Origin of the sequence: Micromonospora maris AB-18-032, assembly GCF_000204155.1 — a bacterium.
GTDB classification, from domain to species: domain Bacteria; phylum Actinomycetota; class Actinomycetes; order Mycobacteriales; family Micromonosporaceae; genus Micromonospora; species Micromonospora gifhornensis.
The window spans coordinates 5,265,551-5,320,870 of the sequence record NC_015434.1 but is presented as its reverse complement, the minus strand read 5'-3'; the positions used below and the strand labels follow the sequence as shown (position 1 = coordinate 5,320,870).

Here is a 55,320-nt window from a genome sequence, read left to right as displayed (position 1 = left end):
GGGATCATGGGCGGCACGTTCGATCCGATCCATCACGGGCACCTGGTGGCCGCCAGTGAGGTCGCGGACCGGTTCGGGCTGGACGAAGTGATTTTCGTGCCGACCGGCGAACCGTGGCAGAAGGCGGATCTTCCGGTCAGCTCGGCCGAGGACCGTTACCTCATGACCGTGGTCGCCACCGCCTCCAATCCACGCTTTCAGGTCAGTCGGGTGGACATCGACCGTGGCGGCCCGACCTACACCGTCGACACGCTGCGGGACCTGCACGCGATGTACGGCCCCAAGGCGCAGCTGTTCTTCATCACCGGCGCGGACGCGCTGGAACGCATCCTGAGCTGGAAGAACCTTGACGAGATCTTCGAACTCGCCCACTTCATCGGGGTGACCCGACCGGGATTCGCATTGTCCGACGCTCACCTGCCCGCCGACACGGTCAGCCTGGTCCAGGTGCCGGCGATGGCGATATCCTCCACCGATTGTCGGGCGCGGGTCGCCCGCGGTGAGCCGGTCTGGTATCTGGTGCCGGACGGTGTGGTGCAGTACATCGCAAAGCGGCGTCTCTATCAGCAGTGATACGTCCACTTATGCGATAGATAATGCCGATTCCGGGCTGAAGCTGGCGGGTCGCACTCGCGGGCCGTGTGAGAGGCTTGGGTATCGCACGGTTGATCGAAGGAGAACGGTGACAGTTTCCGAGCGCGCTCACGAGCTGGCGATCGCCGCAGCCCAGGCGGCGGCGGACAAGAAGGCTCAGGACATCGTCATCATCGACGTGGGTGACCAGCTCGCCATCACCGACGCGTTCGTGCTCGCCGCGGCGTCGAACGAGCGGCAGGTGCTGGCCATCGTCGACGCCATCGAGGAAGCCCTGCTCAACCTGCCGGAGAAGGCAAAGCCGATTCGGCGCGAGGGCGAGCGCGGCGGGCGCTGGGTGCTGCTCGACTACGTCGACATCGTGGTGCACGTCCAGCACACCGAGGAGCGCGAGTTCTACGCCCTCGATCGGCTCTGGAAGGACTGCCCGACCATCCCGTTCGTCGACCGGGACCTGGCTCGCGTCGAGGCCGCCGCCGGATCGGGCGAGTGACCCGGCTGCTCATCTGGCGGCACGGCAACACCGACTGGAACGCCGCCAGCCGGGTGCAGGGGCAGACCGACATCCCCCTCAACGATCTCGGCCGTGAGCAGGCCCGCGAGGCCGCGCCGTTGCTCGCGGCACTGCGTCCGGACGCGATCGTCGCCAGCGACCTGAGCCGCGCGGCGGACACCGCCGCCGCGCTGGCCGCGCTCACCGGCCTGCCGGTACGCTCCGACGCCCGGCTGCGGGAACGCCACTTCGGCCGCTGGCAGGGGCTGCTGCTCGCCGAGGTCGCCGCACAGTTCCCCGACGAGTATGCCCGTTGGCGAGCCGGTGACCCGGCACCCGGCGCGGACGTCGAACCCCTCGACGAGTTGGGCAAGCGGATGGGCGCTGCCCTGCACGAGATCGCCGACGAGATGGCCGGTGGCACGATCGTCGTCGCGACCCACGGCGGCGCGGCACGGCAGGGCTGCGGGCAACTACTGGGCTGGGATCAGTCCGTGCTGCGTGCCGTCGGCTCCCTACGCAACTGCCACTGGACCGAACTGCACCACCACCCCGAACAGGGCTGGCACCTGCGCGCCCACAACGTAGGCCGCATCACCACACCCCCCACCGAACCCGTCTGAACCACGCCGCCCCCGGCTGGGTAGTTGATCAAGAAGTTTGCGTCGTGGTCGCGTTGTTCGGTGACGCAAACCTCTTGGTCAACCAGATGGTTCGGGGCCCAGGGTGGGTTTGGGGGTTGAACCGGTGGGGGTGGTGGCAGGGGTGATCCGCTACGGTGCCGGCATGCCCGTCGCGGTCGTGACCGACTCCACCACCTATCTGCCACCCGAACTGGTGCTGGCGCACCGACTGACCGTGGTGCCGCTGACCGTGGTGCTCAACGGCGTCGAAGGGCTGGAGGGAGTGCAGGTCTTTCCCGCCGACGCCACCCGGGCCCTGAGCGCGCGACGGATCTCGGTGAGCACCTCCCGCCCGTCACCCGAACAGTTCACCCGCACCTACCGCAGCCTGCTGGAGGCCGGCGCGGAAGGGATCGTCTCGGTGCATCTGTCGGCCGCGCTCTCCGGCACCGTCGAGGCCGCCGAGTTGGCGGCGGCCCAGTTCGGCGGGCAGGTGACGGTGGTGGACAGCCGATCCTGCGGCATGGGCCTCGGCTTTGCGAACCTCGCCGCGGCCCGGGCCGCCGCCCAGGGCGCCGACCTGGCAGGCGTACGCGCCGCGGCCGTCGACGCGGCGGGGCGTACCGCCACCTTCTTCTACGTCGACACGCTGGAGTTGCTGCGCCGAGGCGGCCGGATCAACGCGGCCGAGGCACTGCTCGGCACGGCACTGTCGGTCAAACCGATCCTGCACATGCCCGACGGCGGCATCGTGCTGAAGGACAAGGTGCGTACCGCCAGCCGAGGGGTGGCGCGCCTGGTCGACCTGGCCGTCGAGGCGGCCGGCGACGCACAGGTGGATCTCGCCGTGCACCACCTCGCCGCGCCGCAACGCGCCGAGGATCTGCTCGGTGCGCTGACGGCTCGGCTCGGCGACCGACTGCACGACACGTACGTCACCGAGGCCGGTGCGGCCGTCGCCGCCCACGTCGGCCCCGGGCTGGCCTGCGTGGTGATCCACCGACGACCGTGAAGCGTGAGCGAGGTGGCGGATGTCCTGTGTGGTGACCGGCGGCGGGCGGGGGATCGGGCGGGGGATCGTCGAGCACCTGCTCGCCGGCGGTGAGACCGTGGTGGTGATCGAGCGGGACGCCGACGTGGTGTCCTGGGTTTCCCGACATCCCCACGCGGACCGCCTGACCGCCGTGGTGGGCGACGCCGCCGACGAGGCGGTCACAGGCCGGGCCGCCGACCTGGCGGAACGGCACCAGCCGCTCACCGGGTGGGTGAACAACGCCGCGGTGTTCCGGGACGCCTCCGTACATGACGCCCCGGTGGGCGAGGTGCTCGACCTGATCACGCGCAACCTGCGGCCTGCCGTGGTCGGGGCGGCCACCGCCGTACGGCGTTTCCTCGCCGCCGCGACGCCCGGCGCCATCGTGAACGTCTCGTCCCACCAGGCGAGCCGTCCGGTGCCGGGCTGCCTGCCGTACGCCACCGCGAAGGCCGCCGTGGAAGGACTGACCCGGGCGCTCGCGGTCGAGTACGGCCGGTACGGCGTCCGGGCCAACGCGGTCGCGCTGGGTTCGGTGACGACCGAGCGGCACGAGGCGTTCCTCGCCGGCCAGGACGCCGGTGAGGTGCAGCGGATCGAGGCCGAGTTGGCCCGGCTGCACCCGGTGGGCCGGATCGGACAGCCGCAGGATGTGGCGAGTGCGGTGGCATACCTGCTGTCGCCGGCCGCCGGCTTCGTCAACGGCGTGATCCTGCCGGTCGACGGTGGGCGCAGCGTGCTCGGCCTCGACCCGGAGTCGGCCTAGCACATCGAGGGCATGATCAGGGCGTTGTCCACAGGGCGCTGGTTGTCCACAGCGAAGCGTTCGGGACCAACGGGCGCCGTCCCGATCGTCCTAGCCTCGCGCGGTGTCCAACGACGAGGAGACGGCGGTACGGGCGCGCCTGTGGCGACTCATGCCCGGCGCGGCCGAACGCGCTGCTGACGTACCGGCGGTTCCCGGCGCACCTGCGGCCGAGCCGGAATCCGAGGACTCAGGCCTGCCCGAGTTCTCCCTGCGCGACCCTCGTCCGGCGTCGGTGACGGCCTCCACGCCGCTGGATTGGCCGACGGTACCGCTACCCGTCCGCCCCACCACCGTCGGCCGGAACCCCCTCCCGCCGACCGTGGGCGGGCCGACCGTGGCCGGGCCTGCCCGATTGGCGGGGCCGGGGTGGGCTGACGTGGAGCCGTCGGTCGAGCCGCCTGTGGACGGACCTTCTATGGCCGGGTCGGGCCGGTTGGCGGGGCCGGGGTGGAGCGATGTGGAGCCGTCGGTCGGGCCGGGGTCGGCTGATCCGGGGCCGTCGGTCGGGCCGGAGTCGTCCGATTCGCAGTCCGGGCCCGACGCGGCCGAGGTCGTGTCGGCGTCGCGGTTGCCGGGGCCGGGGGCGTTCGATCCGGGTCGGCGGGGGGTTCGGGCGCTGGCCGTGGTGGCGGTCCTGGTGGTGCTCGGTGCCGCCGGCTGGACCTGGCGATCCCGACCCCAGGTCGAACCGGTGAGCGCGGTGACCGGTGCCCCCACGACGGTCCCGTCCGGCAACCGGGGAAACGAGCCGGGAGACGAGGGGGCCGACGGGGCGACCGGCGAGGTGGTGGTCGCGGTGGCGGGCAAGGTCCGGCGTCCCGGGCTGGTGCGACTGCCGGCCGGTGCGCGGGTCGCCGATGCCGTCGAGGCGGCCGGCGGAGCGTTGCCCGGAGTGGACGTGGCCATGCTCAACCCGGCCCGCAAGGTCGCCGACGGCGAGTTGATCCTGGTTGGCGTGGCGGCGGCCACCCCGGCGGTGGGGGCTGCGCCAGGTGCCGGCCCGGCGGCGGGCGCGGACCCGGGTGGGCGGCTCAACCTCAACACTGCGAGTCAGTCCCAACTGGAAACACTGCCCGGCGTCGGGCCGGTGCTGGCCCGACGCATCATCGAGCACCGCGACGAGCATGGCGGCTTCCGGTCCGTCAGCGACCTGCGCCAGGTCAACGGCATCGGCGACGCACGGTACGAGGAACTCAAAGACCTGGTGACGGTGTGACGACGGACGGGGCACCCACATCCCGGCGTACCTCGGCGCCGGCCGGGCTGGTGCGCTCGGGCGACGGCACCTTCGGAGCGGCCGGGGCGATCGCCGGCCTGGACGGTGCCCAGATCCCCGATCTCCGGCTGGCCGGGCTGGCCGTGGCAGCGTGGCTGACCGCCCTGGCGGGGCTGCACGTCGACGCCGGGCGGGCGCTGCTGGTGGCCGCCGTCGCGGCCGGTCTGGCCGTGCTGGTGGCACTGCACCTGATCGGGGTGGCAGGCCGTCCCGGCACGATCGCACGCCGCTACGGCTGGATCGTGGTCTCGGTACTGATCGGCGTGGTCTGCGGCGGCGCCGCGACCTCGGCCCGGTTGGCCGTACGCGACGCCGAACCGATCCGCGCACTTGTCGACGACCGGGCACAGGTCACCGCCGAACTGGTCGTCCGGGACGATCCACGACCGGTACGCGGCGGCATCGTGGGCCGCCCGCCCACCCTGCTGGTACGGGCCAAACTGGTGAACGTCACCGGCCCGGCGGGGCAGCGGGTGGCCGTACCGGCCCGCGTGCTGGTGCTCACCGATGATCCGGCCTGGCGGCAACTGCTGCCCGGGCAACGGCTCACCGCCGAGGGGCGGCTGACCGAACCGCGCGGTGGTGACCTGACCGCCGCCGTACTGCTCGCCGCCGGCCCGCCGGACCGGCTCGGGGCACCCTCGGCGCTGCAGCGGGCCGCCGGTCGGCTGCGTGCCGGTCTGCAGCAGGCGTGTGCGTCGTTGCCGGACGAGCCCGGTGGCCTGCTGCCCGGGCTGGTGGTCGGCGACACGAGCCGGCTGCCCGACGCGGTCGAGGAGGACTTCCGCGCCACGGGAATGACGCATCTCAATGCGGTATCCGGTTCCAATGTCGCGATCATCGCCGGGGCGGTGTTGCTGGTGGCCCGCTGGGCGCGAGCCGGCCCCACCCTGGCCGCCGTGCTCTGCGGGCTGGCTCTGGTGGGCTTCGTGATCCTGGTGCGTCCCTCGCCGAGTGTGGTTCGGGCAGCCACCATGGGTGCGATCGGGCTCGCCGCGCTGGCCGCCGGCCGCCCCCGAGCGGCGGTACCGGCGCTGGCCGCTGCCGTGGCGGTGCTGGTGCTGGTCGACCCGGATCTGGCCGGGGATCCCGGCTTTGCGTTGTCGGTGATGGCCACCGGTGGTCTGTTGCTGCTCGCGCCACGGTGGCGTGACGGGCTGCGGCGGCGGGGCGTACCTCCGGGGGCGGCCGAGGCGCTGGCGGTGCCGGCTGCCGCGCAGTTGGCCTGTTCACCGGTGATCGCCGGTCTGTCGGGCACCGTCAGCCTGGTCGCGGTGCCGGCGAACCTCCTCGTGGTGCCGGCGATCGCCCCGGCCACCGTGCTCGGTGTGGTGGCCGCGACGGTGTCGCCGGTCTGGCCGTTCGGCGCCGAGATGGCTGCCTGGTTGGCGCACTGGCCGGCGTGGTGGTTGGTGCTGGTCGCCCGGTACGGCGCACGCATGCCGATGGGGAACCTGCCCTGGCCGGGCGGGGTGACCGGGGCGCTGCTGCTGGCGGCGCTGACCGTGGCCCTGTTGGTCGCCGCCCGGCGGCCGGTGGTGCGCCGCCTGGTCGCGGTGGGCACGGTCGCCGTGATGCTCGGCACCGTGCCGGTGCGGGTGATCGCGCCGGGCTGGCCGCCGAAGGGCTGGGTCATCGCGGTCTGCGCTGTCGGTCAGGGTGACACGGTGGTGTTGCCGGTGGCGCCCGGGCGGGCGGTCGTCGTCGACACCGGCCCGGATCCGGGGGCGGCGGACGCCTGCCTGCGCCGGCTCGACGTGCGCAGGGTGCCGTTGCTGGTGGTCAGCCACTTCCACGCCGACCACACCGCGGGGGTGGCGGGGGTGTTCCGGGGGCGGCGGGTCGACCTGGTGTCGACTCCGCAGTGGCCGGAGCCGGCAACCGGGCGGAACCAGGTCCACGACACCGCCGCCACCCACGGCACCCGGGTGGTGCCTGTTGCCGCCGGATGGCGGTACCAGGCCGGGGCGGTCGACCTTTTCGTCGTCGGCCCGCCCTACCCGATGCGGGGAACCCGGTCGGATCCGAACAACAACTCGCTGGTGTTGCTCGCCACGGTGGCGGGGGTGCGGATCATGCTCACCGGCGACGCGGAGACCGAGGAGCAGCAGGCACTGCGGGAACGGTTGCCCGCACACCGGCTGCGGGCCGACGTGCTGAAGGTTGCCCACCATGGCAGCGCCTTCCAGGACGCAGCCTTCCTGGACGCGATCGCACCGGCGGTCGCTCTGGTGCCGGTGGGTGCGGGCAACACCTACGGGCATCCGAGCGACGCGCTGCTGGCCCGGTTGTCCCGAGGCGGGGCGCGGGTGCTGCGTACCGACGTCGACGGGGACGTGGCGGTGGTGCTCGACGCGTCCGGGCTGGCAGTGGTGCTGGGCGGTGTCGATCTGAGCCGGTCCACCTCGTGAAGCAGGTTCACTACCGACCAGGAAATAGACCCCAATTTTATGGAGATTGGCGGCAAATTAGATATATGTCTGGATTTGCGCTGTGTGCGGGGTCTGCCCGTGCGGTGCGGCCGACCGGACTGGACCGGGCCGCTGAGCGTGCGAATATGGGCGGCGTGACCGCCGCCAGTGCCGCTCCTATTGTGCTCGTCCTCGGTGACGAGGAGCTGCTCGCCACGCGTGCGGTGGCCGAAACCGTCGCCGCCGCCCGGGCCGCCGACCCGGACGTCGATGTCCGCGAATACCAGGCTGGTCAGCTCAGCGTCGGCGAGATCGACGAGATGCTCAGCCCGTCGCTGTTCGGTGGTCGCCGGGTGCTGGTGCTGCGTTCCGGTCAGGACGCCCGCAAGGACCTGGTCGCGGCCCTGCTGGCGTACGCGAAGCATCCCGACCCGGACGTGCAGCTGATCGTGCAGCATCTCGGTGCGGCCAAGGGCAAGGCGTTCGCCGACGGGCTGAAGGCGGCCGGTGCCCACATCATGCCGGCAGCCAAGCTGAAGGGGCACCGTGACCGGGTGGCCTTCGTCCGGGACGAGTTCCGCCGGGCCGGCGGGCGGTGCACCGACGACGCCGCCGAGGCGTTGATCGCCGCGGTCGGCAACGACCTGCGGGAGCTCGCTGCGGCCTGCGCACAGCTGATCGCCGACACCGACGGTCGGATCGGCGCCGACACCGTGGCCCGCTACTACCGGGGCCGGGTGGAGGTGAGTGGCTTCACCGTGGCCGACGCCACCATGGTCGGTGACCTGCCGGGTGCGCTGGAGGCGCTGCGGTGGGCCCTGCACGTCGGAGTGGACCCGGTGCCGATCGCCGACGCGCTCGCCGACGGGATCCGGACAGTCGCCCGGGTCGCCTCCGCCGGGAGGGGCAGCCCGTACCAGTTGGCGAGCAGCCTGGGCATGCCGCCGTGGAAGGTCGAACGGGCCCAGCGGCAGGCACGTGGCTGGACGCCCGAGGGGCTGGTTCAGGCGATGCAGGCGGCGGCCGAGTGCAACGCGGCGGTCAAGGGCGGCTCGGACGACCGGGCGTACGCGCTGGAACGGGCCGTCTTCTCAGTGGCCGCCGCGCGGCGGGACGGCAGCAGATGAGCGGAGCCTCCCGTGGCTCGTGGGCCACGATCCCGGCGGACGAGCAGCGGTACCGCCCGTTCTACGCCCGGGCGCTGAGGCTGCGTTTCGTCAATCCGGGTGGGGTGCTCTGCTTCCTGTTCTTCGAGGGTGCGATCGCGTTGGCGACCCTGCTCGTCCTCGCCGAACTGGTCAAGTGGTGGGCGATCGTGGTGCTGCCGACGGCGGTGGCCGTCATGGTCAAGCTCAACGACCTGGTGGCCGCGGTGGTGGTCCGTTCGGCGGCCGCCGTGCCCGAGCAGGAACGCGACCGGTTCCGGCGGCAGATGGAACCGGTCGTGGGGCGGGCCCAGGTCGACTGGCTGCCGCACAGCGTGCCCGGTGTGGTGGTCCGGGTCGGGCCGGCGGACGGCGTCGAGCCGACCAGCGACACCGGGGCAGCGTCCGGCCGGTCAGCAGGCAGGCGAGAGTAAGCCCCGGCCGGTCGACGGGGTGGAAGAGAGCAAGCCGCAGCCAGTCGGCGGGTGGACGACGAGAGCGGTAGACGACGAGAGTAAGCCCCAGGGCAGTGCCCCGGGGCTTACGTCAGGTCAGCGGTCGCTGGCTCAGGAGGCGAGCGACGCCACGCGCTTGGCGATCGCCGACTTACGGTTCGCCGCCTGGTTGGCGTGGATGACGCCCTTGCTGGCCGCCTTGTCCAGCTTGCGGGAGGCCTCCTGCATGAGCACGGTGGCCTTCTCGGTGTCACCGGCCTCAGCAGCCTCGTGGAACTTGCGGATGGCGGTCTTCAGCGACGACTTGACCGACTTGTTACGCAGCCGGCGCTTCTCGTTCTGCCGGTTGCGCTTGATCTGGGACTTGATGTTCGCCACGCGACAGCCTCGTCTTGATAGCTCGGGTTGGTCAGCTTGTGCGCGCGACGAGCATGCGTCATCGCTGCGCGAAGAGCCAGGTTACCAGGTCGGCTCGGACGAGCCAAAACGGCACCCGACCAGTCAGGTCCACGCCTGGCGGCGGGCCAACCAGGCCAGGGCCTGCTCGCCGGTCCACCGCTGGTGGGCGGGTAGCTGGGCCGACGCCGTCGGTGGGGGCGAGGCGGCGGCCGTCAGGTGGTAGCCGGCCAGGGCGGCCAGCGTCACGTCCAGCGCGTCGGCCGGCGCGTCGGCGGCGGCCGGGTGGGTGGCGAAACGGCTGTCCACGTCCAGGCCGCTGGCGTACCCGGTGATCAGTAGTCCGGCCAGGTCGAACCAGGCCGGCCCGTGACACAGCCAGGTCCAGTCGCAGAACCAGGCGGTCGCGTCAGTGCCGATCAGGATGTTGTCCACCCGCAGGTCACCATGGGTCAGACCGGTCGCCTCGGCGGCGTACCCGGGCAGTTTCGACTCCAGCGCGACCAGTTCGGCCAGCCGGCCCGCCACCGGTGCGGGTAGCGGCGGTGTCGGTTCCCGGCCGGCGGCCACCTCACCCCACCAGAGGATGTCCTCGCGGGCCAGGTCGGCGAGGCGGGGCAGCCCGAGTTCGGCGAGGTCGGCCGGCGGCTCGGCGAGCGCGGCGGCGATGTCGACGAACCCGGCGAGCGTGGCGTCCAACTCCGCCGGATCCCACGGCAGCCGGGGTGTGTGCCCGTCGACCGGGTCCAGGCAGAGCGCGTACCAGCCCGCCTCCCACAGCGTCCAGCGCAGTCGCGGAACGGGCAGCCCGGCGGGTAGCCGGGTGAGGATCGCGGCCTCCCGGGCGTACCAGTCGACCAGGTGTGGCTGCTCGGCGTGGGCCGCGGCCTTGACGAACGCGCTGCCGCCGTCGGCGGTGCGCAGCACTGCGGCGAAACCCCGGGTGAAGCCGGCGGTGGCGACCCGGGCCTCGACCACCGGCGCGCCGAGGCGGGCCGACAACGCGGCCCGGACCGCCGCCGGCAGGGCCGCCCAGCCGGGCCGCTGGGCGGTGGCGTGGTACGACACGGGCGACGCAGGCGGGTTGCTCACCCCACCATGCTGCCCGGTGGCAGCGCCACCGCGCGCCCGGCTGCCGAGGGGCACGGCGCGACCGGCCAGCGCGTCCGGGGAGCGACCACGCAAGGGCGACCATCACCGCGCGTGCCGTGCGGTGGTGGTCGCGGCGTCTGCCAGACTGCCAGGCCATGAGGACCGACGAGTTCTGGCAGTTGATCGACAGCGCCCGGTCCGGTGGGGGAGAGCCGGACGCCATCGCCGCTCGGGCGGTCGCGCTGCTCGCCGCCCGCGATCCCGAGGAGATCATCGGGTACGCCCGCCACCAGCGGCGTGTCCTCACCGCCTCCTATCGGGTCGACCTCTGGGGTGCGGCGTACCTGATCAACGGCGGTGCCTCCGACGACGGCTTCGAGTACTTCCGGGGCTGGCTGATGACCCAGGGCCGGGAGGTCTTCGCCCGTGCGGTGGCCGGTCCGGACTCGCTGGCCGACCTGCCGCGCGTGCGGTCCGCCTCGCTCAGCGGCGAGGAGTTCGAGTGCGAGGACATGCTGGCGGTGCCGTGGGACGCGTACCGCAAGGCGACCGCGACCGAACTCCCCACCGACCGGGAATCGCCGCCGGTGCCCGACCTGAACGACTTCTGGGACTTCGACGACGCCGACGAGGCCCGGCGTCGGTTGCCCAAGCTCGCGGCCCTCTTCGTGGAGCCGCCGCAGGAGTGACGGACGCCCGGCCGACGCGCGGCGGGGACGTGGGAGCATAGAGGGGGCCGGCACGAGCCGGCCTGCTCACGTCAGCCGACCAGAACGGACCGCTGTGCCACCGACGCTCGATACCGGCGCGAACGCTCCTGGTGCCACCGACCCGGCGCGGATCAGGAACTTCTGCATCATCGCCCACATCGACCATGGGAAGTCGACCCTGGCCGACCGGATGTTGCAGCTCACCGGAGTGGTCGACCCTCGGCAGATGCGTGCGCAGTACCTCGACCGGATGGACATCGAGCGCGAGCGCGGCATCACCATCAAGAGCCAGGCCGTACGCATGCCGTGGACCATCCGCGATGGTGAGCGGGCCGGCGAGCAGGCCGTGCTCAACATGATCGACACTCCGGGGCACGTGGACTTCACCTACGAGGTGTCCCGCTCCCTGGCCGCCTGCGAGGGTGCGATCCTGCTGGTCGACGCCGCCCAGGGCATCGAGGCGCAGACCCTGGCGAACCTCTACCTCGCCCTCGAGAACGACCTGCACATCATCCCGGTGCTCAACAAGATCGACCTGCCGGCCGCCCAGCCGGAGAAGTACGCCGAGGAACTCGCCCACCTGATCGGCGGTGACCCGGCGGACTGCATCAAGGTCTCCGGCAAGACCGGTGAGGGTGTGCCGTACCTGCTCGACGAGATCGTCCGGCAGTTCGTCCCGCCGGTCGGTGACGCCGACGCGCCGGCCCGCGCGATGATCTTCGACTCGGTGTACGACGTCTACCGGGGCGTGGTCACCTATGTCCGGGTGATCGACGGGCGGATCAGCGCCCGCGACCGGATCAAGATGATGTCCACCGGCGCGGTGCACGAGTTGCTGGAGATCGGCGTCATCTCGCCGGAGATGGTGAAGTCCGATGCGCTCGGCGTCGGCGAGGTCGGCTACCTGATCACCGGTGTGAAGGACGTCCGCCAGTCCCGGGTCGGTGACACGGTCACCATCAACGGGCGCCCGGCGGCCGAGCCGCTCGGCGGCTACAAGGACCCGAAGCCGATGGTCTACTCGGGCCTCTACCCGATCGACGGCTCGGACTACCCGGCCCTGCGCGACGCACTGGACAAGCTCAAGCTCAACGACGCCGCGCTGACCTACGAGCCGGAGACCTCCGGTGCGCTCGGCTTCGGGTTCCGCTGCGGCTTTCTCGGCCTGTTGCACCTGGAGATCATCGGCGAGCGGCTGGAGCGGGAGTTCAACCTGGATCTGATCTCCACCGCGCCGAACGTGGTCTACCGGGCCATCTCTGAGGACGGCCAGGAGGTCGTGGTCACCAACCCGAGCGAGTACCCCACGGGCAAGATCGCCGAGGTGTACGAGCCGACGGTGCGGGCCAGTGTGCTGACCCCGAACGACTACGTCGGTGCGGTGATGGAGCTGTGCCAGAGCCGTCGGGGCAGCCTGCTCGGCATGGAGTATCTCTCCGCCGACCGGGTGGAGCTGCGCTACACGCTGCCGCTGGCGGAGATCATCTTCGACTTCTTCGACCAGCTCAAGAGCCGCACCAAGGGCTACGCCTCGCTGGACTACGAGCCCACCGACGAGCAGGCGTCCGACCTGGTGAAGGTCGACATCCTGCTGCACGGCGAGCCGGTGGACGCGTTCAGTGCCATCGTGCACAAGGACAAGGCGTACGCCTACGGCACCACGATCGCCGCGAAGCTGCGCAACCTGATCCCGCGCCAGCAGTTCGAGGTGCCGATCCAGGCCGCCATCGGCAGCCGGGTCATCGCCCGGGAGACCATCCGGGCGATCCGCAAGGACGTGCTCGCCAAGTGCTACGGCGGTGACATCAGCCGCAAGCGCAAGCTGCTGGAGAAGCAGAAGGAAGGCAAGAAGCGGATGAAGATGGTGGGCCGGGTGGAGGTCCCGCAGGAGGCCTTCATCGCCGCGCTCTCCTCCGACTCCGGGGACGGGAAGCCCACCGGCAAGAAGTAGCCCCCTCGGGTGCGGTAGTCGTTTCGCCGCAATGGCGGTCACCAGGCAATCCGGTGACCGCCATTGCGGCGAAACCGTGTTGACCCACGGGTACGGGCAGGGCGGTGAGACCGGTGGACTGTCGACCGGCATAGGTCGGTTTGAGTTCTTCGCGGGTCGGGCATTAGGCGGTCACGACAGGAAAACCACAAATGTGGATCGTCTTTTGTGAAGGAGAGCGACCATGGAGCTCACCGTCTGGGGCATCATCACCGCGCTGATCGTCGGTCTGATCGTCGGCGCACTGGGCCGCCTGGTGGTGCCGGGCCGTCAGCCCATGCCGATCTGGCTGCACATGCTCATCGGTGTCGGTGCCGCGCTGCTCGGTACCGTGATCGCCCGCGCCTCCGGCTTCGCCGAGACCGCCGGCATCGACTGGCGGGAGCTGATGCTCCAGGTGCTGCTGGCCGCCATCGCGGTCGCGCTGGTCGCCGGGGTCGGCCGCAGTCGCCGGGGCGTCACCCACCGGTAACCGCTGATCACGAGAAAGGCACCCGACCATTCAGGTCGGGTGCCTTTCTTTGCCGTGCGCTTCGCCACCCGCGTTGCTCTCATCAGCGCCGGTGCGGCGGTGTGTGCCGCGAGGTGCTGCCGGGTGTTAAGAAGGGCACCTTTTAGTACGCGAGGCGTTAATAAGGGGCCCTTCCTTACACCTCAGCGGAGCCAGGGGATGTTGCGGTTGAGCAGGCCGCGCTGCTTGAGTTCCTTGCGCAGCGGGATCTCGTCGTCGATGTAGCCGTCCCAGTTGATGCCCCAGTAGTTCGCGGTGTGGGTGCCCTCACCGCAGAGCTGGCGCTGCACCGGCGTGCGGTTGTTCCACCACTCGCCGTTCTTGTCGATGTGCAGCTCGTCGAGGGGACGGATCCACCGGTAGGTGTAGCCGACGAAGAGCATCTTGCGGGTGATGTTCGACAGGTTCGTCGACCGCGAGTGCCACTGGCGGCGGTCGAAGATGAAGGCGTCGCCCGGGTTGGCGGTGATCTCGACGGTGCCCTCCGGGTCCGGGTTGTGCACCGTGGTGTCCGCCGGACGCGGCAGCGAGTTCCACAGGTGGCTGCCCGGGATGACCTTGGTGGCGCCGCGGCCGGTCTCCGACAGGTCGGAGAGCACGTAGGCGACCTTCAGCGAGAACATCGGCCGGGGCAGGTTCGGGTCCATCGTCTCCGGGTCGGAGTTCTGCCGGTACCCGTCCTGGTGCCACCCCCAGTACGGCTTCTCCGGCTCCAGCGCCGGAGGAGTCACGTCGAGGTGGTTGTGGTGGCTGTAGATGTTCCACCCGGCCAGGCCCCACATGTACGGGAAGGCGATCGGGTGGGTGAGCAGGTCGCCGAAGAGCTCGTCGCGCTCAAGGAAGCCCAGCAGGTGCAGGGTGCCGTCCTTGGTGGTCTTGCCCTTGGCCTCCTCCTCGGCGTACACCCGGTCGACCGCGGCTTCGAGGGCGGCCCGGTGGTCCTCGGTCAGGACGTTGCGCAGCAGGAGAAATCCCTGCTCGTGGAACTCCTTGCGGTCGACGTCACTGATCGGTTCATAGCCGGTGCGGTCGCCGTAGTCGAAAGCCACGTCGTACCCTCCCCAAGAGGTGAAACCATTTCTGGCACAGGTGGCCGATCGTAACGCGCGATCGCACCGGCTGTCGGACCGCCCGCATCGATCCCTGCGATGATGACGACGCAGCGCAGCTGAGCGACTACCGCTAGTCACTCAGAGTGGCGATGCCGGGCCATTAATGGCGGAATGCCGGTTTTTGCGGTTACTGCGGGTAAGGAGATCGGGGTCTGTCAGGCGTCCGCGAAGACCTCGGCGACGACCTCGGCATGCTCCCGCGAACCGTCACCGACCCGGCTCCACGAACCACCCCGGTTGGTCCACTCCAGGTCGCCGAAGCGCACCCGCTTCACTCCGTGATCGTTGGCGTGGGCGACCAGCCAGTGCGCGTACCGCCAGCCATCGAGTTGGTTCGCCGCCGTGACCGTGAGCCCGGTCAGATGCGCCGTGGTCGCCGAGCCGGTCAACCCCCAGTCGAGGTTGAGACCCTGGGTCAGCGCGGTGGCGGCAGCCTCGCCCCGCATCGCCGGATCGTCGCCGAAGGTGCAGACCACCGCACCCGTGGCGTGGCCGAGCAGCGCGCGGGTGAGCACCTCCGACTCGTCGGCCCACTTCTCGTACGCCTCCGGGAAGGCGGACCGCTGCACCTTCTGCGCCGCGTCGGTGACCCGCATGTCCTGCCAGCCGCGCACCTTCTTCAGGGCGGCGTAGAACCGGTCGGCCGCGTACCGGGGGTCACGGATCTCCTCGGGACTGCCCCAACCCTGGCTCGGCCGCTGCTGGAACAGGCCTACCGAGTCGCGGTCCCCGCCGGCCAGGTTGCGCAGCCCGGACTCCTGGTAGGCGGTGGCGAGCGCCACCACCACGGCCCGGTCGGGAAGCTCGTGCTGGATGCCGATGGCCGCGATGGTCGCCGCATTGGCCATCTGGTGAGCGTCCAGGGTCACCTTCCCGTCGGCCTGCACGGTGCAGGCCCGGCTGGCCAAGGGCAGCCGTAGTCGCTCTCCCACCTGCCGCATGCCGAGCACGATGCCGATCACGGCGACCAGCACGACGACCAGGAAACCGCCCACGACCACCCGAGTTCGCACCCACACCTCCCGTACGACGTCCGCCGAAAGCGTACGTCCCTCAGCGCCCGACCTGGGTCGTCCGTCCAGTTCCACCGCGAGCGCGCGATCCGCGTCGGGACGGAAGTTCCCCGATGGCGGCCGATCCTCACCTGTCGAGTTCGGCGACCCAGCGCGGCGGACGCTTCTCCCGGAACGCGGTGACCCCCTCGATGCCGTCGCCGGACAGGAAGTAGCGGGTGGACAGGGTGCCCAGCTCCGCAAGTTCGGCGCGCAGGTCGGTGGCGGGCGGACGGCGCAGCAGTTCCTTCGCCCCGGCCAGCGCCGTCGGGGCGCCCCGCACCAGCGAGTCGAGGTAGCGCTGCACCGCGCCGTCCAACTCGTCGGTCGGCACCGCGGCGGTGACCAGACCGATCTGCGCCGCCCGCCGGCCGTCGAAGGTGTCGCCGGTCAGGTACAGCTCGGCCGCCGCCCGGGGATGCAGCCGGGGCAGCACGGTCGCCGAGATCACCGCCGGGATCACCCCGATGCGTACCTCGGTGAAGGCGAAGGTGGCCTCGGCGGCGCAGATCGCCAGGTCGGCCGCCGCGATCAGGCCCAGACCACCGGCTCGGGCCGGGCCGGCGACCCGGGCCAGCACCGGCTTCGGGCACTGCCGGACCGCCGCGAGCACGTCACCCAGCATCCCGGCGGGCACCGTCCCGCTGGCGTACGCCGCCGCCGTCTCCTTCAGGTCCGCCCCGGAACAGAAGACCGGGCCGGTGTGGTCCAGCACGATCACCCGGACCGTGTCGTCGGCGACCGCGGCGTCCAGCCCGGCCAGCAGTTGGGTCATCAACGGCGTGGAGAGGGCGTTGCGGTTGTGTGGGCTGTCCAGGGTGAGGGTGCTCACTCCGCGGGCCGTGGTGACCCGTACCAGCGCGTCGGGAGAGGTCATGGGAGGGCACACTAGTGGCCATGCCCGGCGTCCTTCCAGCAGGCGAACCCGTCCCGACCGACGGGTCGTTGCCCGCCTCCGCCCGAGCGAGCGTCGGTGACCAGGGCTTCGGCGTGTACGTGCACGTGCCCTTCTGCGCCAGCCGCTGCGGCTACTGCGACTTCAACACCTACACGGCGCAGGAGCTGGGCGGCGGCGCGAGCCGGGACGGCTACGCCGACACCGTGCTGGCCGAGCTGGCCCTCGCCGCGCGGGTGCTGGGCGACCGTCCGCCCCGCCGGGTGGAGACCGTCTTCGTCGGCGGTGGAACCCCCACCCTGCTGCCCGCCGACGACCTGGCCCGCATCCTCGACGCCATCGACCGCACCTGGGGACTGGCCGCCGACGCCGAGGTGACCACCGAGGCCAACCCCGAGTCGGTCACCCCCGCCTCCCTCAAGGAACTGCGGGCCGCCGGCTACACCCGGATCTCGCTGGGCATGCAGTCGGTCGCCCCCGGGGTGCTCGCCGTGCTCGACCGTCGACACAGCGCCGGTCGGGCCACGGCCGCCGCGCTGGAGGCCCGGGACGCCGGGTTCGACCACGTCAACCTGGATCTGATCTACGGGACGCCGGGGGAGCAGCCGGAGGACTTCGCCGCCTCGCTGGACCAGGTCGTGGCGGCGGGTGCCGACCACGTCAGCGCGTACGCCCTGATCGTCGAGGACGGCACCCGACTGGCCGCCCGGATGCGTCGCGGTGAGCTGCCGTACCCGGACGACGACGTCGCCGCGGACCGTTACCTGGCCGCCGAGGCCGCCCTCGACGCGGCCGGTTTCTCCTGGTACGAGGTGTCCAACTGGGCCCGTACGCCGTCGGGCCGGTGCCGGCACAACCTGCTCTACTGGACCGGCGGCGACTGGTGGGGCCTCGGGCCGGGGGCGCACAGCCACGTCGGTGGGGTGCGCTGGTGGAACGTCAAACACCCCACGGCGTACGCCCAACGCCTGGCCGCCGGCCGGTCACCCGGCCTGGCGCGGGAGGTGCTGACCGCCGACGAGGCCCGGATGGAGGAGGTCATGCTCCGGCTGCGGCTGGCCGACGGCCTGCCGCTGGACGTCCTCGACGACGCCGGGCGCGCGGCTGCGGCGCGGGCGGTGGCCGACGGCCTGCTGGCCGCTCCCGCCCACGCGGCCGGCCGCGGGGTGCTGACCCTGCGCGGCCGGCTGCTCGCCGACGCCGTGGTGCGTGACCTGCTGCCCTAGCTGCCGATCAGCCCTTGATGAAGGAGAAGCTCATCGGGTACCGGTAGAGGACGCCTTCGTTGGCCTTGACCCCGCCGATGATGCCGAAGATCAACGGCACGAGCCAGACCAGCATCGGGACGAAGAAGAGAATGCCGCAGGTGATCGCGGTGAGCACCCAGCTCAGCAGCCCGACGACCGCCCAGGTGAGCTGGAAGTTCAGGGCCGCGACGGCGTGCGCCCGGACGACCGGGGACTGCTGCCCGCGGGTCATGTTCGCGATCAGCGGCGCCACCCAGCCGAGCAGGCCGCCACCGACGACCACGCCGAGCGGGCCGCCGAAGTGGGCGATCAGGGCCCACGTCTTGTCTTCGTTGGTGCCGTAGCCGCCACCGGGCGCGCCGTAGCCGCCGGTCGGGTAGCCGACACCGGGCGGAGGGTAACCACCGGGCGGCGGATAACCACCCGGCGGTGGGTAGCCGGCCGACGGAGGCTGGTCACCGGGCGGCGGGTAGCCGCCGGGCGGGGGATATCCGCCCTGGCCAGAGGATCCGGAAACGGGAGCCGTGGGATCGTCGCCGAAACTCGGGGGACGAGGTGGTTCAGTCATGGGGCTCACGGTAGGTGCCAGCGGCAATGGCGCACCATAGCGACACCGGCGAGTGTCAAGTCTCCGATCGGACTGCGGACAACTCCGTTTTCTTGATCATCGCGCTGCGGGGGGCCTCGACGTAGACTGGCACTCGCTACAGTCGAGTGCCAGGGCGTCCGCCGACGGTGGGTGACGCTCGACACTGACCTGCGACAGGAGGTGGAGATGGGTCTCGACGACCGCAAGCTCGCCGTACTGCGGGCGATTGTCGAGGACTACGTCGCCACCCAGGAGCCGGTCGGCAGCAAGGCCCTGGTCGAGCGGCACCAGCTCGGTGTCTCGCCGGCCACCGTCAGAAACGACATGGCCGTGCTTGAGGAAGAGGGCTACATCCGGCAGCCGCACACCAGCGCCGGTCGAGTGCCCACCGACCGCGGCTACCGGCTCTTCGTCGACCGGTTGAGCCGGGTCAAGCCGCTCAGCCCGGCCGAACGCCGGGCGATCGAGCGCTTCCTGGCCGGCGCAGTCGACCTCGACGACGTGGTGCACCGCACCGTCCGGCTGCTGGCACAGCTGACCCGGCAGGTCGCCGTGGTGCAGTACCCCAGCCTGGCCCGGTCCCGCGTACGGCATCTGGAGCTGGTGCCGATCTCCACCACCCGGCTGATGCTCGTCGTGATAGCCGACACCGGGCGGGTCGAGCAGCGGCTGGTCGAGCTGCCCGCCCCGATCCACGCCGACGACGTGCTGGATCTCCGCCGGACGGTCAACGAGAAGCTGGTCGGCATCCAGTTGTCGGAGACCCCACCGCTGGTGCAGACCCTCATCGACGAGTGCGTCCCGCATCTGCGTGGTGCCATGACCACCCTGTCCACCGTGCTGCTGGAGACACTTGTCGAGCGGCACGAGGAGCGGATCGCGCTGGCCGGCACCGCCAACCTCGCCCGCGGCGGTCTCCTGGACTTCCAGGGTTCCCTGCGGCCGATCCTCGAAGCCCTCGAGGAGGAGGTCGTGCTGCTCAAACTCATCGGCGAGGTGGAGCCGAGCACGCTACGGGTACGCATCGGTGACGAGAACGAGATCGACAACTTGCGGGCGGCCTCCGTGGTCAGCACCGGCTACGGCCCGGGCGCGACCATCGTCGGGGGGATGGGCGTGCTGGGGCCGACCCGGATGGACTACCCCGGGACCATCGCCACGGTGAGGGCCGTGGCACGCTACGTGGGCGAGCTGCTGGCCCAGAACTGATCAGTCAGGGCCGACGGTGGGCTGCCGCCGCCGACCGGCGTAACGCGAGACGAACACGAGGACACGGAACGCAGTGGCCAGGGACTACTACGGCATTCTCGGCGTCAGCCGGGGCGCCTCCGATGACGAGATCAAGCGCGCGTACCGCAAGCTCGCGCGGCAATTCCACCCGGACGTGAATCCGGATCCGGAGGCACAGGAGAAGTTCAAGGACATCAACGCCGCGTACGAGGTCCTCTCGGACGATCGGAAACGGCAGATCGTCGACCTCGGTGGCGACCCGTTGGCCCCGGGCGGTGGCGGTGCCGGTGGCCCGGGCGGGCCCGGCGGCGCCGGTCCGTTCGTCGGCTTCCAGGACATCATGGACGCCTTCTTCGGCGGGGCCACCGGTGCCGGCCGGGGACCGCGACCGCGTACCCGCCCCGGTGCCGACGCGATCCTGCGGCTGGAACTGGACCTGCAGGAGACCGCCTTCGGGGTGGAGGCGCCGATCACCGTGGACACTGCGGTGCTCTGCACCACCTGCTCCGGTGCGGGCACCGCCGCCGGCACCCACCTGGCCACCTGCGAGGCGTGCGGTGGCCGCGGCGAGGTGCAGTCGGTGCAGCGCACCTTCCTCGGTCAGGTGGTCTCCGCCCGGCCGTGCACGGTCTGCCAGGGCTACGGCACCACCATCCCGAGCCCCTGCCCGACCTGCGCCGGTGACGGCCGGGTCCGGACCCGCCGGTCGCTGACCGTCAAGATCCCGGCCGGGGTGGAGGACGGCATGCGGATCCGGCTGGCCCAGCAGGGCGAGGTCGGCCCGGGCGGTGGCACCGCCGGTGACCTCTACGTCGAGATCCACGAGCGGCCGCACGACGTCTTCTCCCGCAAGGGCGACGACCTGCACTGCCGGGTCACCGTGCCGATGACCGCCGCGGCGCTCGGCACCCGACTGACCATCAAGACGCTCGACAGCGAGGAGCCGGTCGACGTCAAGGCGGGCACCCAACCCGGCAGCACGCTGCGGCTGCGGGCCCGGGGCGTACCCCATCTGCGGGGCACCGGTCGTGGTGACCTCTACGTCCACCTCGACGTGCGTACCCCGACCAAGCTCGACGCCGACCAGGAGCGGATGCTGCGCGACTTCGCCAAGACCCGCGGCGAGGAGGTCGCCGAGCTGACCAAGCAGGGCGGCTTCTTCTCCCGGATGCGCGACGCCTTCAACGGTCACGGCTGACCGACGTCCCGTGTCCGCTCCGCTGTTCCTGGTCGAGTCGCTGCCCACCGCCGACACGATGGTGCTCGACGGCCCCGAGGGGCACCACGCCGCCACCGTGCAACGGCTACGGGTCGGCGAGGAACTGCTGCTCGGCGACGGCCGGGGCGGCACGGCCGCCGCCGTGGTCAGCGCCGTCGGCCGGGGCACCCTGGACATCGAGATCACCAGCCGGGGGTACGTCGACGCGGCGAACCCCCGGCTGGTGGTGGTGCAGGGCATCGCCAAGGGCGACCGGGGGGAACTGGCCGTACAGGCGATGACCGAAGCGGGAGTGGACGAGATCGTCCCCTGGGCGGCCGGCCGGTCGGTCGCGCAGTGGCGAGGGGACCGGGGCGTACGGGCCCGGGACAAGTGGGTGGCCACGGCCCGCGAGGCGGCGAAGCAGGCCCGCCGGGCGTGGCTGCCCGTGGTGGCGGGCGCGCCGGACGAGCCCACCGCATCGGTGGCCCGACGCATCTCCGGCGCCGCCGCCGGCTACGTCCTGCACGAGGAGGCGACCGACCGGCTGACCACCGTCGAGTTGCCCGACCAGGGCGAGATCGTGCTGGTGGTCGGCCCCGAGGGCGGCATCACCCCGGCCGAGCTGGCAACCTTCCAGCAGGCCGGCGCACACCCGGTCCGCCTCGGACCCTCGGTGCTGCGCACCTCCACCGCCGGCGTGGCCGCCCTGGCCGTCCTCGCCACCCGCCTCCTGCGCTGGTAGAACCCGCTGTCGGCCTGCTGCGTCAGGTGCGCAGGTAGGAGGCACCGTTGAGGTCGATGATGGTGCCGGAGGCCCATTCCGCCTCGGGGCTGGCCAGCCAGTGCACGGCGGCGGCGATCTCCTCGGGCCGGGCCACCCGGTCGAACGGGCTCTGTGCCCGGATGGCGTCGCCGCGCGGCGCCTTCAGGTGCTCGTTGGTCATGTCCGTCTCGACGAAGCCGGGCGCGACCGTGGCCACCGCGATGCCGTACGGCGCCAGGGCCACCGCCAACGACTGGGCCATCGCGTTGAGACCGGCTTTGCTGGCGCCGTACGCCGGGTTGGTCGGCTCGCCGCGGAACGCGCCGCGCGAGGAGACGTTGACGATTCGCCCACCTCGCGTGCGCATGTGCTGGGCGGCGCACCAGGCGGCGTTGGCCGCCCCGAACAGGTTGGTGTCGCAGACCTCGCGCCAACGTTGCCGCCACTGCTCGTAGCTGCTGTCGAAGACGGGGTGCGGCGGGTCGGCCGGCCCGAACACGCCGGCGTTGTTGACAAGTACGTCGAGCCCGTCGAGGCGGTCGGCGGCCTCGTCGACCATCGCCCGTACCGCGTCGGGGTCGGCGAGGTCGGCGCGGACCACCACATGGCCCGTGCCCGGCAGCTCGGCCCGCAGCTGCTCGGCCAGGTCGGCCGAGTCGCGGTGGTGGATCGCCACCCGGTCGCCGGAGGCGGCGAACGCCTGCACCACCGCCCGCCCGATGCCACGTGAACCGCCCGTGACCAGCACTGCCCGTCCTGCCATGGGCGACATCCTGCCGTACCTGCTCGGTGGTGTTAACAAGGGGCCCTTGCTCTACCTGAGGCGTTAAGCAGGGGCCCTTCCTTACACTGCCCGGGTGAGTACTGACTGTCTGTTCTGCCGGATCGTCGCCGGGGAGATCCCGGCCACGGTGGTCCGCGAGACCCCCACCACGCTCGCCTTCCGGGACATCGACCCGAAGGCGCCGGTGCACGTGCTGGTCATCCCCAAGGAGCACTACGCCGACGTGGCCACCCTCGGCCAGGGTGACCCGGCGTTGGCCGGTGAGGTGCTCGCCACGGCCGCCGCGGTGGCCGAGGACGAGGGGCTGCTCGGCGACGGCTTCCGGCTGATGTTCAACACCGGCCCGTACGGTGGCCAGGAGGTCTTCCACGCGCACGCGCACGTGCTGGGTGGTGCGCCGCTCGGACCGATGCTGGCCCGGAGCATGGCGTGAGTTCGGCCGCCGGCCGTACCGCAGCCGCCCAGCACCTCGAACGGCTGGTGCGGCGGGTCCAGGCGCAGGCTCGGGTGCCGGCGGTCTCGGCCGCCGTGCACCGGGCCGACCGGGCGCTGTGGACGTGCACGGTCGGCGGCACCGGCAACGACACCGCGCTTGACGAACAGACCCGGTTCCGGATCGGGTCGGTGACCAAGACCTTCACCGCCGTACTGGTCATGCAGTGTCGCGACGACGGGCTGCTCGACCTCGACGATCGGTTGGACCGGCACCTCGACCTGCCGGCGCACGGCGAGTTGACCGTACGCCGGCTGCTGTCGCACACCGCGGGCCTGCAACGCGAGCCGTACGGCGACGTCTGGGACACGCTTCAGGTGCCCGACGTCGACCGGCTGGTCGCCGAACTGGACCGGGCCGAGCGGGTGTTGCCGCCCGGCCGGCGGTTCCACTACTCCAACCTCGGCATGGCGCTGCTCGGCCGGCTGGTCGGGCAGGTACGCGCAAGCACCTGGGCCGAGGTGCTGACCGAGCGGGTGCTGACTCCGCTCGGACTGACCAGCACCACGGTTTCGCCAGGCCCCCGGGCGGCCACCGGTTACCTGGTCGACGCGTACTCCGACGAGGCGCATGCGGAGCCGCCGAGCGACTTCGGTGCCGTCGGCCCGGCCGCCCAGCTCTGGAGCACGGCCACCGACATGGCGCGCTGGGCTGCCTTCCTGGCCGACCCGGCGGCGATGGACGCGACCGGCCGGGTACTCAGCCCGACCACCTGTGAGGAGATGCGCTGGCCGGTCACGGTCACCGACGAGGCGCTCTGGAACGCCGGGTTCGGCCTCGGCCTGATCCTGGTGCCGCAGGGCGACCGGGTGGTGCACGTCGGGCACGACGGCGCCATGCCCGGGTTCCTGGCCGGGGCGTACGGCCGCCGGGGCGGCGAGGGCACACCTGCCGCCTTCGGGGCTGCCGTGCTGGGCTCCTCGGGCACCTCGGCGGAGCTGCTGGAGCTGCCGCACCGGCTGCTCGCCGCCGCCGCCGAACACGACCCGGCCGAGATCACCCCGTGGCGACCCGGCGAGCCGGCCCCCGCCCAGCTGCGTGGGCTGCTCGGCCGCTGGTGGGGCGAGGGTTTCCAGTACGTGTTCAGTTGGCGGGACGCGACCCTGCAGGCCCGGGGCGCGGACGATCCGCCGGGCAAGCCGCCGGCGGTCTTCGCGCCGCTACCGGATCGGCCGGACGTGTTCCGTACGGTCGCCGGGCGGGAGGTCGGCGAGTTGCTCCGGCTGACCCGCGACAGCGACGGGGTGGTGGTCCGGATGCACTGGGCGACCTACCGGTTCACCCGGCACCAGGAGGCCTTCGACGGGTACGACTTCCGGGCCTGACCCGCCCGGACCGCCACGCCTTTTGTGCCGGTTCGTCCGCTCGTGTACGCCTGTATCGTGCCAGCGGAATTGGGCAGCGTGTCCGCGCGGGCGACCCGATACGATGGAGGTAACGTCAGCACGCCGTGGCGCCACGCCCGGCACCGAGATCGAGAGCAGGTGGCGCAGGGCCCCTTGGCCCGACCTATGACCGGCACCCCACCTCCCGGCCCACCCCGGGTGCAGACCAGGATCACCGTCCCCGACTCGAAGATCATGGTGAACCTGCTCGGCGCGGGTGACGAGATCCTGCGACTGGTCGAGCGCTCGGTGAACAGCGACGTGCACGTACGGGGCAACGAGATCACCATCACCGGCGCGCCCGCCGACAATGCCCTCGCCGAGCGGATCTTCAGCGAGCTGCTCGAACTCATCGAGAAAGGCGAGACCCTGACCACAGATGCTGTCCGGCGTACCGTCGGCATGCTCGAACAGGGTGGCACGGAACGACCCGCCGAGGTGCTCACCCTCAACATCCTCTCCCGGCGCGGGCGCACCATCCGGCCCAAGACGCTCGGGCAGAAGCGCTACGTCGACGCGATCGACGCGCACACCATCGTCTTCGGCATCGGCCCGGCCGGTACCGGCAAGACCTACCTCGCCATGGCCAAGGCCGTCCAGGCGTTGCAGGCCAAGCAGATCAACCGGATCATCCTGACCCGGCCCGCCGTCGAGGCGGGGGAGCGGCTGGGCTTCCTGCCCGGCACGCTCAACGAGAAGATCGACCCGTACCTGCGCCCGCTCTACGACGCGCTGCACGACATGCTCGACCCGGAGACGATCCCGAAGCTGATGGCGGCGGGCACGATCGAGGTCGCTCCGCTGGCGTACATGAGGGGCCGGGCCCAACCGTACGACGCGCGGGTACTCACGCCTCAAGGGTTCAAGCGGTTCGGGTCGCTTCGGATCGGTGACCTGGTCATCGGCTCGAACGGCAGGCCGACCCCGGTGATCGGCATCTACCCACAGGGGCCGAAGCAGGTCTACCGGGTCACCACCGGAGACGGGGCCTCCACCCTGTGCTGCGGCGAACACCTCTGGACAGTCGCTACCGCCGAGGACAAGCGACGCGGATGCCGGCGCACGCTCGAGACGCAGGAGATGATCGGCCAGGAGTGGCGGGGCCACACCCGCCGGTACGAGCTGCCGGTCGTGGCGCCCGTGCAGATGGAGCCGCAGGACGTCCCACTCGACCCTTACGCGCTCGGTCTGCTGCTCGGCGACGGCGCCATCTCGTGCCAGACGACGCCAGGGTTCAGCACCGCGGACCCGGAACTCGCCCGCGCGATGGAGGATGCGCTCGCCGACATCGAACTCGTCCGCAAGAGCGAGTACGACTACGTGCTGCGGCACGTCAACGGGCAGCGGGGCGGGGTGATCGTCGCGAACCCGGTGACAGTCGCGCTCCGTGAGCTGGGCCTGGCCGGGACCAGGTCGGGCACCAAGTTCGTGCCCGAGGTCTACCAGCGCAACAGCCTCGACGTTCGGTTGGCTGTCCTTCAGGGGTTGCTGGACAGCGACGGGGGGCCGGTCGTGCAGGCCGGACGCACCTGCCGGGTGCAGTACGCGACCACCTCCGCCCAACTGCGAGACGACGTCATCTACCTGGTCCAGTCGCTGGGTGGGGTCGCGACGTGGCGCGGCCGCGCGGCCGAGGGCCGGCCGCCCGGTCGGGCGAAGGGCCGCCCGGTCACGTACCGGTCCGACGCGTACGTCGTGGAGATCCGCCTGCCCGAGGAGATTCCGCCGTTCCGGCTGGCTCGCAAACGCCAGCGGTACGAGGAGTACGGTGGCGGGCGGCCGATGCGGTTCATCGACTCGATCATCCCGGCCGGGGTGCAGGAGACGATGTGCATCCAGGTGGCGGCGGAGGACTCGCTCTATGTCACCGACCATTTCCTGGTGACGCACAACACGCTCAACGACGCGTTCATCATTCTCGACGAGGCGCAGAACACCACGCCCGAGCAGATGAAGATGTTCCTCACCCGGCTCGGCTTCGGCTCGAAGATCGTGGTGACCGGTGACGTCACCCAGGTCGACCTGCCCGGTGGGACGACAAGCGGCCTTCGGGTCGTCCGGGAGATCCTGGCCGGCGTCGAGGACGTGCACTTCGCGCAGCTGTCCAGCGCCGACGTGGTACGCCACCGACTGGTGGGTGAGATCGTCGACGCGTACGCCCGCTGGGACGCCGAGCGGGAGAACCAGCAGGCGCAGGCCGTGCACGCGGTGCCGGGGCGCAACGCCCAGGGCAACCGCGCCGGTCGGCGCCGCTAGACCGAGGGAAGACAGTTGTCCATCGAGATCGCCAACGAGTCGGGTGTCGCCGTCGACACCGACGCCGTGCTGGCCGTCGCCCGGCACGCACTCGACGAGATGGGGGTCAACCCCCTCGCCGAGCTGTCCGTGCTGCTTGTCGACGTCGGCTACATGACCGAGCTGAACCATCGCTGGATGGGCGGCGACGGCCCGACCGACGTGCTCGCCTTCCCTATGGACGAGGGCAGCATCGACCACGGGCCGGGTGAGAACGCGGCCGTCGGCGGCGAGCCGGCGCTGCTCGGTGACATCGTGCTCTGCCCGGAGGTGGCGGCGAAGCAGGCTGCCACCGCGGGCCACAGCGCCGACGACGAGCTGCACCTGCTCACCGTGCACGGCGTCCTGCACCTGCTCGGCTACGACCACGCGGAGCCGGAGGAGGAGCGGGAGATGTTCGGGCTCCAGGCCCGGTTGTTGTCGAGCTGGCGGTCGACCCGCACCCGGTGATGGATACCTCGCTGGCCGCGTCCGCCACCGGCCTTCCCGACCTGCAACTACTCGCCTTCGCCGCCGGGCTGGTGGTGCTCGGCGGTCTCATCGCGATGACCGAGGCCGCCCTGGCCGCGGTCTCACCGGCTCGGGCCGCCGAGCTGGCCCGGGAGGGTGCCCGGGGCGCGCCCACCCTCCAACTGGTCGCCGGTGACGTGGTCCGCCACCTCAACCTGCTGCTCCTGCTGCGGCTGCTCGCCGAGCTGACCGCCACCACGCTTGTGGCCCTGGTCGCGGTGGACACCTTCGGTGCGGGCTGGCGGGCGGCGCTGGTCACCGCCGGGGCGATGACCGTGGTCAGCTTCGTCGTGGTGGGTGTGGGTCCGCGCACCATCGGGCGGCAGCACGCGTACGCCGTGGCCCGCTTCGCCGCGCCGCTGGTGCGCTGGCTCGGACGGGCGCTCAACCCCCTCGCATCGCTGCTGATCCTGATCGGCAACGCGGTCACGCCGGGTCGCGGGTTCCGGGAAGGACCCTTCGCCACCCAGGTCGAGCTGCGGGAACTGGTCGACCTCGCCGAGCAGCGGGGCGTCGTCGAACACGGCGAACGGCAGATGATCCACTCGGTCTTCGCGCTCGGTGACACCATCGCCCGCGAGGTCATGGTGCCGCGTACCGAGATGGTGTGGATCGAGTCGACCAAGACGCTGGCGCAGGCGTTGGCGCTGTTCCTGCGTTCCGGCTTCTCCCGCATCCCGGTGATCGGCGAGAGCGTCGACGACGTGCTCGGTGTGCTCTACCTCAAGGACCTCATCCGGCGTACCCAGGGTGGCGCCGCCGAGGACCGTCAGCTGCCGGTGGCCGAGCTGATGCGCCCGGCCACCTTCGTGCCGGACTCCAAGCCCGTCGACGACCTGCTGTCGGAGATGCAGGCCGCCCGCAACCATCTGGTGATCGTCGTGGACGAGTACGGCGGCACCGGCGGGCTGGTCACCATCGAGGACATCCTGGAGGAGATCGTCGGCGAGATCACCGACGAGTACGACGTCGAGCGTCCGCCGATCGAGCAGCTGCCCGACGGTGCGGTGCGGGTCACCGCCCGACTGCCGGTCGAGGATCTCGGCGAGCTGTTCGACACCGAGTTGCCGCACGACGAGGTGGAGACCGTCGGCGGCCTGCTCGCCCAGTGCCTCGGCCGGGTGCCGATCCCCGGAGCGGAGGTCGAGGTGGCCGGGCTGCAACTGCTCGCCGAGGGCACCACCGGCCGACGCAACCGGATCGACACGGTGCTGGTGCGCCGGGTCGAGCCGACCGACACCCAGGACAACCCGGGCGGTGGGCCGACCGCCTCCCGGGGCGACACCGATCGATCAGAGGAGAGGCAACCCGCCGATGCCTGAGTCACCTGCCGTACCAGCCGCCGTACCCGCCGGCTCCGAGCTCAGCGCCGAGGACGGCAAGCTGGTCATCCTGGCCCGGGGGGCCCGGGGGCGGGTGGGCGCCGTGGAGGGTGCCGCGGTACGCGACCAGGACGGTCGGACGTACGCGGCGGCCAGCGTGTCGCTGCCCTCGTTGACGATCACCGCGCTGCAGTTGGCGGTCGCCTCGGCGGCGGCGGCGGGCGCCACCCGGTTGGAGGCCGCCGCCGTGGTCACCGAGGCCTCCACTCTCGACGGTGCGGGGTACGCGGCCGTCCGCGACCTGTCCGCCGATGCGCCGGTGCACGTGGCCGCGCCGGACGGCACGGTGCTCGGCACGGTGACCGAGTGAGCGCCGCGCCGACGCCGCGCGCCTACCGGGCGGGCTTCGCCTGCTTCGTCGGTCGACCGAATGCCGGCAAGTCGACGCTGACCAACGCGATCGTCGGGCAGAAGATCGCGATCACCTCGAACAAGCCGCAGACCACCCGGCACATCATCCGGGCGGTGCTGCACCGGCCGGATTCGCAGCTCGTGCTGGTGGACACGCCGGGTCTGCACCGGCCGCGTACCCTGCTCGGCGAGCGGCTCAACGACCTGGTCCGGCAGACCTGGAGCGAGGTCGACGTGATCGGCCTGTGCATCCCCGCCGACGAGCCGATCGGCCGTGGCGACCGGTTCATCACCGGCGAGCTGGCCGAGTTGAAGGCGACAGTGCTGGCGGTGGTCACCAAGACCGACCTGGTGGACAAGAAGCGGCTGGCCGAGCAGTTGCTGGCCGTCAGCGAGCTGGGCGAGTTCGCCGAGGTGGTGCCGGTCAGCGCGGTCGCCGGGCACCAGGTGGACACGCTCGTCGAGGTGATGACGCGGTATCTACCCGAGTCTCCGCAGCTCTATCCCGACGACATGCTCACCGACGACCCGGAGCAGGTGCTGGTCGCGGAGCTGGTCCGGGAGGCCGCCCTGGAGGGTGTCCGGGATGAGCTGCCGCACTCCATCGCGGTGGTGGTCGAGGAGATGATCCCCGAGGGGCAGCTGACGAAGATCTACGCCGATCTGTACGTCGAGCGGCCCAGTCAGAAGGCGATCGTCATCGGGCACCGGGGCAGTCGGCTCAAGGCGGTGGGCACCGCCGCGCGGCGGCAGATCGAGGAGTTGCTGGGCACCCGGGTCTATCTCGACCTGCATGTGCGGGTGGCCAAGGACTGGCAACGCGACCCCAAGCAGCTGCGCAAACTCGGCTTCTGACAGCGCCGGTAATCCGGACTTCTCGCGCTGCATCTGACTGATCGGTACCGGTCAGGCATATGGGAAGGTTCACTATCTGGTCGGGCCTCTGGGCGTTTCCACCGCCCACCCCGGAGGGTAGAGAGACGTACCTATGCCCCCGGATACAGATGCAGGCTGATGCGAAATCGATACCTGGACCTGCTGCGCTTCCTGGCCATCGTGCGAGTCGTCGTCTACCACGTCACCGGTTGGGCGTCGCTGACCCTGCTGTTCCCGGCGATGTCGGTGATGTTCGCGCTGGCCGGGTCGTTGATGGCGACCTCGCTGCTCAGGTCCGGTCCCACCGCGGTCGGCCGTCGGCTGCGCCGGCTGCTGCCGTCGCTGTGGGTGCTGGCCGCGATCTTCGTACCGGCGATGCTGCTGACCGGGTTGCCGCTGACACCGAAGGTGCTGCTCTGGCTCTTCCCGGTCGCCGATCCACCGGCGAACTACTGGGGCGCGTTGGCGCTGAGCCCGATCTGGTACCTGCGGGACTACCTGTGGTTCGTGCTCGCCTCACCGGTCGCACTCTGGCTGTTCCGGCGTTATCCACTGCCCACCCTGCTCGCCCCGTACTGCCTGCTGTTGGCGATCGAGTTGGGCATCTACCCGAACGCCCCCGGCGTGCTGCGGGAGTTCGGGCTCTACTTCGGTGCCTGGCTGCTCGGCTTCGCCCACCAGGCGGGGATGCTGCGCCGCCTGGCGAACCGGGTGCTGGTGCCGACCGTGCTCGCCCTCGCCGCGACCGGTGGTGCCTGGCTGCTGGCCCATCCCGGGCCGCGCGGCTACGACCTGAACGACAACCCGCTCGGCAACGCCCTCTGGTCGGCCGCGTTCATCCTGGTGGCGCTGGGACGGGCCCCGTCGAGTGCGGACTGGGTCGACCGTAACCACGTGTTCGGTCGCGCGGTGACCGTGCTGAACCGCCGGGCGTTGACCGTCTACCTGTGGCACATGGCGTTCGTGGTGGCGCTCACCCCGCTGGTGGACGTGGTCGGCTGGTCGCATCAGGACCTGCTGGGCCTGGCGATCCGGGTGATGCTGGTCTTCCTGCTGGTGGGGGTGGTGACCGCACTTGTCGGCTGGGTCGAGGACGTCGCGGCGGGGCGCCCGCCCGAGTTGATCCCCGGCGGACGCCGTCACGCCGTTCCGGCCGCCCGCCGGCACGCGGAATCCCGCCGCGGTGTCGAGGCCGACCGGACCGCCGAGCCCGGCGAGACGGCCGTACCGGGTCAGCGTGACCGGGAGACCGAACCCCGGGAGGACGCGGTGTCGGGTCGGCGGGGCCGGGACGTCACCGGGTCATGAGGGAGATGTCGCCGCTGCCCGTTCGCACGTCGAGCACCAGAGCGGCGGTCGGGTCGTTCGGTACGCTCACGTCGACCGAACCGGAACCGGCCTCCGACCGGATCTGGTAGCTGCCGGCGGGTACCCGCAGCTCGACGTTGCCGCTCGACGCGTGCGCGCGGGCCGAGGCGGGAGCGTCCAACTCGACCGTCACGTTGCCCGACGAGGCCTGTGCGTCCACCTCCCCGCGCAGCCGGGTGGCGGTGATGTCTCCGGAGCCGGTCCGCAGCACCACGGTGGACGTCAGGTCGTACACCTCGATCTCGCCGGAGCCGCTCTCCACCCGGACCGGGCCGGCGGCACCGACCACCCGGACGTCGCCGGAACCGACCGTCACCTCGACCTGTCCCACCCAGCTCAGGTCGATGTTGCCCGAACCGGTCTCGCCCTCGACCCGGACCCCCTCGCCCGCGACCACCTCGTAGGAGACGCTGCACCGGCGTCCGCACGAGGTGTCGAGCACCAGTTCGGTGCCCTTGATCTCGTACGTGATGCCCGGCTCGTCACCCTGGTACCGCACCACCCGCTTGATGCGGATCCGGTCCGGTTCGCCGTCGGCGCGGATCACCACGTCACCGGCGCCCGGCAGCAGGCGGATGGTGCTGATCCGGGCCTCCTCGGTGGTGTCGAAGTCGAGCCGACGGAAGGAAAGGTTGTTGCAGCCGGCCAGGACGGTCAGGGCGATCGCCGCGGCGATCACCGTGCCGACCCGACGGACCGGGGTACGCCGAGCAGGACGAGCAGGTCGAGGGGGGATGGTCCGGTGTGCAGCCATGCCGAGCACGCTAACGCCGGTGCTGGTGGGGGCACATCCGGGTCAGTGGCCCCCGATACCCGGAGCGGACCCTGAAATCCGACCCGGGGTGCCGACGGGTGTCCGGCCGCGAGGGAGAATGACGCGATGGCCGGATACCGCCGACAGCTCTACCGCGACGACGCGGTGGTGTTACGCGTACAGAAGCTCGGCGAGTCCGACCGGATCGTCACCCTGCTCACCCGGCGGCACGGCCGGCTGCGTGCGGTCGCCCGAGGCGTACGCCGGACGACCTCCAAGTTCGGTGCCCGGTTGGAGCCGTTCGGCCACGTCGACCTGCAACTCGCCGGTGACCCCAAGGGCGAGTTGGGCAGTTCCCTGCACACCGTCAGCCAGGTCGAGGGGATCGACCTGTACGGCAAGCGGTTCCTCGGTGACTATCCCCGCTACACGGCGGCCAGCGCGATCGCCGAGACCGCCGAGCGGCTCACCCCCGTCGAGCGGGAACCGTCGTTGCGGCTGTTCCAGCTCACCCTGGGTGCGCTGCGGGCCCTCGCCCAGGGCGAACACGCCATCACCCTGGTGCTCGACGCCTACCTGCTGCGGGGCATGGCCCTGGCCGGCTGGGCGCCGGCGTTGACCGCCTGCGCCGTCTGCGGCACCCCCGGCCGGCACCGGGCCTTCTCGGTGCCCGCCGGCGGCGCGGTCTGCCCGGACTGCCGTCCCCCCGGTGCCGCCCATCCCGCCCCGGCCACCATCGACCTGATGTCCGCGCTGGTCGGCGGAGACTGGCGGGTCGCCAACGCCACCGACACCGGGGTACGCCGGGAGTGCAGCGGGCTCGTCGCGGCGCACCTGCAGTGGCATCTGGAGCGCACGCTACGCTCGCTGCCGCTGGTCGATCGGGGCGGCCCGGCGACCACAGCGGTCCCAGAGCGTGAACAGGGGAGAGCCGAGTGATCCGATCCACCAGGGCCGGCCGGCGCGAGCCGGTGCCGCCGACCCCGCACCCGTCGGGTGCCCGGCCGCCGGCGCTGCCGCCGGGGGCGGTGCCCAAGCACGTCGCCGTGGTGATGGACGGCAACGGCCGCTGGGCCAAGGAGCGTGGGCTGCCCCGCACCAAGGGACACGAGGCGGGGGAGTTCTCCCTCTTCGACACGGTCGAGGGGGCCATCGAGATGGGCATCCCCTACCTGTCGGCGTACGCCTTCTCCACCGAGAACTGGCGGCGCTCGCCGGACGAGGTCCGGTTCCTGATGGGCTTCAACCGTGACGTCATCCGTCGACGCCGGGACCAGTTGATCGACCTCGGGGTGCGGGTGGTCTGGTCCGGTCGGGCCGGGCGGCTGTGGAAGAGCGTGATCAGCGAGTTGCAGACCGCCGAGGAGATGTCCCGGGGCAACTCGACGCTGACGCTCCAGTTCTGCGTCAACTACGGCGGGCAGGCGGAGATCGCCGACGCCGCTGCCGCGATCGCCCGGGATGCGGCAGCCGGGAAGCTCGACCCGGCGAAGGTGACCGAGAAGACCGTCGCGCGCTACCTCTACCACCCCGAGGTGCCCGAGGTGGACCTGTTCCTGCGGCCCTCCGGTGAGCAGCGCACCTCGAACTTCATGCTCTGGCAGAGCGCGTACGCCGAACTGGTCTTCCTGGACACGCTCTGGCCGGACTTCGACCGCCGCCACCTGTGGTACGCCTGCGAGCTGTACGCCCAGCGGGACCGCCGCTTCGGTGGCGCGCTACCCAACCCGGTGGCACCGACCACCTGAACGCATAGGGTGCGCCCGGACTGGGTACCACCGCTGGTAGCAGCCACTGACGGAGGTGAAACCACATGATCCGCAAGCGCGTTGCCCAGTGGGCGGTGATGGCCGTGGCGGTTCCGTTGGCGGCAGCGGGTGCTCGCCGGCTCAGTCACACACTGGAGTCGCGGCGCGGCCCCTCCGGGGCCAGCCGCATGCTCACCCGGGGAGCCGACCTGCTGCGCCCCCAGAAGGCCCGGCGTCGCCGCTTCTTCTGACCCCGTAACCTGACGCGCCCTGTCCCGGTGTCCCGGGACAGGGCGCGTCAGCGTCGGCTCAGGCGTCGGCCCGACGGTGCGGTCCTCAGGCCTCGACCTCGGCGCGGTCCGGCGTGGCCCACAGGGTGTGGAAGGAACCGTCGCGATCGACCCGACGGTAGGTGTGTGCGCCGAAGTTGTCCCGCAGGCCCTGGATCAGGGCGGCGGGCAGCCGCTCGGCGCGCAGCGCGTCGAAGTAGGCCAGGGACGAGGCGAAGGCGGGCGTCGGGACACCGGCCTGCGCCGCCTCGGCCACCACCCGCCGCCAGCTGGGCACGCCGTCGCGCACGGTGTCGGCGAACCACGGTGCCACCAGCAGGGTGGGCAGCTCCGGCTGCTCGTCGTACGCCTGCTTGATCCGGTCCAGGAAGCGGGCCCGGATGATGCAGCCGCCCCGCCAGATGCGCGCCGTGCCGCCCAGGTCGATGTTCCAGTCGTACTCGGCGCTGCCGGCACGGATCTGGTCGAAGCCCTGGGCGTACGCCACGATCTTCGAGGCCAGCAGGGCCCGGCGGACGTCCTCGATGAACGCCTCGCGGTCGGTGACCTGCCACTTCTCCCCGGAGTCGGGGAAGGCCCGGACCGCGGCCTCACGCTGCCCGACGTGCCCGGACAGCGACCGGGCGAAGGTCGCCTCGGCGATGCCGGTGATCGGGATGCCCAGGTCGAGGGCGATCTGGACGGTCCATCGCCCGGTGCCCTTCTGCTCGGCCCGGTCCTGCACGACGTCCACGAAGGCCTCGCCGGTGGCGGCGTCGGTGTGCGCCAGCACGTCGGCGGTGATCTCGATCAGGAACGACTCCAGCTCGCCGGTGTTCCACTCCCGGAAGATCTCCGCGAGTTCCGACGGCGTCGCGCCCAGCCCGGCCCGCAGCAGGTCGTACGCCTCGGCGATGAGCTGCATGTCGGCGTACTCGATGCCGTTGTGGACCATCTTGACGAAGTGCCCGGCGCCGTCCGGCCCCACGTGCTGGCAGCACGGCTCACCGTCGACCTGCGCGGCGATCTTCTCGAAGATCGGGCCGAGCTTGCGGTACGACTCGACCGAGCCACCCGGCATGATGCTCGGCCCCCACAGCGCGCCCTCCTCACCACCGGAGACACCGGTGCCGACGAAGTGCAGGCCGTGGGCCCGCAGCGCCTCCTCCCGCCGACGGGTGTCGGCGAAGTGCGCGTTGCCGCAGTCGATGATGATGTCGCCCGCTTCGAGCAACGGCACCAACTCGTCGATCACCGCGTCGGTGGGGCCGCCCGCCTTGACCATGATGATCACTGCGCGGGGGCGCTCCAGCGCGGCGACGAAGTCCGCAAGGGACTCCGTCGGGACGAAGGTGCCCTCGTCGCCGTGCTCGGCCACCAGCGACCGGGTCCGCTCCGGCGAGCGGTTGTGCAACGCCACGGTGAACCCGTTGCGGGCCAGGTTGCGGGCCAGATTTCGACCCATCACCGCCAGCCCGGTCACACCGATCTGCGCCGTAGCCCGATCCGCCATCCTCGTCGCCACCTTCCGCGTCTGTCAGTAGTGCTGCGACGGTAGCGCGCTTCGATGCCCGCCCGCGTCATCCCCCACCCCTGGTCACCATGTGGTCGCCCCCTCTTGCGGCGACGATCATGCACTCTCGGTCGCCGTTGCGCGTAGATTATCCCCTTTGCGGGGACGACAACTGCATGATCGACGGGAGCTAGGGGGAGGGGGTGTAGGGGAGGGGTGCGGGGTCAGGGGGTGAGGGGGGTGAAGGTGCCGAGGGTGATGCTGATGGTGAGGGCGGCGGCGGCCAGGGCGGGGGCGCAGATGAGCAGGAGCCAGTCGGCGGTGGAGAAGGGCTGGTGGCGGGCGAAGGTGCGCCCGGTGGTGGAGTCGAAGCCGCGGGCGTCCATGGCGACGGCGAGTCGGGTGCCCCGGCGGATCGCCCCGACCAGCAGGGTGAACGCGGTCGAGGCGAACAGTCGCAGCTTGGCCACCGGGTTGCGGCCGGCCTCCACGCCCCGTGCCCGGCGGGCCATGGCGATCATTTGCCACTCCTGGCCGAGCAGCGGTAGCAGCCGGAACGCGGCCAACGCGCCGATGGCGAACCGGGCCGGTGCCTTCGCGTTCTGCACCAGCGCGTCGGCCAGATCGGTCGGATCGGTGGTGGCGAAGACGATCACGCCGGGCAGCGCGACCGCGAACAGGCGCAGCACCAGGCCGAGGGCGGTGAGCAGCACCGACGAGGTGACCATGATCGGCCCGGCGTCGAGCAGCACCCGTCCCGACCGGTCGGCGGCGAACAGGACCAGGGTGACCAGTACGCCGCCGGCGGCGAGCAGCAACGGCCAGGCCCGACGGAGCAGCACCCGGTACCGCAGGCCGAACAACGGCAGTACTGCCAACTCCACCGCCAGGGCGATCGCCGGCGCGACCGGATCCAGCGTCGCCAGCAGCGGGAAGGCGAACAGCAGCGCCGCTGCCAGCTTGGCCACCGGGTTACGGCGGGCCAGCGGGGCGTCCGGGCGCGCGACCGGTTCGAGGTCGATCATCGTTGCCCCGCCGTCGCCGGCCCGGCATCGTCTGTCGGCGACATCCGCATCCCACCCTCGCTTCCAGCCGGCCGTCCACGATCAACGGGGCGACCGTCACCCGGCTCGCGGGTAGGCAGGTCGGGGCGGTCGCTGGGGTCGTCGCCGCGGCGCGGTACGGGCCGCAGGGTCAGGGTGCGGTCGGCCAGCGCGGCCACGAAGTCGGTGTCGTGGGTGACCGTCACCAGGCCGTGGCCGGCGTCGCGCAGTTCCGCGAAGAGGTCCACCAGCTCCCGCCAGGTCCGCCGGTCCTGCCCGAAGGTGGGCTCGTCGCAGATCACCAGCCGGGGCGCGGTGGCCAGGGCGGTCGCGACACTCAGCCGCCGGGCCTCCCCGCCGGAGAGGGTGTACGGGTTGGCCCCGGCCAGCTTGTCCAGCCGCAGCCGCTGCAGCAGGTCGTCGACGCGCTGGCGGACCACGGCGTCGGTGGCGCCCGTCCGGCGCGGACCCAACGCCAGTTCGTCGAAGACCGTGCTGGTGACGAACTGGTGTTCCGGATCCTGGAACACCGAGCCGATCCGGCGCGCCAGCGCGGGCGCACGCCACCGGTGCGGTGCCGTGCGGGCGTCGGCCCCGGCCAGTTCCGTGCTGCCCGACAGTCGTCCGGTGCCGGGCTTGAGCAGCCCGCCGAGCAACAACGCGAGGGTGGACTTGCCGGCGCCGTTGGGACCGAGCACGGCGAGCGCCTCACCGGCGCGTACGGTCAGGTTGGTGGGGGCCAGCCGGGGTGGCTGGCCGAGCCGGTCGGCGGTGAGCAACACCTCGCCTGCCGGAGCGATGGCCGGGCGTGGCGGGAACTGCCGGCCCGGCACCCAGACGCCGTCGGCGGCGAGGGCGTCGCCGTGCGCGGCGAAGACGGCTTCCGGCGTACCGTCGGCCCGCACGCCGCCACCGGCTTCGAGCACGACCACCCGGTCCACCAGGGGCAGGGCATCGGCGATCCGGTGCTCGACCAGGATCAGTGTGGTGTCGCCGTCGACCGCGCGGGCGATCGCGGCGCGGACCAGGTCGGCGCCGGCCGGGTCGAGGTTGGCGGTGGGCTCGTCGAGCAGCAGCAGGTCGGGGCGCAGCGCGAGCGCACCGGCCAGGGCGAGCCGCTGCTGTTCGCCGCCGGAGAGCGCCGCAGTGCGACGGTCCCGGTGGTACGGGAACCCGACCCGCTGCAACGCCTCGTCGACGCGGGGCCAGATCTGTGCTGCCGGTACGCCCCGGTTCTCCAGCCCGAACGCCACGTCGTCGCCGCTGCGGGCCATGACCAGCTGGGACTGCGGATCCTGAAAGACGATGCCGACCCGTTCGCGGACCTCGGCCGGCGGGCGACCGTCGATCTCGATGATGCCCTCCTGCTCACCGGAGTCCTCCGGCAACAGTCCCGCCAAAGCGGCCAGCACCGTGCTCTTGCCCGCCCCGGAAGGCCCGAGCAGCAACACCCGTTCCCCCCGCCGCACCCACAGGTCCACCCCGCGCACGGCCCACGCCCGCCGCCCCGCATGCCGCCACCCGAACCCCCGCAGCCGCACCCCACCCACCCCGTACCCCCCTCCTCCCACCGTCACTCACCCACCGTCACCCACCACCCCGCCATCGCGCGTTGATCAAGAAGTTTGCGTCCGAGAAATGCAGGTCGACAGACGCAATCTTCTTGATCAACAGGGGCGGGGGGTTAGACGAGGGTTTGGGTGCGGCCGGAGGGGAAGCGGGACAGGGCGCCGGTGCGTGCGAGGGAGTTGGTGAGGGCGTACGCGCCTACGCCGGCGATCGCGGCGGCGCTGAGGATGGTGAACAGCGCGTACGGGATCCGGTAGCTGACCAGTTCGTACGCGGTGTTCCAGACGAAGAAGTCGAACAGGGCGGCACCGAGGCCGGTCATCGCGCCGGCGAGCAGTGCGGTCGGCAGCCGGAACGAGCGGTAGCGGAAGGCGGCGAAGGCCAGTTCCGCGCCGAGGCCCTGGATCAGGCCCTGGACGATGGTGACGCCGCCCCACTCCGAGCCCAGCAGTGCGGAGACCGTCGCCGCGACCGCCTCGCAGAACAGCGCGGCACCCGGCTTGCGGATCACCAGGCCGCCGAGCACCGCGGGGATCAGCCAGACGCCGTACATGATGGCCTGGCTGGCCGGGAAGAAGGCGAAGGCCGGGTCAACGGCCCGCCAGAGCAGCCCCCAGGCCCAGAAGATCACACCGAAGGCGACGGCGATCACCGCAGCCACGACGATGTCGATGGTGCGCCACCGGTTGGCGGTCGGTCGAATCATGATTGCTCCCAGTCCAGTGTTCGAACCAGGTAAGACGCACGCCGCGCCCGACGGCACCGGGCCGTGGCGGGCTGGAGGTGGACCGAACTCCCTGCGCTGGCATTACCCAGATCAGGTACGGAGGGTCTGCGGGCGAACCCGCACTCTCAGCGCTGTGCGCTCCCCTGTCGGAGGTGAAGTTGTCTCGCCGACGCTAACACCTTTAAAGATCAACAGGCAATGTGATCTACGCAGGTCACGCCCGGTGCGGCCCGAGCCGCCCGTACGTCCGCCCGCCACATCCACCCGTTTCCGTGACATTCATCGACGTTGTCGGTGCCGGACGGTAATCTCAGCCCGCCGAATCTCCCAGGTGAAGAGACGACAGGGTGAGCACAGACACGGATCACGCCGTACCGGCCGACGAACCGCAGGGCCGTCCCGGCGGCGTCGCCACCGAGGCGCCGGCGACCCACCCGGACGGCCCCACACCACCCCGACGCTGGCTCGGTGACCGGATCGGCTCGGTGGAGGTGCTGGCCGGGCTGCTGATTCTGCTGATCATCTTTCGGGATCCGCTGGCCGGGGCGCTTGACGATCCGCGCCTGCAGACCTGGACCACGGTGTTCGTCTCGATCATGGTGCAGGCGGTGCCGTTCCTGGTCTTCGGGGTGCTGCTCTCGGCCGTGATCGCGGTCTTCGTACCCCGGTCGTTCTGGGCCCGGGCGCTGCCCCGGCACCCGGCCCTGGCGGTGCCGGCGGCCAGCGCGGCCGGCGTGGTGCTGCCCGGCTGCGAGTGCGGCTCCGTGCCGATCGCCGGTTCGCTGATCCGCCGCGGGGTCACCCCGGCCGCCGCCCTGGCCTTCCTGCTCGCCGCACCGGCGGTCAACCCGATCGTGCTGACCGCCACCGCGGTCGCCTTCCCCGACAACCCCGAGATGGTCCTCGCCCGGGGCCTCGCCAGCCTCGTCGTGGCCATGGTGATGGGTTGGCTCTGGCTGCGTCTCGGGCGTACCGAGTGGATCAGGATGCCGCGCCGACCCGAGTTGGACGACCCCCGGCGCGGGCGGGCGTTCTGGGCCGCCGTCCGGCACGACGTCACCCACGCCGGTGGCTTCCTGGTGCTCGGCGCGATGGCCGCCGCCAGCATCAACGTCCTGGTGCCGGAACGCTGGCTGCAGACCCTCGCCGACAACGCCTGGCTGTCCATCCTGGCGCTGGCGGCACTCGCCGTGCTGCTCTCGCTCTGCTCCGAGGCGGACGCCTTCGTGGCCGCCTCGCTGTCGCAGTTCTCCCTCACGTCCCGACTGGTGTTCCTGGTGGTGGGGCCGATGGTCGATCTCAAGCTGATCTCGATGCAGGCCGGTGTCTTCGGCCGCCGGTTCGCGTTCCGGTTCGCGCCGACCACGTTCGCGGTGGCCCTGCTGATCGCCGTCGGTGTCGGGGCGGTGCTGCTGTGAACCGGCAGGCCCAGGCGGTGGTCCTGCTGCTGCTCGGCGGCGCGGTGCTGCGGGCCAGCCTCTCCGACCTCTACCTGCGCTACGTCAAGGAAGGGCTACGACCGTTCCTGATCGCCGCCGGTCTGTTGCTGGTGGTCGCGGCGATCATGACCCTCTGGTACGAGCTACGTCCGGTCCGCACCCGCTCCGACGAACCTGCCGACGACCACGACGACCACACCCACCACGAACCGCGCGTCGGCTGGCTGCTCATCCTGCCCGTGCTCGGCCTGCTGCTGGTCGCCCCGCCGGCCCTCGGCTCGTACGCGGCCAGCCAGTCCGGCACCGCGCTGAACGCCCCGCGACAGTCGGACTACCCGCCGCTGCCCGACGCCGACCCCGCGCCGGTAAGCGTCCTCGACTACGCGGCCCGGGCGTTGTTCGACCGAGGTGCCTCGATCGGCGACCGGCGGGTGCTGTTGACCGGTTTCCTCGCCACCGGCGAGGACGGCCGACCCATCCTGGCCCGCATGGTGCTGTCCTGCTGCGCGGCCGACGGACGGCCGGTCAAGCTCGGCCTCACCGGCGACGTGCCGGCCGGTCTGCCCGACGACACCTGGGTCGAGGTGATCGGCCGGTACAGCGACCGGATCGGTCGTGACCCGGTCAACGACGCCGAGATCCCCTACCTGCAGGTCGAGTCCTGGCGGCCGATACCCACCCCCAAGCAGCAGTACGACTGACCGTCCACCTCGGTAGGCTGCGGGTCATGCACATCGACGCCCGAGGTATGCGGTTCGACGTCACGGCGGGCGGCCCGGAGCACGGTGAGCCGGTGCTGCTGCTGCACGGCTTCCCGCAGCACGCGGGCGAGTGGAACGACGTGACGCCGACCCTGCACGTGGCCGGTCTGCGCACCTACGCGGTCAACCAGCGTGGCTACTCGCCGGGCGCCCGACCGACCGAAGTCGAGGCGTACCGGTTGACGGAGCTGGTCGCCGACGCGGCCGCCGTGCTGGACGCCCTCGGCGTCGACTCCGCCCACGTGGTGGGGCACGACTGGGGTGCCGTGGTGGCCTGGGCGCTGGCCGCCGAGCATCCGGAGCGGGTCCGCACGCTGACCGCCGTCTCCGTGCCGCATCCGGCCGCCATGGCGTACGCGCTCAGCGAGGATTCGCAGCAGAAGGCGCGCTCGGCGTACATGCTGCTGTTCCGTCGGCCCGGGGTGGCCGAGAAGACGCTGCTGGCCCTGGGGGCCCGCGGGTTGCGCCGGATGTTGCGCGGCGTCGGCGACGCGGCGCGGGTGTCGGCGTACGCCGAACCGATGCGCGAGCCCGGCGCGTTGACCGCGGCGCTGAACTGGTACCGGGCGATGTCCTGGACGGACCTGGCGGCCACCGGCCCGTCGCGGGTGCCGACCACCTTCGTGTGGAGTGACCGGGACGTGGCGATCGGGCGTACGGCTGCCGAAGCCTGCGTCAAACATGTGCAGGGGGACTACCGGTTCGTCGAGATCGCCGGGGTCAGCCACTGGATTCCGGACGAGGTGCCGACGCGGCTGGCCGAGGCGATCGTGGCCCGGGTGCGCTCCGCGGCCTGAGCCCGGCGTCGATGGTGCCGTCGTGCCTTGATGCCTGCGGAGGGCTGGCGGAAGGGCTGGGAAGGGCTGGCGGAGTTGCTGGCGGCTGGCGGAGTTGCTGGTTCGGCGAGAAAGCGGAGTGACGATGACGTTGAGTGCCGACGGTTACCTGGCCGTGGTGACCGCGACGATGAACCGGGTGGCACAGGGTCAGCGGGACCAGGTGGCCCGTGCTGCGGACCTGATCGCCGAGGCGATCCGGGCCGACGGGGTGGTGCACGCCTTCGGCACCGGCCACTCCGAGGCGCTGGCGATGGAGATCGCCGGCCGGGCCGGCGGGCTGGTGCCGACCAACCGGATCGCCCTGCGTGACCTGGTGCTGCACGGCGGAGCGTCCGCCGATGTGCTGGGACCGAAGCTGGAACGGGACCCGTCGGTGGCCCACCGCCTCTACGAACTCGCCCCGGTCGACCCGGCCGACATCTTCGTACTCGCCTCGAACTCGGGGGTGAACGGGGCGATGGTGGAGTTCGCCTCGCTGGTACGCGAGCGCGGCCACCGGCTGGTGGCGATCACCTCGGCGGAACACTCGGCCCGGATGGAGTCCCGCCATCCGTCGGGTCGCAAGCTCGCCGACTTCGCCGACGTGGTGCTGGACAACGGCGCCCCGTACGGCGACGCGACCCTGCCGCTGCCCGACGGTGGCGCGGTCGGTGCGGTCTCCTCGATCACCGCCGCGTTGCTGGCCCAGCAGATCGTGGTGGAGGTGGTGGCCCGGCTGCTCGCGGCAGGTGAACGTCCGCCGGTCTACCTGTCCGCCAACATCGCCGGCGGCGACGCGCACAACGACACCCTGGAGGCCCGGTATGCGGGACGGATCCGCCGCGGCTCCTGAGCGCCGGGCTTCCTGAACGCCGGGCTTCCTGAACGCCGTGGCTCCTGAGCACTGCGGCGGGTTGGCCGGGGCGCAGTGGCGGTGCTCCTGCGAACCGGTTTCGGATCGACGGCGGTGGGGCAATCAGCGTTGCCGCCGTCGCCGAACCGGTCCGGCGGCAGGCCGTACCTCCGGAGGTCAGCGGTGTCCAAGGAAACCGAGAAGCAGCGATGGCAGCGCAACTTCGCCGACCTGTTGCAGGAGTTGCGGGTCGCGCAGACCGGCGTGCAGATCCTCTTCGCCTTTCTGCTGACCCTGCCGTTCAGCAACGGCTTCGGCAGCACCAGCCCGTTCCAACGGGACGTCTACATCGTCGCGTTGCTCGCAGCGGCCGGCGCCACCGCGATGATCATCTCGCCGGTGGCGTTCCATCGCGCGCTGTTCCGTCAGGGACGTAAACCGGAGTTGGTACGGTTCGCGCACCTGATGGCCTCCGGTGGCCTCGCCCTGATGCTGATCGCGATGGTCAGCTCGGTCCTGCTGATCACCGACTTCGTGCTCGCCCGCCCGATCGCCTTCCTGCTCAGCGCTGTCACCGGACTCTGGTTCCTCACCTTCTGGCTGATTCTGCCCTTCTCCCGCCGCAACTGGGGCGACGACGACATCGACGACGACGAAGACCCCAGCGGCCTGGCCAACACCTGACCCACCCCCCTGTCTGTCCCCACCTCGCCCCGTTGATCAAGAAGCTTGCGCCGGAATTCGGGCCGATGATGACGCAAACCTCTTGATCAACGCGGACGGGTGGCTGGGGACGGTGGGGTGGGGGTGGGGGTGCGGAGACCCAGGTGGCGGAGTTCGAGGGTGGCGAGGGCGGTGATGGTGTGCTCGTCGCCGTCGCGCCACGCCTGGGCCACGTCGGGGTTGATGCGGGTGAGTCGGCGTAGTGGTTGGTTGGCGAGGGCGCGCAGGGCCAGCAGGTCCTGACCGGCGGGTGCGGCGGCCAGCGTCGCCGCCGAGCCGGCCCGGCGCATCCAGCGCACCCGCAACGGCAGCCAGCCGAACAGCACCAGCCCGAGCGGGACGATCATCATCCCCACCGACAGGGCCAGGGCCAACTGGTCGACAAGTTCCTGCTGGTCACGCCCAGCCTCGGCGAGCGACCGCGCCGCGTCTGCCGCCCGTTCGAACGGCGCCGTCAACTCGTCACCCACCAGCGGCACCCGGCCGACCTTCCCGCCGGCCTCGGCCAGGTTGTCGGCCAGCCCACCGCCGGCCCCTTCCAACTTCTGCCCGGGTACGGCCAACCTCTGCACCAGGTCGTGCAACCACAACGCGCACCGGATCGTCCCGTAGACCCAGGCGACGACGAACAGATCGGTGAATACCTGCCGCAGTGCCACCAGAAAGCGATCAGCGTAAATCTTCACGCCGCCCACCCTGCCACGCCCGACCCGCCCCCGCCTCACCACCCAGCCCGAATCGATCTTGCCCAGCCCTCGCCCCGCCCGCCCAGCCCTCCCCACCGCGCCCGCTCCTCCCACCGCCCTCCCGCCCGTGCTGCCCCGCCCCGTTCCGCCCTCTCGCTCTGTCCCGCCCCGCCCCGCCGATCTTGCACTTCTGGTCGCTGATTCGCCCCTTATGTAGCCTTTGGGGCGGCGCAAAGTGCAAGATCGCGTGGGCCTGGGTGGACGCCCCACCTGCACGTGCCCTCGCCGCGCCCGCACCCGCCTTGGCGCCGTCGATCTTGCACTTTCGGTCGCGGATATACCCTTTTCGCGGCCTTCACGGCGACACAAAGTGCAAGATCGCGCGGGCGCGGGCGCGGGCGGGGGCAGGGGCGGGGAGGGGGGGCGGGGAGGTCAGGGGGTGCAGGTGGGGCAGGTGCCGAAGATTTCCAGGGTGTGGCTGACGTTGGTGAAGCCGTGTTGGGCGGCTACCTTGTCGGCCCAGGTTTCCACTGTGGGGCCGGCGACCTCGACCGTGCGACCGCAGGCTCGGCAGACCAGGTGGTGGTGGTGTCCTTCGCTGCACCTGCGGTAGAGGTGCTCGCCGCCCGGCGGGCGCATCACGTCGATCTCGCCCGCGTCGGCCAGGCCCTGCAAGGTCCGGTACACCGTGGTCAGGCCGACCCGCTCGCCGCGATCCCGCAGCATCGCGTGCAGATCCTGGGCGCTGTGGAAGCCTTCCACCTCGGCCAGCAGGGCGCTCACCGCCGAGCGTTGCCGGGTGTTACGGACCGCCGTCCCGCTGTCGCTCATGACGGCACTCCACTGCGCTGCTCATCACCCCGAGGCGCGGTCGCGCTGACCTGGCAGACCACGATGGTGCCGGGCTGGGCGTCGCCACCAGGCATTGACGTTCTGAGCTGACCGATTCGCTCGCTCATGATCCCTCCCCGGCATGGCTCACCGCGTCGGCGACGATGTGCGCAACATGCTCGTCGACCAGGGCGTACGCGATCTCCCGGCCGCGCCGGGAACCGCGGACCACGCCGGCGCCGCGCAGTACCCGTAGGTGCTGGGAGACCAGCGGTTGGGCGACGCCGAGCTTGTCGACCAATTCGTGCACGCAGCGCTCGCCGCCGGCCAGCTCGCTGACGATGGCGAGCCGGATCGGCGCGGAGAGGGCACGCAGGAGCTCACTGGCGCCCTCGTACGCGTCGTATCCGGATTCGCTGCTCACTCTGCAACGGTAACCAATACCGACAGGGTCATCGTGGTCAGGACCGGTCGAGCACCACCTCGGGTGGCTCGGGTGCGGGCACCGGCTCCGGTCGGGTCCGGCGGATCCGACGCCAGCCGGCGGCGAACAGGGTGATCACCACGAACGAGGCGATGGCGAGCACCACCACCGAGGCGCCGGGCGCGGTGTCGGCGACCGCCGCCACCCAGATGCCGGCGCCGGCGGCGAACAGGCCGAGGGTCATCGCCGCCGTCATGGTGGCGCGGAAGCCTCGGGTGACCTGTTGGGCGGTGGCCACCGGCACCACCATCAGCGCGCTGATCAGCAGTACGCCGACCGCCCGCATCGCGATCGTCACGGTGATCGCGGTGGTGACCGCCAGCAGCAGGTTCAGGGCGCGTACCGGCAGGCCGGAGACCCGCGCGTACTCCTCGTCCTGGCAGACCGCGAACAGCGCGGGCCGCAGGGCGATCATCGTGATCAGCACGGCCACGCCGAGTACCGCGATGGTGACGAGGTCGCTGCGGGAGGTGGTGGTGAGCGCCCCGAACAGGTACGCGTTGAGGTTCGCGCTGGTGCTGTCCGACAGGCCCACCAGCACCACGCCACCGGCGATGCCGCCGTAGAAGAGCAGGGCCAGGGCCAGGTCACCGGAGGTACGGCCCCGTTCGCGGATCAACTCGATGGCGACCGCACCGATCACAGCCGCGATCACCGCCATGATCACGGGGGAGGTGCCGAAGAGCAGGCCCGCGCCGACACCGGTCAACGCCACGTGCCCGATGCCGTCCCCGATCAGCGCGAGCCGCCGCTGCACCAGGTAGATGCCGAGCGCCGGTGCGGCCACCCCGATGACGAGCGCGCCGATCAGCGCGTTCTGCATGTACTCGTACTGAAAGAGGGTCAATTCGTGCCCCACAGCCCGGCGGGTTCCTCGGGACAGTGCGGATGCACGTGGTCGTGGTCCGGCGCCGCGTGGTGCCCGGCCGGTTCCGGCACCGCGCCGTCGTGCGCGATCAGACCCTGGTGTACGACGACCGCCCGGCTGATCAGCGGCTGGAGCGGACCCAGCTCGTGCGCCACCAGCAGGACGGTGCCGCCGCCGTCGGTGAAGCCGCGCAGCGCCTCGGCGAACGCCTCCTGGCTGGCGGCGTCCACCCCGGCCGTCGGCTCGTCGAGCACCAGCAGTTCGGGCTTACCGGCCAGCGCGCGGGCGATCAGGGTGCGCTGCTGCTGCCCGCCGGAGAGGGTGGCCACCGGGTCCTTCGCCCGGTCGGCCAGACCGACGGCGTGCAGCGCCTCGGTGACGGCCGTGCGGTCGGCGCGCCCCGGTGGGCGCAGGATGCCCCGGCGGGCCAGCCGGCCGGAGGCCACCACCTCGGCCACCGTGGCCGGTACGCCGCTGCCCGCGCCGAGGCGCTGTGGGACGTACCCGATGCGGTGCCACTGGCGGAACCGGCGTGCCGGTTCGCCGAAGAGGGTCACCGAGCCGGAGCTGAGCGGGACCAGCCCGAGCACGGCGCGGATCAGGGTGGACTTGCCGGAACCGTTGGCGCCGAGGACCGCGACCACCTCACCGGCGGTCACGGTCAGTGAGACGTCCCGCAGCACGGGGCGGCCGTCGTAGCCGACCACCCCGTGCGTGACGGTGATGACTTCAGGTGTCACGAGCAGCTCAACGCCGTCCGCAGGGTTTGCAGGTTGGTACGCATCACCGAAAGGTAGTCCTCCCCGCTGTTGCCGGTGGACAGGCCCTCCAGCGGGTCGAGCACCGCGGTCTGCGCGCCCACCTCCCGGGCGATCGTCTCGGCGACCTTGGGGCTGACCAGCGTCTCGAAGAAGATCGTGGTGGCGCCGTGCTCGCGCGCCTCCTCGGTGACAGCGGCCAGCCGCTGCGGCGACGGCTCGTCCTCGGGCGAGAGGCCGGTGATGCCGATCTGCTCCAACTGGTAGCGCTGCGTGAGGTACCCGAACGCGGTGTGGCTGACCACGATCTCCCGGCGCTGGCAGGTCTTCAGCCCCTCGGTGAACTCGGTGTCCAGCTGCTCCAGTTCGGTGCGCAGGGTGGCGGCCCGCTGGGTGTACTCGTCGGCGTGGTCCGGGTCGACGGCACCGAGGCGTTCGGCCAGCTTATCGCCGATGGTGGCCAGCCGGGTCGGGTCGAGCCAGACGTGCGGGTCCTTCGCGCCGTCGGACACCTCGTCGGCATGCTCGTCATCGTGGTCGTGCTCGTCACCGTGGTCGTGGTCGTGGCCGCCGGCGGTGGCGTCCAGCAGGGGCTCGACGGCGGCCACGTCGAAGGCCCGGTCGCCGCCGTTCTGCTCGATCGCGGTGTCCACCGCGGGCTGGAAACCGTCCAGGAAGATGATCAGCTCGGCGTCGATGATCTGACCGACCTGCCGCGGGTTCAGCTCCAGGTCGTGTGGCTCGGCACCCGGACGGGCCAGGTTGGTCACCGTCACGGCGTCCCCGCCGATCCGCTCGGCCAGGAACTGCAAGGGGTAGAAGCCGGCCACCACGTCGACCCGCTCCGGGTCGCCACCGGAAGTGGTGTCGGTGCTGCAAGCGGCGACGCCGGTCAGGGCGAGCAGCGCGGCGGTGGCGGTGGCCAGGACTCGGGGGGTGGTGCGGAAGGTCATGTCATCGACTGTCCGCGACAATGACAATGATTGTCAAAAACGCATAATTGCATGTCGGAGCAGGTCGATCAGAGCAGCTTCACCAGGCCGACGGTGACCAGCAGGGTCAACATCAACAATCGGATCAGCCGGGTCGGCGGCGTCTGCACCGGCCAGGTCGTCACCAGCAGGGCGGCCACCGCGGCGGCGAGCAGCAGGGTGAACAGCCCGCCCAGCGGGCCCGGGGTGAAGAACGCGACAAGTACGAGAAGCAGGGTGATCAGGAACACGGTCGTCGGGTTGGCCCGGGCCAGGCGGCCGGCGACCCGGCGCTGCGTACGCTGCATCCCACAGACTCTACGAGGAGGAGTGCCCGGTGCTCGTGACCAACCGGTTCGTGGTCGACGACGACGGCGCGCAGGATTTCACCGAACGGGCCCACGCCGCCCTCGCGGCGTTGGCTGCCCGCCCCGGTTACCTGCGCGGGCAACTGGTCCGGGCGCTGGACGACCCGCGACACTGGTGCCTGGTCACCGAGTGGGAGTCGGTGGGCACCTACCGCCGCGCGCTCGGTGGCTTCGACGTCAAGGTCACGGCGATACCGCTGCTCGCCGAGAGCATCGACGAGCCGTCCGCGTACGAGACGTTGGCCAGCGCCGCGCCCGACGGCGACGTGGTGGTGGTCGACAGCGATCGCGCTGCGGGTCCTTACCGCTGAGCTGTCGGGCACTACGCTGGCTGCTATGACCGATCCCGGACCGGCGGCCCCACCACCCCAGCCCCCGCTGCCCGGCCAGCAGAATCCCCAGCCGCCGAGCCAAGGTGCCTTCGCACCGCCCGGTGTGGTCGAGTCAGGCGTGCCGACACCGCCGGCCGGCCCCGGAGTGGCGCCGCCGTTCGCGGCGCCGCCGACCGAGGGCCGTCGCTCCCGACTCTGGCTCGGCCTCGGTGCCGGGGCGTTGGCGCTTGTGCTCTGCTGCGGTGGCGGGGGCGCCGCAGTGGTCGGCCTGCTGGTCAGCGGGGTGCAGGCGATCGAGGAACAGGGCCGTACGGTCTCCAGCGACTACTACCGCGCCCTGGCCGACGGCGAGTACGGCCAGGCGTACGACCAGCTCTGCGAGGACGCCAAGCGGCGCGAGTCCCGGCAGGAGTTCGAACGCCGGGCCGCCGCCGAGCCGCAGATCGTCTCCTACCGGGTCGGCAGCGTGGACACCACCACGCTTACCGTGCCGGTGGACGTCACCCTCGCCGGCGGCGGTCAGGAACGGCAACAGGTCGTGCTCGGCCAGGACCAGCAGACCGGTGCCATGGAGGTCTGCGGAGTCAACTGACCGGCCGCAGGTAATGTGCTGGGTTCGGGACCACGGCAGTCGTACCGTTGTCCCGAACTGTTCCTGCCATCCCACCGCGTCCCCGCCGACCGCCAGTCGGCGTAGGAGGAAACATGCCAGCAGACCGTATCGACGCCATCGTCAGCCTCGCCAAGCGCCGAGGCTTCGTCTTCCCCTCCAGTGAGATCTACGGAGGCACCCGATCGGCGTGGGACTACGGCCCGCTCGGCGTGGAGCTCAAGGAGAACGTCCGCCGGCAGTGGTGGAAGACCATGGTCCAGCAGCGTGACGACGTGGTCGGGCTGGACTCCGCGGTCATCCTGGCCCGGGACGTGTGGGCGGCCTCCGGCCACCTCGACGCCTTCGTCGACCCGCTGACCGAGTGCCAGTCCTGCCACAAGCGGTTCCGCGCCGACCACCTGGAAGAGGCGTACGCGGAGAAGCACGGCAAGCCGCTCGCCTCGCTCACCGAGCTGAACTGCCCGAACTGCGGCAACAAGGGCACCTTCACCGAGCCGAAGATGTTCAACGGGCTGATGAAGACCTTCCTCGGCCCGGTGGAGAGCGACGAGGGCCTGCACTACCTGCGCCCGGAGACCGCCCAGGGCATCTTCGTCAACTACAACAACGTGGCCAACGCGGCGCGGAAGAAGCCGCCGTTCGGCATCGCGCAGACCGGCAAGTCGTTCCGCAACGAGATCACCCCGGGCAACTTCATCTTCCGTACCCGCGAGTTCGAGCAGATGGAGATGGAGTTCTTCGTCGAGCCCGGCACCGACGAGCAGTGGCACGAGTACTGGCTCTCCGAGCGCTGGAACTGGTACGTCGACCTCGGGCTCTCCGCGGAGAACATGCGCTTCTACGAGCACCCCAAGGAGAAGCTCTCGCACTACTCGAAGCGCACCGTCGACATCGAGTACCGGTTCCAGTTCGGCGGCAGCGAGTTCGCCGAGCTGGAGGGGATCGCCAACCGCACCGACTTCGACCTCTCCACGCACAGCAAGCACTCCGGGGTCGACCTGTCGTACTTCGACCAGACCAAGAGTGAGCGCTGGGTCCCGTACGTGATCGAGCCGGCCGCCGGCCTGACCCGCGCGGTGCTGGCGTTCCTGCTGGAGGCGTACGACGTCGACCAGGCCCCCAACGCCAAGGGCAAGATGGAGGAGCGCACCGTCATGCGCTTCGACCCGCGGCTGGCCCCGGTCAAGGTGGCGGTGCTGCCGCTGTCGCGCAACGAGGCGCTCTCGCCCAAGGCCAAGGACCTCGCGGCGCAGCTGCGCAAGCGTTGGGTGGTCGAGTTCGACGACTCGCAGGCGATCGGCCGCCGCTACCGTCGCCAGGACGAGATCGGCACCCCGTTCTGCGTCACTGTCGACTTCGACACCCTGGACGACAACGCGGTGACCATCCGCAACCGGGACACCATGGCCCAGGAGCGCATCGCCCTGGACCAGGTCGAGCGCTACCTGATCGACCACCTCCCCGGCTGCTGAGGTGTAAGGAAGGGCCCCTTCTTAACGCCTGGCGTAGAGGAGGGGCCCCTTGTTAACAAGTGGGCTGGCCGACGCATACCCGGGCCGTGGCACCGACACCGCGTCGGGAGTCGTACGCGTCCTCCACCGTGCGGCGCACCCGGCGTGGCTCGCGGCGGATCTGCGCGGGCGTGAAGTGCAACACCAGGATGCCGTGCCGACTCAGCTCGTTGTGCCGGTCGAGCGTGCGCGTCCAGTCCGCAGGTCGGAAGTGGTACTCCTGCGAGTCGACCTCCAGCGCCACCGCCGCGTCGGCCAGATAGCCGTCAGGTGTCGGCAGCGACGTGCCGTCCGCGCCGAGCAGCCGGGGATTCCAGTGGATCTCGCTCAGCACGCTGCTGCCCGCCAGACACTCCCGCAACTCCGCCTCGGGCGCGGATCGGGTGCCCGCCGCCACCTCCTCGAACGCCTTCCTGATCAACGCAGTCCGGCTGCGTCGGGCTCGCCTGATCTCCTCGTCCAGGGACGTGAGATCGGCGTACCCCCGCTGCACGGCCTCGGCCACGATGGCGCGCACCGGGCGGAGTTGCCGCAGGTCGCGCGCCGCGTCGACCACCGCGCGGGCCGGTGAGCACACCGGGTACAGCGGCGTGGCCCGGGCCCGGTCGTCCAGGGCGAGAGCCCGCGAGACCACCGCGAAACCTGCGGACCTGCGTCGTGCGTGATGCGGCACGATCAGCTGTACGTCGTCGCTGCGCGGGCTCTGCCTGAAGCCGTACCAGGTCAGCGCGGCCAGGCCGGTGAGCTGCGCCTCGCCACCGGCGTACAGCGCCGCCGAGATTCGCCGCTGCTCGTCGGTCAGGGTGCCGGTGACCAGGGCGTACGTCGCGGGCAGGACCCGTTGCCAGAGGGCGCGCCGGGTCTGCCGGTACAGGTACATGTCGTCGAAGCCGCAGGCCAGCAGTTGGGTGCGGCTGACGATCTGCTGTTGCCGCTCCGCCAGCTCGGAGAACTCGGGTGGGTGGGTACGCATGCCGCGCAGCATCACCAGCCGTGCCGGCGCGTGTCCCGCCCGCGCCGGGCATCTGTGGACGACCGCGCACGCTGTGGACAGCGCCCCGACCTCGACGTGAGTGTGTTATGCGTCGCGTTAACAAGGGGCCCTTCCTATGCACGAGGCGTTAAGAAGGGGCCCTTCCTTACACTTGGGCGGTGATGATGTCGAGTGCTGCGCTGGGGCCGTTGACCATCGGACGGCACCAGGTGTGGCCGCCGGTGGTGCTCGCGCCGATGGCGGGCATCACCAACGTCGGTTTCCGGCAGCTCTGCCGGGAGCAGGGCGGCGGCATCTACGTCTGCGAGATGATCACCACGGTCGCCCTCGTCGAGCGGAACCCGAAGACCCTGCGCATGATTGCCTTCGGGGCGGACGAGAGCCCGCGCAGTCTCCAGCTCTACGGCACCGACCCGGAGATCACCGCCGCCGCCGTGCGGATCGTGGTCGAGAAGGACCTCGCCGATCACATCGACCTCAACTTCGGCTGCCCGGTGCCGAAGGTCACCCGACGCGGCGGCGGCGCGGCCCTGCCCTGGCGACGCCGGCTCTTCGCCCGCCTGGTCAAGGCCGCGGTGGACGCCGCCGCACCCGCCGGGGTGCCGGTCACGGTCAAGATGCGCAAGGGCATAGACGACGACCACCTGACGTACGTCGAGGCGGGGCTGGCCGCCCAGGACGCCGGCGTCGCCGCGGTCGCCCTGCACGGGCGTACGGCGGCACAACGCTACTCGGGCACCGCCGACTGGGACGCCATAGCCACCCTCAAGCAGGCCCTCGACGTGCCGGTGCTCGGCAACGGTGACATCTGGGAGGCCGACGACGCACTGCGGATGGTGACGCACACCGGCGTCGACGGGGTGGTGATCGGGCGGGGCTGCCTCGGCCGCCCGTGGCTCTTCGCCGACCTGGAGGCGGCCTTCGCCGGGCGTACCGACCGGCGCCTGCCCACCCTCGGCGAGGTGGCGCTGACCATGCGCCGGCATGCCGAACTGCTTGTCGAGCAGTTCACCGCCGGGGCGCGCAACCCGGCCCGGGGTGAGCGCGACGGCTGCACCGACTTCCGCAAGCACGTTGCCTGGTACCTCAAGGGCTTCCCGATCGGCAGCGAACTGCGCCGCGCCCTGGCCATGATCGACAGCCTCGCCCAGCTCGACGACCTGCTCGGCAAACTGGACCCGACGGTGCCCTTCCCGACCGAGACGCTGGGCCAACCGCGCGGACGGACCAATTCCCCGGGCAAGGTCTTCCTGCCCGACGGTTGGCTGGCCAGCCGAGACGACGACACCGTCCCCGAGGGCGCCGAACTGGCCGACTCCGGCGGCTGAGCGCAGACCGGCGGCCTTCGGGCATTACCTGGCAGGTAATCGACTACGCGCGGGTGGTCCGGCACGCTGGCGTGGACGCCCGAGGACGAGGAACCCGATGAACCTGCCCCCACCGCTGTGTCGATCGAGCCTGTGCCCGTCCGCGCTGGACGCGGTACCGCCGGAGCTGCCGTGACCGCCACCGTGCCGGCGCTCTCGGTCGGTCCGGCGCTGCGCCGGTGGCGGGAGGCGCGGCGGTTGAGTCAACTGGAGATGGCCGCGCGGGCCGACATCTCCACCCGCCATCTGAGCTTCGTCGAGACGGGCCGGTCGCGACCGAGCCCGGAGATGGTGCTTCGCCTCGCCGAACACCTCGACCTGCCGCTACGCGAACGCAACCGGCTGCTGTTGGCGGCGGGCTACGCACCGGCGTACCCGCAGACCGCGCTGACCGCCCCCCGGATGGCGTCGGCCCGCGCCGCCGTCCGGCAGGTGTTGGCCGGCCACGAGCCCTACCCGGCGGTGGTGGTCGACTGCAGTTGGCAGATGGTGGACGCCAACCAGAGCCTGACCATCTTCACCGATCTGGTCGCGCCCGACCTGCTGGCGCCTCCGGTGAACGTGCTGCGGGTGAGCCTGCATCCGGACGGCCTCGCCCCGCACATAGCGAACCTCGGCCAGTGGCGTGCGCACCTGCTGGCTCGGCTGGCACGGCAGGTCGAACTGGCCGGTGACGCGGGGCTGGCCGCCTTGGACGGCGAGTTACGTGGCTATCCGAGCGACGGCCCGGAACCGGACGTCGAACTGCCCGGCCCAGGCGACATCGTGGTGCCACTGCGACTGCGGCACGACGGTGGAGAGTTGGCCTTCATCAGCACCATCGCGACGTTCGGTACGCCACTGGACGTCACGTTGGCCGAACTGTCCATCGAGTCGTTCTATCCGGCGGACGAGCGTACGGCGGCAGTGCTGCGCGAACGCAGCCGACGGTGACCGTTGTCCCCTGCCATTGGAGGTCGTGAAGTGTCCGCTACCCGGCAGACCGTCGACACGCTGCTGTCCCGCATCGTCGCCGGTGCGGCACCCGAGCAAGTCGCCGAGCTGTACGCCGACCAGGTCGACTGGCAGGTCAACTGGCCGAGCAGCGAGCACCTCGATGTGCCGTGGATCCGTCCGCGCTCAACCCGTGCCGACGTCGCCGACCACCACCGCACGCTGGCTGCGGCCACCGTGCCGGGCCAGGCCGAGGCGACCGTCACCGGCATCCTCGTCGACGGGCCGGACGCCGTGGTGTTCGGCCAGGTCGCCCAGACGGTACGCCGTACCGGCAAACGGTTCACCGCTCGCTTCGCGCTGCACCTCACGGTGGTCGATGGCCGGATCGTCCGGCACCACGTTTACGAGGACAGCCTCGCCATCGAGGCAGCCTGCCGGAGTTGACGCCTGCGGGCTGAACGACGGCAAGGGCCGACCCCCCGTGCGGGGCCGGCCCTTGCCGTTCGCGATGGTGGATCGTCAGCTGGTGGCGGTGTAACCGCGGGTGGCGATCCAGTCGGCGAGGTCGTCGATGGTGAGCTGGTAGGTGGCGGTGGCGGGGTTGGCGGAGTCGGCGATGGTGACGGTGTCGCCGTCGTCCTGGTAGCCGGTGACGCTGATGTAGTGGCCGCCTTCGAAGCTGTGGACGACGCCGTCGGTGTCGGTGGTGGTGCCGGCGATGTTGGCTACCACGGCGTGGCCGCTGTCGACGGTGCGCTTGATGTCCTCACGCAGCTTGTCGGTCTGCTTGTCGTCGGCCTTGGCGCCGGGGATCTCCACCGAGCGGTAGACGTCCTTGCCGGTCTCCTTGTTCAGCACCGGGGTGATGTCGTTGATGGAGTCGGTGCCGGCCTCGGTGGTGCCCATCTCCTTGGCCATGGTGTGGACGTCGATGTTCTTGCCCTGCACGCTCAGGGCGTTGCGGGCGGCGGCGGGGCCGCAGTAGTAGAAGTTGGGCTGCGCTTCGTAGCGCACGTCGAGCTGGCGCTCGCCGCCGGGCTTGCGGTCGGCCTGCACGGCGGTGGGGGTGCCGGGCGCGGCCTGGGCAGCGATGGCGGGGCCGGCGATGCCACCGGCGGTGGCGGCGGCAGCGGCGATGGTCAGGGCGGTCTTGCGCAGCATGGTGGTACGCATGATGGTGTTCCGCCTTTCGTTTCGGGGGTGCGCGCGGCAGCGATGGGGGTCGCGGGTGCCGCGCGAAAAGGGGGGAGATCGTGCGAAGTGGATGGGCCGTCTCAGGCAGCATCGTGTGGGGCTGCTGCTGTTGGCCTTGTT

At 71.2% G+C, this 55,320-nt stretch carries 60 protein-coding genes, 2 pseudogenes and 1 riboswitch (1 of these 63 running past the window's edge); of the genes and pseudogenes, 40 read left to right on the top strand and 22 right to left on the bottom strand.

Annotated elements, in window-relative coordinates:
• The 9 genes from nadD to VAB18032_RS23415 all read left to right on the top strand — a co-directional run.
• A protein-coding gene (nadD, locus tag VAB18032_RS23455) for a nicotinate-nucleotide adenylyltransferase (RefSeq protein ID WP_043721701.1) crosses the window boundary here: on the top strand, positions 1–573 show its 3' portion. 24 nt of this gene lie to the left of the window's left edge; 573 of the gene's 597 nt are visible here — the last part of the coding sequence; its start codon lies off the left edge, out of view; its stop codon occupies positions 571–573.
• A 109-nt stretch (positions 574–682) separates the two neighbouring features.
• Positions 683–1,087, top strand: coding sequence for a ribosome silencing factor (rsfS, locus tag VAB18032_RS23450; RefSeq protein ID WP_013735413.1), 405 nt, complete (start codon positions 683–685; stop codon positions 1,085–1,087).
• Complete coding sequence (locus VAB18032_RS23445; RefSeq protein ID WP_013735412.1) at positions 1,084–1,710, top strand: histidine phosphatase family protein; 627 nt, start codon at positions 1,084–1,086, stop codon at positions 1,708–1,710. The genes rsfS and VAB18032_RS23445 overlap by 4 nt, the downstream gene beginning before the upstream one ends.
• Positions 1,711–1,873: 163 nt before the next feature.
• Positions 1,874–2,722, top strand: coding sequence for a DegV family protein (locus VAB18032_RS23440; protein ID WP_043725501.1), 849 nt, complete (start codon positions 1,874–1,876; stop codon positions 2,720–2,722).
• A gap of 19 nt (positions 2,723–2,741) precedes the next feature.
• Entirely contained in the window at positions 2,742–3,509 is a 768-nt protein-coding gene (locus VAB18032_RS23435; RefSeq protein ID WP_013735410.1) for an SDR family NAD(P)-dependent oxidoreductase, read from the top strand.
• Positions 3,510–3,966: 457 nt separating this feature from the next.
• A complete protein-coding gene (locus VAB18032_RS23430; protein WP_081476193.1) occupies positions 3,967–4,767 on the top strand; it encodes a ComEA family DNA-binding protein in 801 nt (266 codons plus the stop codon).
• A 113-nt stretch (positions 4,768–4,880) separates the two neighbouring features.
• Positions 4,881–7,238: a ComEC/Rec2 family competence protein gene (locus tag VAB18032_RS23425; RefSeq protein WP_043725497.1), complete on the top strand. Its 2,358-nt coding sequence runs from the start codon at positions 4,881–4,883 to the stop codon at positions 7,236–7,238.
• A gap of 146 nt (positions 7,239–7,384) precedes the next feature.
• The gene (gene holA / locus VAB18032_RS23420) at positions 7,385–8,365 is read left to right on the top strand and encodes a DNA polymerase III subunit delta (protein WP_043721697.1); all 981 of its coding nucleotides are present in this window, start codon (positions 7,385–7,387) and stop codon (positions 8,363–8,365) included.
• Positions 8,362–8,817 (top strand): hypothetical protein, encoded by a 456-nt coding sequence (locus VAB18032_RS23415; protein ID WP_013735406.1) that lies wholly within the window; start codon positions 8,362–8,364, stop codon positions 8,815–8,817. Before holA ends, VAB18032_RS23415 begins: the two co-directional genes overlap by 4 nt.
• Before the next feature lie 132 nt (positions 8,818–8,949).
• Here the strand turns inward: VAB18032_RS23415 and rpsT are convergent, their stop codons facing one another.
• Positions 8,950–9,216 carry a 30S ribosomal protein S20 gene (gene rpsT / locus VAB18032_RS23410; protein WP_013735405.1) on the bottom strand — a complete coding sequence of 89 codons (267 nt, stop codon included), beginning with the start codon at positions 9,214–9,216 and terminating at the stop codon, positions 8,950–8,952.
• A 123-nt stretch (positions 9,217–9,339) separates the two neighbouring features.
• Positions 9,340–10,326 (bottom strand): phosphotransferase family protein, encoded by a 987-nt coding sequence (locus VAB18032_RS23405; protein ID WP_148272337.1) that lies wholly within the window; start codon positions 10,324–10,326, stop codon positions 9,340–9,342.
• 155 nt (positions 10,327–10,481) lie between these two features.
• Here VAB18032_RS23405 and VAB18032_RS23400 point away from each other — a divergent pair, with 155 nt between their 5' ends.
• The 3 genes from VAB18032_RS23400 to VAB18032_RS23390 all read left to right on the top strand — a co-directional run bounded on the left by VAB18032_RS23400 (position 10,482) and on the right by VAB18032_RS23390 (position 13,498).
• Complete coding sequence (locus VAB18032_RS23400; protein WP_013735403.1) at positions 10,482–11,015, top strand: DUF4240 domain-containing protein; 534 nt, start codon at positions 10,482–10,484, stop codon at positions 11,013–11,015.
• A gap of 94 nt (positions 11,016–11,109) precedes the next feature.
• Entirely contained in the window at positions 11,110–12,987 is a 1,878-nt protein-coding gene (gene lepA, locus VAB18032_RS23395; protein WP_013735402.1) for a translation elongation factor 4, read from the top strand.
• A 223-nt stretch (positions 12,988–13,210) separates the two neighbouring features.
• Positions 13,211–13,498 (top strand): GlsB/YeaQ/YmgE family stress response membrane protein, encoded by a 288-nt coding sequence (locus VAB18032_RS23390; RefSeq protein ID WP_013735401.1) that lies wholly within the window; start codon positions 13,211–13,213, stop codon positions 13,496–13,498.
• A gap of 182 nt (positions 13,499–13,680) precedes the next feature.
• On the opposite strand, the gene VAB18032_RS23385 is transcribed toward VAB18032_RS23390, so the two are convergent.
• The 3 genes from VAB18032_RS23385 to VAB18032_RS23375 form a co-directional block, all read right to left on the bottom strand.
• A complete protein-coding gene (locus VAB18032_RS23385) occupies positions 13,681–14,586 on the bottom strand; it encodes a phytanoyl-CoA dioxygenase family protein (RefSeq protein WP_013735400.1) in 906 nt (301 codons plus the stop codon).
• 218 nt (positions 14,587–14,804) lie between these two features.
• Entirely contained in the window at positions 14,805–15,668 is an 864-nt protein-coding gene (locus tag VAB18032_RS23380) for a hypothetical protein (protein ID WP_043721689.1), read from the bottom strand.
• Between the two features lie 121 nt (positions 15,669–15,789).
• Positions 15,790–16,578: an enoyl-CoA hydratase-related protein gene (locus VAB18032_RS23375; RefSeq protein ID WP_013735398.1), complete on the bottom strand. Its 789-nt coding sequence runs from the start codon at positions 16,576–16,578 to the stop codon at positions 15,790–15,792.
• Positions 16,579–16,598: 20 nt separating this feature from the next.
• Here VAB18032_RS23375 and hemW point away from each other — a divergent pair, with 20 nt between their 5' ends.
• Positions 16,599–17,822, top strand: a complete 1,224-nt coding sequence (gene hemW / locus VAB18032_RS23370) for a radical SAM family heme chaperone HemW (protein WP_043725491.1) — start codon at positions 16,599–16,601, stop codon at positions 17,820–17,822.
• A gap of 7 nt (positions 17,823–17,829) precedes the next feature.
• Here hemW and VAB18032_RS33240 read toward each other — a convergent pair whose 3' ends face one another.
• Positions 17,830–18,411: a DUF4870 domain-containing protein gene (locus VAB18032_RS33240; protein WP_013735396.1), complete on the bottom strand. Its 582-nt coding sequence runs from the start codon at positions 18,409–18,411 to the stop codon at positions 17,830–17,832.
• A gap of 207 nt (positions 18,412–18,618) precedes the next feature.
• On the opposite strand from VAB18032_RS33240, the gene hrcA reads away from it, so the two are divergent.
• From hrcA to VAB18032_RS23350, 3 genes are all read left to right on the top strand, one after another.
• Positions 18,619–19,641 (top strand): heat-inducible transcriptional repressor HrcA, encoded by a 1,023-nt coding sequence (gene hrcA, locus VAB18032_RS23360; RefSeq protein WP_043725487.1) that lies wholly within the window; start codon positions 18,619–18,621, stop codon positions 19,639–19,641.
• A 73-nt stretch (positions 19,642–19,714) separates the two neighbouring features.
• Entirely contained in the window at positions 19,715–20,860 is a 1,146-nt protein-coding gene (gene dnaJ, locus VAB18032_RS23355) for a molecular chaperone DnaJ (protein ID WP_013735394.1), read from the top strand.
• A 10-nt stretch (positions 20,861–20,870) separates the two neighbouring features.
• Positions 20,871–21,605: a 16S rRNA (uracil(1498)-N(3))-methyltransferase gene (locus tag VAB18032_RS23350; RefSeq protein ID WP_013735393.1), complete on the top strand. Its 735-nt coding sequence runs from the start codon at positions 20,871–20,873 to the stop codon at positions 21,603–21,605.
• A 22-nt stretch (positions 21,606–21,627) separates the two neighbouring features.
• Here VAB18032_RS23350 and VAB18032_RS23345 read toward each other — a convergent pair whose 3' ends face one another.
• A complete protein-coding gene (locus VAB18032_RS23345; protein WP_043721687.1) occupies positions 21,628–22,389 on the bottom strand; it encodes an SDR family NAD(P)-dependent oxidoreductase in 762 nt (253 codons plus the stop codon).
• Between the two features lie 94 nt (positions 22,390–22,483).
• On the opposite strand from VAB18032_RS23345, the gene VAB18032_RS23340 reads away from it, so the two are divergent.
• From VAB18032_RS23340 to VAB18032_RS23305, 10 genes and pseudogenes are all read left to right on the top strand, one after another.
• Entirely contained in the window at positions 22,484–22,843 is a 360-nt protein-coding gene (locus VAB18032_RS23340; protein WP_013735391.1) for a histidine triad nucleotide-binding protein, read from the top strand.
• Positions 22,840–24,228, top strand: coding sequence for a serine hydrolase domain-containing protein (locus VAB18032_RS23335; RefSeq protein WP_013735390.1), 1,389 nt, complete (start codon positions 22,840–22,842; stop codon positions 24,226–24,228). Before VAB18032_RS23340 ends, VAB18032_RS23335 begins: the two co-directional genes overlap by 4 nt.
• Before the next feature lie 186 nt (positions 24,229–24,414).
• A pseudogene (locus VAB18032_RS33015) lies at positions 24,415–25,161 on the top strand (PhoH family protein); the annotation flags it as partial.
• A gap of 207 nt (positions 25,162–25,368) precedes the next feature.
• Positions 25,369–25,902 (top strand): annotated as a pseudogene (locus VAB18032_RS33370) (LAGLIDADG family homing endonuclease); the annotation flags it as partial.
• Between the two features lie 168 nt (positions 25,903–26,070).
• On the top strand, positions 26,071–26,544 hold the full coding sequence (locus VAB18032_RS33005) for a PhoH family protein (protein WP_307816814.1): 474 nt from the start codon (positions 26,071–26,073) through the stop codon (positions 26,542–26,544).
• Positions 26,545–26,559: 15 nt separating this feature from the next.
• Positions 26,560–27,033: an rRNA maturation RNase YbeY gene (gene ybeY / locus VAB18032_RS23325; protein ID WP_013735388.1), complete on the top strand. Its 474-nt coding sequence runs from the start codon at positions 26,560–26,562 to the stop codon at positions 27,031–27,033.
• On the top strand, positions 27,009–28,415 hold the full coding sequence (locus VAB18032_RS23320) for a hemolysin family protein (RefSeq protein ID WP_193386335.1): 1,407 nt from the start codon (positions 27,009–27,011) through the stop codon (positions 28,413–28,415). The genes ybeY and VAB18032_RS23320 overlap by 25 nt, the downstream gene beginning before the upstream one ends.
• Entirely contained in the window at positions 28,408–28,785 is a 378-nt protein-coding gene (locus VAB18032_RS23315) for a hypothetical protein (RefSeq protein ID WP_013735386.1), read from the top strand. Before VAB18032_RS23320 ends, VAB18032_RS23315 begins: the two co-directional genes overlap by 8 nt.
• Entirely contained in the window at positions 28,782–29,681 is a 900-nt protein-coding gene (gene era, locus VAB18032_RS23310; protein WP_013735385.1) for a GTPase Era, read from the top strand. Before VAB18032_RS23315 ends, era begins: the two co-directional genes overlap by 4 nt.
• A 159-nt stretch (positions 29,682–29,840) precedes the next feature.
• A complete protein-coding gene (locus VAB18032_RS23305) occupies positions 29,841–31,010 on the top strand; it encodes an acyltransferase family protein (protein ID WP_013735384.1) in 1,170 nt (389 codons plus the stop codon).
• On the opposite strand, the gene VAB18032_RS23300 is transcribed toward VAB18032_RS23305, so the two are convergent.
• The gene (locus VAB18032_RS23300) at positions 30,997–31,824 is read right to left on the bottom strand and encodes a DUF4097 family beta strand repeat-containing protein (protein WP_081476192.1); all 828 of its coding nucleotides are present in this window, start codon (positions 31,822–31,824) and stop codon (positions 30,997–30,999) included. The two genes, VAB18032_RS23305 and VAB18032_RS23300, sit on opposite strands and share 14 nt — an antisense overlap.
• Before the next feature lie 126 nt (positions 31,825–31,950).
• On the opposite strand from VAB18032_RS23300, the gene recO reads away from it, so the two are divergent.
• The 3 genes from recO (at position 31,951) to VAB18032_RS23285 (ending at position 33,823) form a co-directional block, all read left to right on the top strand.
• Positions 31,951–32,763, top strand: coding sequence for a DNA repair protein RecO (recO, locus tag VAB18032_RS23295; RefSeq protein WP_013735382.1), 813 nt, complete (start codon positions 31,951–31,953; stop codon positions 32,761–32,763).
• A 32-nt stretch (positions 32,764–32,795) separates the two neighbouring features.
• Complete coding sequence (locus VAB18032_RS23290) at positions 32,796–33,572, top strand: isoprenyl transferase (protein ID WP_193386334.1); 777 nt, start codon at positions 32,796–32,798, stop codon at positions 33,570–33,572.
• A 65-nt stretch (positions 33,573–33,637) separates the two neighbouring features.
• Positions 33,638–33,823, top strand: a complete 186-nt coding sequence (locus VAB18032_RS23285; protein ID WP_013735380.1) for a hypothetical protein — start codon at positions 33,638–33,640, stop codon at positions 33,821–33,823.
• Positions 33,824–33,908: 85 nt separating this feature from the next.
• On the opposite strand, the gene gndA is transcribed toward VAB18032_RS23285, so the two are convergent.
• The 4 genes from gndA to VAB18032_RS23265 form a co-directional block, all read right to left on the bottom strand.
• A complete protein-coding gene (gene gndA, locus VAB18032_RS23280; protein WP_013735379.1) occupies positions 33,909–35,354 on the bottom strand; it encodes an NADP-dependent phosphogluconate dehydrogenase in 1,446 nt (481 codons plus the stop codon).
• Between the two features lie 224 nt (positions 35,355–35,578).
• Positions 35,579–36,379: an energy-coupling factor transporter transmembrane component T family protein gene (locus VAB18032_RS23275; RefSeq protein ID WP_013735378.1), complete on the bottom strand. Its 801-nt coding sequence runs from the start codon at positions 36,377–36,379 to the stop codon at positions 35,579–35,581.
• The gene (locus VAB18032_RS23270) at positions 36,376–37,947 is read right to left on the bottom strand and encodes an ABC transporter ATP-binding protein (protein ID WP_013735377.1); all 1,572 of its coding nucleotides are present in this window, start codon (positions 37,945–37,947) and stop codon (positions 36,376–36,378) included. Before VAB18032_RS23270 ends, VAB18032_RS23275 begins: the two co-directional genes overlap by 4 nt.
• A gap of 134 nt (positions 37,948–38,081) precedes the next feature.
• Positions 38,082–38,672, bottom strand: a complete 591-nt coding sequence (locus VAB18032_RS23265; protein ID WP_013735376.1) for an ECF transporter S component — start codon at positions 38,670–38,672, stop codon at positions 38,082–38,084.
• 70 nt (positions 38,673–38,742) lie between these two features.
• Positions 38,743–38,848, bottom strand: a riboswitch (TPP riboswitch).
• Between the two features lie 321 nt (positions 38,849–39,169).
• On the opposite strand from VAB18032_RS23265, the gene VAB18032_RS23260 reads away from it, so the two are divergent.
• The 5 genes from VAB18032_RS23260 to VAB18032_RS23240 all read left to right on the top strand — a co-directional run bounded on the left by VAB18032_RS23260 (position 39,170) and on the right by VAB18032_RS23240 (position 43,248).
• Complete coding sequence (locus tag VAB18032_RS23260; protein WP_232510908.1) at positions 39,170–40,111, top strand: permease; 942 nt, start codon at positions 39,170–39,172, stop codon at positions 40,109–40,111.
• On the top strand, positions 40,108–40,833 hold the full coding sequence (locus tag VAB18032_RS23255) for a TIGR03943 family putative permease subunit (RefSeq protein ID WP_013735374.1): 726 nt from the start codon (positions 40,108–40,110) through the stop codon (positions 40,831–40,833). Before VAB18032_RS23260 ends, VAB18032_RS23255 begins: the two co-directional genes overlap by 4 nt.
• A 26-nt stretch (positions 40,834–40,859) precedes the next feature.
• Positions 40,860–41,690 carry an alpha/beta fold hydrolase gene (locus VAB18032_RS23250; protein WP_013735373.1) on the top strand — a complete coding sequence of 277 codons (831 nt, stop codon included), beginning with the start codon at positions 40,860–40,862 and terminating at the stop codon, positions 41,688–41,690.
• A 124-nt stretch (positions 41,691–41,814) separates the two neighbouring features.
• Positions 41,815–42,564 (top strand): sugar isomerase domain-containing protein, encoded by a 750-nt coding sequence (locus VAB18032_RS23245; RefSeq protein WP_013735372.1) that lies wholly within the window; start codon positions 41,815–41,817, stop codon positions 42,562–42,564.
• A 183-nt stretch (positions 42,565–42,747) separates the two neighbouring features.
• Positions 42,748–43,248: a DUF6328 family protein gene (locus tag VAB18032_RS23240; protein WP_013735371.1), complete on the top strand. Its 501-nt coding sequence runs from the start codon at positions 42,748–42,750 to the stop codon at positions 43,246–43,248.
• Positions 43,249–43,334: 86 nt separating this feature from the next.
• Here VAB18032_RS23240 and VAB18032_RS23235 read toward each other — a convergent pair whose 3' ends face one another.
• From VAB18032_RS23235 to VAB18032_RS23205, 8 genes are all read right to left on the bottom strand, one after another.
• Complete coding sequence (locus VAB18032_RS23235) at positions 43,335–43,973, bottom strand: hypothetical protein (protein WP_050814785.1); 639 nt, start codon at positions 43,971–43,973, stop codon at positions 43,335–43,337.
• A gap of 432 nt (positions 43,974–44,405) precedes the next feature.
• Positions 44,406–44,804 (bottom strand): Fur family transcriptional regulator, encoded by a 399-nt coding sequence (locus VAB18032_RS23230; protein WP_013735369.1) that lies wholly within the window; start codon positions 44,802–44,804, stop codon positions 44,406–44,408.
• The gene (locus tag VAB18032_RS33235; RefSeq protein ID WP_269764261.1) at positions 44,801–44,932 is read right to left on the bottom strand and encodes a hypothetical protein; all 132 of its coding nucleotides are present in this window, start codon (positions 44,930–44,932) and stop codon (positions 44,801–44,803) included. The genes VAB18032_RS23230 and VAB18032_RS33235 overlap by 4 nt, the downstream gene beginning before the upstream one ends.
• Positions 44,929–45,228 (bottom strand): ArsR/SmtB family transcription factor, encoded by a 300-nt coding sequence (locus VAB18032_RS23225; protein ID WP_013735368.1) that lies wholly within the window; start codon positions 45,226–45,228, stop codon positions 44,929–44,931. Before VAB18032_RS23225 ends, VAB18032_RS33235 begins: the two co-directional genes overlap by 4 nt.
• A 37-nt stretch (positions 45,229–45,265) precedes the next feature.
• Positions 45,266–46,135: a metal ABC transporter permease gene (locus tag VAB18032_RS23220; RefSeq protein WP_043725473.1), complete on the bottom strand. Its 870-nt coding sequence runs from the start codon at positions 46,133–46,135 to the stop codon at positions 45,266–45,268.
• Entirely contained in the window at positions 46,132–46,896 is a 765-nt protein-coding gene (locus VAB18032_RS23215; RefSeq protein WP_013735366.1) for a metal ABC transporter ATP-binding protein, read from the bottom strand. Before VAB18032_RS23215 ends, VAB18032_RS23220 begins: the two co-directional genes overlap by 4 nt.
• Positions 46,893–47,867 carry a metal ABC transporter substrate-binding protein gene (locus tag VAB18032_RS23210; RefSeq protein WP_013735365.1) on the bottom strand — a complete coding sequence of 325 codons (975 nt, stop codon included), beginning with the start codon at positions 47,865–47,867 and terminating at the stop codon, positions 46,893–46,895. The genes VAB18032_RS23215 and VAB18032_RS23210 overlap by 4 nt, the downstream gene beginning before the upstream one ends.
• A gap of 68 nt (positions 47,868–47,935) precedes the next feature.
• Positions 47,936–48,193 carry a hypothetical protein gene (locus VAB18032_RS23205; protein ID WP_013735364.1) on the bottom strand — a complete coding sequence of 86 codons (258 nt, stop codon included), beginning with the start codon at positions 48,191–48,193 and terminating at the stop codon, positions 47,936–47,938.
• Positions 48,194–48,222: 29 nt separating this feature from the next.
• Here VAB18032_RS23205 and VAB18032_RS23200 point away from each other — a divergent pair, with 29 nt between their 5' ends.
• From VAB18032_RS23200 to VAB18032_RS23190, 3 genes are all read left to right on the top strand, one after another.
• Positions 48,223–48,564, top strand: coding sequence for an antibiotic biosynthesis monooxygenase family protein (locus tag VAB18032_RS23200; protein WP_013735363.1), 342 nt, complete (start codon positions 48,223–48,225; stop codon positions 48,562–48,564).
• A 139-nt stretch (positions 48,565–48,703) separates the two neighbouring features.
• Positions 48,704–49,177: an Rv0361 family membrane protein gene (locus tag VAB18032_RS23195; protein WP_043721681.1), complete on the top strand. Its 474-nt coding sequence runs from the start codon at positions 48,704–48,706 to the stop codon at positions 49,175–49,177.
• Between the two features lie 113 nt (positions 49,178–49,290).
• Positions 49,291–50,670, top strand: coding sequence for a glycine--tRNA ligase (locus tag VAB18032_RS23190; protein ID WP_013735361.1), 1,380 nt, complete (start codon positions 49,291–49,293; stop codon positions 50,668–50,670).
• 52 nt (positions 50,671–50,722) lie between these two features.
• On the opposite strand, the gene VAB18032_RS23185 is transcribed toward VAB18032_RS23190, so the two are convergent.
• A complete protein-coding gene (locus VAB18032_RS23185) occupies positions 50,723–51,682 on the bottom strand; it encodes a hypothetical protein (RefSeq protein WP_050814784.1) in 960 nt (319 codons plus the stop codon).
• 182 nt (positions 51,683–51,864) lie between these two features.
• Between VAB18032_RS23185 and dusB the strand changes: the two genes are divergently transcribed.
• The 3 genes from dusB (at position 51,865) to VAB18032_RS23170 (ending at position 54,450) form a co-directional block, all read left to right on the top strand.
• Entirely contained in the window at positions 51,865–53,031 is a 1,167-nt protein-coding gene (gene dusB, locus VAB18032_RS23180; protein ID WP_415878019.1) for a tRNA dihydrouridine synthase DusB, read from the top strand.
• Between the two features lie 171 nt (positions 53,032–53,202).
• Entirely contained in the window at positions 53,203–54,003 is an 801-nt protein-coding gene (locus tag VAB18032_RS23175) for a helix-turn-helix domain-containing protein (RefSeq protein ID WP_013735358.1), read from the top strand.
• Between the two features lie 30 nt (positions 54,004–54,033).
• On the top strand, positions 54,034–54,450 hold the full coding sequence (locus VAB18032_RS23170; RefSeq protein ID WP_013735357.1) for a nuclear transport factor 2 family protein: 417 nt from the start codon (positions 54,034–54,036) through the stop codon (positions 54,448–54,450).
• Positions 54,451–54,525: 75 nt separating this feature from the next.
• Here VAB18032_RS23170 and VAB18032_RS23165 read toward each other — a convergent pair whose 3' ends face one another.
• Positions 54,526–55,179 carry a C39 family peptidase gene (locus VAB18032_RS23165; protein ID WP_013735356.1) on the bottom strand — a complete coding sequence of 218 codons (654 nt, stop codon included), beginning with the start codon at positions 55,177–55,179 and terminating at the stop codon, positions 54,526–54,528.
• Positions 55,180–55,320 lie beyond the last annotated feature (141 nt).

What these genes read in the sequence shown, in the direction of transcription:
- VAB18032_RS23275 (WP_013735378.1), bottom strand. Translation starts at nt 36,379, where the DNA reads ATGATCGACCTCGAACCGGTCGCGCGCCCGGACGCCCCGCTGGCCCGC.
- VAB18032_RS23435 (WP_013735410.1), top strand. Translation starts at nt 2,742, where the DNA reads ATGTCCTGTGTGGTGACCGGCGGCGGGCGGGGGATCGGGCGGGGGATC.
- gndA (WP_013735379.1), bottom strand. Translation starts at nt 35,354, where the DNA reads ATGGCGGATCGGGCTACGGCGCAGATCGGTGTGACCGGGCTGGCGGTG.
- hrcA (WP_043725487.1), top strand. Translation starts at nt 18,619, where the DNA reads ATGGGTCTCGACGACCGCAAGCTCGCCGTACTGCGGGCGATTGTCGAG.
- VAB18032_RS23345 (WP_043721687.1), bottom strand. Translation starts at nt 22,389, where the DNA reads ATGGCAGGACGGGCAGTGCTGGTCACGGGCGGTTCACGTGGCATCGGG.
- VAB18032_RS33240 (WP_013735396.1), bottom strand. Translation starts at nt 18,411, where the DNA reads ATGACTGAACCACCTCGTCCCCCGAGTTTCGGCGACGATCCCACGGCT.
- VAB18032_RS23250 (WP_013735373.1), top strand. Translation starts at nt 40,860, where the DNA reads ATGCACATCGACGCCCGAGGTATGCGGTTCGACGTCACGGCGGGCGGC.
- VAB18032_RS33005 (WP_307816814.1), top strand. Translation starts at nt 26,071, where the DNA reads ATGCGGTTCATCGACTCGATCATCCCGGCCGGGGTGCAGGAGACGATG.
- VAB18032_RS23185 (WP_050814784.1), bottom strand. Translation starts at nt 51,682, where the DNA reads ATGCGTACCCACCCACCCGAGTTCTCCGAGCTGGCGGAGCGGCAACAG.
- holA (WP_043721697.1), top strand. Translation starts at nt 7,385, where the DNA reads ATGGGCGGCGTGACCGCCGCCAGTGCCGCTCCTATTGTGCTCGTCCTC.
- recO (WP_013735382.1), top strand. Translation starts at nt 31,951, where the DNA reads ATGGCCGGATACCGCCGACAGCTCTACCGCGACGACGCGGTGGTGTTA.
- hemW (WP_043725491.1), top strand. Translation starts at nt 16,599, where the DNA reads ATGCCCGGCGTCCTTCCAGCAGGCGAACCCGTCCCGACCGACGGGTCG.
- VAB18032_RS23190 (WP_013735361.1), top strand. Translation starts at nt 49,291, where the DNA reads ATGCCAGCAGACCGTATCGACGCCATCGTCAGCCTCGCCAAGCGCCGA.
- VAB18032_RS23210 (WP_013735365.1), bottom strand. Translation starts at nt 47,867, where the DNA reads ATGACCTTCCGCACCACCCCCCGAGTCCTGGCCACCGCCACCGCCGCG.
- VAB18032_RS23430 (WP_081476193.1), top strand. Translation starts at nt 3,967, where the DNA reads ATGGCCGGGTCGGGCCGGTTGGCGGGGCCGGGGTGGAGCGATGTGGAG.
- VAB18032_RS23165 (WP_013735356.1), bottom strand. Translation starts at nt 55,179, where the DNA reads ATGCGTACCACCATGCTGCGCAAGACCGCCCTGACCATCGCCGCTGCC.
- VAB18032_RS23205 (WP_013735364.1), bottom strand. Translation starts at nt 48,193, where the DNA reads ATGCAGCGTACGCAGCGCCGGGTCGCCGGCCGCCTGGCCCGGGCCAAC.
- dusB (WP_415878019.1), top strand. Translation starts at nt 51,865, where the DNA reads ATGATGTCGAGTGCTGCGCTGGGGCCGTTGACCATCGGACGGCACCAG.
- VAB18032_RS23390 (WP_013735401.1), top strand. Translation starts at nt 13,211, where the DNA reads ATGGAGCTCACCGTCTGGGGCATCATCACCGCGCTGATCGTCGGTCTG.
- VAB18032_RS23245 (WP_013735372.1), top strand. Translation starts at nt 41,815, where the DNA reads ATGACGTTGAGTGCCGACGGTTACCTGGCCGTGGTGACCGCGACGATG.
- VAB18032_RS23265 (WP_013735376.1), bottom strand. Translation starts at nt 38,672, where the DNA reads ATGATTCGACCGACCGCCAACCGGTGGCGCACCATCGACATCGTCGTG.
- VAB18032_RS33235 (WP_269764261.1), bottom strand. Translation starts at nt 44,932, where the DNA reads ATGAGCGAGCGAATCGGTCAGCTCAGAACGTCAATGCCTGGTGGCGAC.
- VAB18032_RS23315 (WP_013735386.1), top strand. Translation starts at nt 28,408, where the DNA reads ATGCCTGAGTCACCTGCCGTACCAGCCGCCGTACCCGCCGGCTCCGAG.
- VAB18032_RS23230 (WP_013735369.1), bottom strand. Translation starts at nt 44,804, where the DNA reads ATGAGCGACAGCGGGACGGCGGTCCGTAACACCCGGCAACGCTCGGCG.
- VAB18032_RS23415 (WP_013735406.1), top strand. Translation starts at nt 8,362, where the DNA reads ATGAGCGGAGCCTCCCGTGGCTCGTGGGCCACGATCCCGGCGGACGAG.
- VAB18032_RS23285 (WP_013735380.1), top strand. Translation starts at nt 33,638, where the DNA reads ATGATCCGCAAGCGCGTTGCCCAGTGGGCGGTGATGGCCGTGGCGGTT.
- VAB18032_RS23375 (WP_013735398.1), bottom strand. Translation starts at nt 16,578, where the DNA reads ATGACCTCTCCCGACGCGCTGGTACGGGTCACCACGGCCCGCGGAGTG.
- VAB18032_RS23300 (WP_081476192.1), bottom strand. Translation starts at nt 31,824, where the DNA reads ATGGCTGCACACCGGACCATCCCCCCTCGACCTGCTCGTCCTGCTCGG.
- VAB18032_RS23400 (WP_013735403.1), top strand. Translation starts at nt 10,482, where the DNA reads ATGAGGACCGACGAGTTCTGGCAGTTGATCGACAGCGCCCGGTCCGGT.
- VAB18032_RS23440 (WP_043725501.1), top strand. Translation starts at nt 1,874, where the DNA reads ATGCCCGTCGCGGTCGTGACCGACTCCACCACCTATCTGCCACCCGAA.
- VAB18032_RS23305 (WP_013735384.1), top strand. Translation starts at nt 29,841, where the DNA reads ATGCGAAATCGATACCTGGACCTGCTGCGCTTCCTGGCCATCGTGCGA.